Below are 56,230 nucleotides of genomic sequence, written 5' to 3' on the forward strand. Positions count from 1 at the left end.
ATTCAGCTGCCGGATATGACCGGCCTTGACGTGGCGAGGGAAATCCATCGGCGCTACGGCCATCAACAGCTGCCGCCGCTGGTGGCGCTGACCGCTAACGTGCTTAAAGATAAAAAAGAGTATCTGGACGCGGGCATGGACGACGTGCTGAGTAAACCGCTGGCGGTACCGGCGCTGACCGCCATTATCCAGAAGTACTGGGACTACCAGGAGCAGGAGGACGAGCCGGCGGAAGCTTCTCACTCTGACGCGCCCGTGCTGCTGGATATCACCATGCTGGAGCAGTATATCGAGCTGGTTGGGCCGCAGCTGATTGTGCAGAGTCTGGAAATGTTTGAAAAGATGATGCCAGGTTATCTGGAAGTATTGGATTTGAACATGACCGCGCGCGATCAAAAAGGCATTGCGGAAGAAGGGCACAAGATCAAGGGCGCGGCGGGATCGGTTGGTCTGGTCCATTTACAGCAGCTGGCGAAACAGATCCAAAGCCCTGAGCTACCGGCGTGGTGGGACAATGTGCAGGAGTGGATTGACGAGCTGAAACACGAGTGGCGTAACGACGTTGCGGTACTGCGGGAATGGGTATCAAAGGCCCAAAAAAAATGACCCCGACCGAGGCCGGGGTGCGCGAATACTGCGCCAACACCAGGGAAACTTGAGGCCTACGCTGTTCTTAAAGTAAGAGTATCGAAGCGCAGGCGCGGTATTGGGTAAAACGCTCAGGAACTACCTTAGCAAAACTCCCATCACATGTTACAAGATTCATTAAAATGTGTGATGTGGAGCAGCGTTTCCAGACAGAAAACATTAATTTGATGATACAGTCAAGCACGGAATGAATTTATTCGCGATCTTGCGCAAAAATTATACAATTGTGCCAGTTTTTGTCCGGTTTTGATTGACGTATTCAGGTAACCGGTTCCATTGATCGCTAGCAGTGATGCTAAAAGAATTTCACCTCGCCTGGCAAATATTTAACTCCATGTAAAACATGTTCTTTTTGTGAGATTGGTGTCTCTCTTGTGAAACCGCACGGTACAACAAAATGGAAAGTGATATTGGAAGGAATTAACGATTAATAAACATGTTTTTATCGTAATCCTTTTAACTTAAGGCGCAATTTTCGCTCACCAACCGAAAAGCATAACCTGGGCCCACAGCCATTCTGAGGGGCCTTTAAGATAAAATTAGCAAAAGCTAACTCACGCAATTTATAAGGTTCATGAATGAATTGGCTGGCATTGCGCGGACGAACCGCGTTGATTGTTTCTTCATCGCTACAGGTTCGTTTACGGCATGGAACCGATTCCGAATGCGCGGAAGTGATTGAAGCACTTAATACATTTACAAAGTGCTTCAAGTTGTAAGCGCATGCAAACGTTTACATTAAGTCAAATGCGTTGCGCCCCGCACCGCTTTTTTACATTGTACGAACGGGTTCCTGTTACAGGAATTCATAAGATCATTATGGATAAATGTTAATGAAGCAGCGCAAAAAAACCAGCGGACAGCGGCTAAAAACCTGGGCGTTACGAGTGACGATCGGCCTGGCCGGGATCGCGATCGCCGGGATCCTACTTTTTTCTTTTTTGCCCGTACCTTTCTCTGCCGTGATGGCAGAAAGGCAGATTGGCGCCTGGCTGAGCGGCGATTTCCGTTATGTCGCGCATTCAGACTGGGTAGAGATGAAAAATATCTCTCCCTGGATGCCGCTGGCGGTTATCGCCTCAGAGGATCAAAAATTTCCCGACCACTGGGGATTTGACGTACAGGCGATCCAGTCGGTGCTGGATGGTGAAGAGACCCGCATGCGCGGCGCTTCTACGCTATCGCAGCAGACCGCAAAGAACGTTTTTTTATGGGACGGGCGCAGCTGGATACGTAAGGGACTGGAAGCGGGCCTGACGGTTGCGATCGAAACCGTGTGGACAAAACGGCGCATTTTGACGGTCTATCTGAACGTAGCGGAGTTCGGCGAGGGCGTATTTGGCGTGGAAGCGGCATCGCAACGCTATTTTCATAAGCCCGCCAGTCGCCTGACAATGGCGGAAGCGGCATTGCTGGCGGCCGTGTTGCCGAACCCGATCCGTTTTCGCGCCGACGCGCCGTCGGCCTATGTGCGCCAGCGGCAGCAGTGGATCTTACGCCAGATGCGCCAGCTGGGCGGAGAAGGTTTTCTGAACGCGCATAAGCTACGCTGACAGAAAGGTAGCCTGAAAGAAATAACCATGCTCAGGGGCGCATAAGTGTGTGCAGAGCATCACGAGCAAGGACAGCGCTCAGGGGAGTAATAAGCCATGCCAAGAGGAAAAGGTACGCTGTGGAGAAAGCACCGTGCTTAGAGGTGCATAAGTGTGTGCAGAGCATCACGAGCAAGGACAGCGCTCAGGGGCGTAATAAGCGCCGCCGAGAGGAACGGTACGCTTGAGGGTCAAGAACCGCGCTCAGGGGCGCTGAGCGCGTCTGAGCGGCTGATTAATCCTCGTCGAAGCCAGCGTTAAAGAGTTCGATCACCGCCGCCAGCGCTTTTTCTTCTTCCGGCCCGCTGGCTTCAATCTCAATCTGTCCGCCTTTCGCCGAATCCAGCATCAGCAGTGCAATAACGCTGCTGGCTTCCGCTTCCGTGCCGCTCTCGTTGCGCAGCAGCACCTCGGCATCAAAGCTTTGCACCAGTTCAAACAGCTTCATCGCCGGTCTGGCGTGCATACCCAGCTTGTTTTTGATCTCAACCACTTGTTTAACGGTCATGATTTGCGCTTTTCCAGAGTACGATGACGGGACTGAACGTTCTTGCCGCGCGAGCGGAAATAGTCAGCAAGCTGTTCGGCAATATAAACCGAGCGATGCTTACCGCCGGTACAGCCAATCGCCACGGTAAGATAGCTGCGGTTGTTGGTTTCCAGCATCGGTAGCCAGAGTTCAAGATAGCTGCGCGTCTGATAGATAAAATTGTGCACTTCGGTATGACGATCCAGGAAAGCGGCCACCGGACGATCCAGCCCCGTCATCGGCCGCAGTTTCGGATCCCAGTGCGGGTTCGGCAGAAAGCGGACGTCGAACACGTAATCGGCATCGATCGGAATACCGTGCTTGAAGCCGAAGGATTCAAACACCATCGTCAGTTCACGTTCCCGCTTGCCTAACAGGCGCGTGCGCAGCATTTCGGCCAGCTCGTGCACCGACATCTCCGAGGTATCGACGATCAGATCCGCACGCGAGCGCAGCGGCTCCAGCAGATCGCTCTCTTCATCGATGGCGCTTTCCAGCGAAAGATTTTTACTGGAAAGCGGATGCAGGCGTCGGGTATCGCTGTAGCGCCGGATCAGCGTATTGCGATCGGCATCCAGGAACAACAGCTGCGGCGAAAAGCTGTCGGGCAGGCCGGTCAGCGCTTTCTCAAAGATTTCCGGCGACTCTGGCATATTGCGCACGTCAATACTGACGGCCGCCGAGATGTTACGATCCGCCAGTGACCTGGCCAGCTCCGGCAGCAGCACCACGGGCAGATTATCCACGCAGTAGAAGCCCATATCCTCCAGCGCCCTCAACGCGACGGACTTACCGGAACCAGAACGCCCGCTGACGATCATCAGCACCATGACTTATTCTCCTGATTTGAAGCCTTTCCAAAGGGACGGGGAACTTCCCTGTGCATACGCTCGGGCCGACAGACCGGCCCACTAAAGGCTTAAGAGGCGGCTTGTGGTTCCTCTGCCATGATAGCAAACAGCTCTTCATCGCTTTGCGCAGCGCGCAGTCGGCGGCAGACCGTTTTATCGGCCAGACGTTTTGCGACCAGCGAGAGCGTGTGCAGATGCGTTTTACACTGATCGGCAGGCACCAGCAGGGCGAAAAGCAGATCGACCGGTTGATTATCGATAGCGTCGAAGGCTACCGGCTGATCGAGACGGATAAACACGCCTACCGCGCGCAGCGTATCTTCCACCAGCTTGCCGTGTGGGATCGCGATGCCGTTACCTATGCCGGTACTGCCCATACGTTCACGCGTCAGGATCGCTTCAAAGATCGTCTGATGCGGCAGATTAAGCTGTTTGGCCGCCAGCTCGCTGATAATCTCCAGCGCCCGCTTTTTGCTCTGGCAGTGCACGCCGTTGCGGGTACAGGAAAGGCTCAGGACCGAGCTCAGTTCCAGTGTCAGGTCATTGTTCATCATAGGTTCACTTAGGTATTCACTTCCGCCTGGCAAAACGGCGCTGCCCGATCGTTCGGCAGGCCATCAGTCGAATGCATTATGCCCGTTGATTAACGGCCCGCCTTCTGCAATCAGAAGACGAGCCGGTTAGTTTACACCACATTCTTATCAGATAAGGGTGGCGAAAAAATAATCAATGCTGCAAGGGTAATTAATGCTGCTTCAGCTTGTCTTTATGTTTATTCAGCTGGCGTGTCAGCTTGTCAATCAGGCCGTCAATCGCCGCATACATATCTTTTTCTTCCGAGGTGGCGTGCAACTCACCACCGCTGACGTGCAGCGTCGCATCGGCGACCTGCGTCACCTTTTCCACCTTCAGCACAATATAAACCTGCCCGATACGGTCAGTGTATTGCTCCAGCTTGGCGAATTTAGCCACCACGAATTCACGTAAAGGCTCGGTAATTTCAACATTCTGCCCGGTAATATTGAGTTGCATAAGCTCTTCCTTATCTGTTCGTTCAGACCAGCTGCTTGCGCTGATTTGAGGGCGGGATGGATAAAGACTCTCGGTACTTCGCGACGGTGCGGCGGGCCACGATGATCCCCTGGTCGGAGAGCAGGGTGGTCAGCTTGCTGTCGCTAAGAGGCTTGGCGGGATTCTCCGCCGAGATCAATTTCTTCACCAGCGCGCGAATGGCCGTGGAAGAGGCTTCGCCGCCGCTTTCGGTGTTCACGTGACTGGAGAAGAAATATTTCAGTTCAAAAATACCGCGTGGGCTGTGCAGGTATTTTTGCGTGGTAACGCGTGAAATCGTCGATTCGTGCATCTCTACGGCGGAGGCGATATCCGCCAGCACCATAGGACGCATAAATTCTTCACCCTGCTCGAAGAAAGCCTGCTGCTGGTCGACGATGCAGCGCGTGACCTTCAGTAGCGTATCGTTGCGGCTCTCCAGACTTTTTATCAGCCAGCGGGCTTCCTGCAAATTGCTGCGAATAAACTGGCTGTCGCTGTCGCTGCGAGAGCTGCCGCCCAGCGAAGCATAGTGCTGGTTAATCTTCAGGCGCGGCACGCTGTCGGCATTCAGTTCCACCACCCAGCGGGCGCCGATTTTACGCACCAGCACGTCCGGGATGACATATTCCGGTTCGCTGGTATTAATCGACTGGCCGGGACGCGGGTCAAGCGACTGGATCAGCTGCATGGCGTTTTTCAGCACGTCCTCTTTCAGCCGCGTGACGCGCATCAGGCTGCGGAAGTCGTGGTTAGCCAGCAGATCCAGATGGTCGCTGACAATAAGCCTGGCCTCTTTCAGCCAGGGCGTGTCATCCACGAACTGCGACAGCTGCACCAGCAGGCAGTCGCGCAGATCGCGTGCGCAGACGCCGATCGGATCGAACCGCTGAACGCGCTTCAGTACCGCTTCGACTTCTTCCGCAGAAAGCTCTTCGTTGCCGATACTCTCCTGGATCTCCTGAAGAGAAACGGTCAGATAGCCGGTCGGATCCACGGCGTCGACAATGGCGGTGGCGATGGCGCGATCGGTATCGGTAAAAGGCGTCAGCTCTACCTGCCACATCAGGTAGTCCTGCAACGACTGGGTGGTTTCGCCCTGATAAACAGGCAGCTCGTCGTCGTGGTAGTCGGTGCCGGTGCCCGACGGCGTGCCGGCGGTGTAGATTTCGTCCCAGGTGGCGTCGAGCGGCAGCTCTTCCGGCATATCTTTTTGTTCCAGCGCCTCGCGGGTATCCAGCGCCTCTTTTTCCTGATATTCGCGGCTGTCGACTTCTTCGTGAAGATCGGTTTGTTCAAGCAGCGGGTTGCTTTCCAGCGCCAGCTGAATTTCCTGCTGGAGTTCAAGCGTAGAGAGTTGCAGCAGACGTATCGCCTGCTGCAGTTGTGGCGTCATGGCAAGCTGTTGGCTAAGCCTGAGCTGCAAACCTTGCTTCATATTCAGGATACTTATTCCTTAAAAATCTTGACCGGTCTGAACACCTTATCAGAGTCTGAACTCTTCGCCCAAATAGACGCGCTTAACTTGTTCATCCTGGAGGATTTGCTCAGGCGAGCCGTGAGCGATCAGGTGTCCCTGACTGACGATATAGGCTCGTTCGCAGACGGCCAGCGTTTCACGGACGTTGTGATCGGTGATAAGCACGCCCAGGCCGCTGTCGCGCAGGTGTTCGATAATCTTTTTGATATCGATAACCGAAATCGGATCGACGCCTGCGAAAGGCTCATCCAGCAGGATGAATTTAGGGTTCGCCGCCAGCGCGCGGGCGATCTCTACGCGACGGCGTTCACCGCCGGAAAGCGCCTGACCCATGCTGTCGCGCAGGTGCGCGATATGGAACTCCTCCATCAGCTCGTTGGCGCGATCGGTTCGCTGTTCCGCCGTTAAATCTTCACGGATTTGCAGCACCGCCATCAGGTTGTCGTACACGCTCAGGCGGCGGAAAATAGAGGCTTCCTGCGGCAGATAGCCGATGCCCCGACGCGCGCGCGCGTGCAGCGGCAGAATACTGATATCTTCATCGTCGATAACGATGCGGCCCGCGTCGCGCGGCACAATGCCCACCACCATATAAAACGTGGTGGTCTTACCGGCGCCGTTCGGGCCCAGCAGGCCGACGATCTCACCGGATTTTACCTCCAGGCTGACATCTTCCACCACGCGTCGGCCTTTGTAGGCCTTCGCCAGATTTTGCGCAATTAAAGTCGCCATGGCTTAGTTACTCTTCTTGGGGGAGGAGGCGTTTTTATCCTGCAACTGCGAAGGCACCAGCACGGTAGTGACGCGCTTGCCGGTATTGCCGTAGGCCTGCATTTTCTGCTCTTTCACCAGATAGGTGATGCGATCGCCTTTGACGTTGCTGTCCAGCTGCTCCAGATAAGCGCTGCCCGTCAGCTCGACGAAATCCTTCGCCAGCTCGTAGTGCATTTTCTGCGCATGGCCTTTAACGGGCTTGCCGTTGTCCTGCATCTGATAAAACGTTGCCGGATTGCCCCAGGCATCCACGATGGTTTTGTTGCTGTCGCCGTTCGGACGCGTGACCACAACCTTATCCGCGGTGATTTTGATCGAGCCCTGGGTCACGATGACGTTGCCGGTAAAGGTCGCCACGTTGCCCTGCATATCCAGCGCCTGATTTTCGGAGTCCACGTTGACCGGCTTATCCGAATCGCCCGTCAGGGCAAGAGCGGGCAGGCTGGCAGTCAGCAGCAGGCCGAGCGTCAAAAACTTAAGGTTGGTTCGCATTCTGAATTTCATAGGAGGTTTTGACCTTTTCAATCAACTCGGCGGTTTTCTTCCGTAAATTGCCACGCATCTTCATGCCGCTAGAGCTGAAGCTGTTGCCGTATAAGGTTACCCGATCTTCTGAGGTAACGTCCTGCGTGACAAGGTTCACTACGGCGTTATCGGTTTTAATTCGTTGTAGCTGGGCGTCCTGGGCCAGACTGTTGACCTCGACGTGGCCGTAAAGATAGAGCATACGGTCATTGGTTAGTTTGGCCTTGTCTGCCCGTACCGACCAGGTGGGCACTTTGTTTTCGTCATAGGTGGTCATGACCGGATTATCGAACCAGCTTACCGCGTCGGCGGAAAAGTAGGTTACTTTCTCGGATACCAGCTTGTAGCTCAGTCCGCCTTCCGGGTTATACACCACCGTATTGGACGACTGGCTCGTATAGGTCGGCTCCAGCGCGTTGCTGGCCGCGGGCGCAGGCTTATCCGTATCGGCCAGGTTCCAGCCAATCAGCACGATCGCTACCAGCGCCAGCAGGAGCGTAATCCAACGCCTTGTTTTACTCATACAGACTGCCCTTTGGCCTTATCAAACTTATCCTGCGCGATTAGGATCAGATCGCAAATTTCACGTACGGCGCCGCGTCCGCCCGCGAGGCGGGTAACGTAGTCGGCACGAGGAAGCAGCACGGGATGCGCATCGGCTACGGTCACGCTCAGGCCGACTTCCGCCATTACCGGCCAGTCAATCAGGTCATCGCCAATGTAGGCGACCTGCTCCGGCATCAGCGACAGTTTATCCAGAAGTTCGCGGAAGGCCAAAAGCTTATCCGACTGGCCCTGGTAAAGATGCGTAATGCCCAGCGTGGCGCAGCGATCTTCCAGCAGCTTTGCCTTGCGACCGGTGATAATAGCGACTTCCACGTCCGAGGTCAGCAGGCAGCGAATGCCGTAGCCGTCCCGCACGTTGAAGGCTTTTAGCTCCTCGCCGTTATTGCCCTGGTAAATCACACCGTCGGACATCACGCCATCTACGTCACAAATCAACAGCTTAATTTCACGCGCGCGCGCCATCACGGTCTCGCTCACGTCGCCATAACAGGTACTTATCCAGCTTGCGCCAGCCATTTTTTATTCCTTGTTAAACCACGCCGGCACGCAGCATGTCGTGCATATGCACTACGCCAAGCAGCCGATCGCCGTCGGCTACCATTAAAACGGTAATATTACGGCTCTGCATCAGATTCAGGGCATCGACCGCCAGCGTATGGGGCCGCACCCGTACGCCGCCCGAGGTCATAACGCTGGCGATACTGGCATGTTGAATATCAATGCCCATATCAAAGACGCGTCGCAGATCGCCATCGGTGAAAATCCCTTCGATCTTCATCAAATCGTCACAGATTACCGTCATACCTAAATTCTTACGGGTGATTTCCAGCAGGGCGTCACGCAGCGAGGCGTCACGGCCGACGCGAGGAATTTCATCGCCGCTATGCATAATATCGTCAACGGTCAGCAGCAGCTTGCGGCCCAGTGCGCCACCCGGATGGGAGAGGGCGAAATCCTCAGCCGTAAAGCCGCGCGCCTTCAGCAGCGCTACCGCCAGCGCGTCGCCCATCACCAGCGTTGCCGTGGTGCTGGTGGTCGGCGCCAGCCCCAGCGGACAGGCTTCCTGCGGTACTTTAACACAGAGATGGATATCTGCCGCGCGGCCCATCGCGCTGTCGGGACGGCCGGTCATACAGATAAGCGAGACGCGCAGCCGCTTCAGCACCGGGATCAGCGCCAGGATCTCGGAGGATTCGCCGGAGTTGGAAATGGCGATAACAATATCGCCCGAGCTGACCATGCCAAGATCGCCGTGGCTGGCCTCTGCCGGATGCACGAAAAACGCCGGGGTGCCGGTGCTGGCGAAGGTGGCCGCCATCTTTTTGCCGATGTGGCCCGATTTCCCCATGCCCATCACCACCACTTTGCCGTGGCAGTTGTAAATTTGCTTACAGGCTTCGGTAAAGTCTTCGTTAATGTACCGATCGAGCTGTTCCAGTCCCTGACGTTCAATCGTCAGAACATCTTTCCCCGCCTGCTGAAAATCAAAGTCGGGCCGTAGAGTAACAGGTGACATAGGTTCTAATCCTTTTACCAAAAGGTGGCCGAAGGAAGCCAGTAGAGTAACGCGACCCAGGCAACAAAGCCTGTCAGCAGCAGCGCGCCCGCCACTCTGCCGATACAGCGGCTACGGCGCAGGCAGATAAGCGTAAACAGCGCGCTGACGCCCAGCATGATCCAGTAGTCGCGGGCAAAAGCATGCATATCCACCGCGCCCGGATGCAGCAGCGCCGGAATGCCAAGTACAATGGCAATATTGTAGATGTTAGAGCCGATCAGATTGCCGATGGCGATATCATCTTCGCCTTTCAGCGCGCCGGCAATCACCGTAGCCAGCTCCGGCAGGCTGGTGCCGACAGCGATCACCGTCAGGCCGATCACCAGTTGGCTGACGCCAAAAAAATTGGCGATAACCGTTGCGTTGTCGATAACCATACGGGTCGACATCGGTAAAATAATCAGCGCCACGCCCAGCCAGAGAAACGCCACCGTGTTGCCTGTATCGTCACGCGGCAGTTCGGCAAGCTGTTCGCGCGTCAGCGAATCCGTATCGCCACGCTCCGCTTTGCGGGCAATGTTGATAATAAACAACAGGTAGCCTGCCGCAAAGGCAATCAGGATCAGGCCGTCATTGCGGCTTAGCATATTATCAAACAGCAGCAGGCCGCTGATTAATGTAATCAGCAGCATCAACGGCAGCTCGCGCGCCAGCAGCCTGGAATACAGCCTTAAGGGATGCAGCAGCGCCGCGCCGCCGAGGATCAGCAGAATATTGGTGATATTGGAGCCGACCGCCGTGCCAACCGCTAAATCCATCTGGCCGTGCAGGGAAGCGGAGAAAGAGACGATCAGTTCAGGCAGCGAGGTGCCTATGCTGACCACGGTCATGCCGATAATCAGCGGAGGAACGCCAATTGCGCGGCACAGGATAGCCGCGCTGAACACCAGACGATCTGCACCATATACCAGCAGGACCAGGCCGATAATCAATAGTGCGGTAGCTACAAGCATGAAATGTCCTTTGATCGGGTATAATCGTCGGCTTGCCTTGCACGACGAGCAAAACGGGCCGGTAAAATGGCCGCGAACGCGCTGATTTTGACGGTCTGAAAGCAAAAAGTAAAACTTATGCCAACTTTCGCTACGTCAGACGGATAAGTTTCTGTAAAAGTGTCCAGTTCCGCTGGTTATACGTTACCATCGGTAGAGGATGAAATGCCTGGAAAAGAGGATAAGAGGTCACAATGAGCCAGACGGAGACGAATTTGGTGGACGTTCGGGGCGTCAGCTTCGCTCGCGGCGATCGCCCGGTTTTCGATAACATCTCGCTTACGGTGCCGAAAGGGAAAGTCACAGCCATTATGGGCCCTTCAGGCATTGGTAAAACCACGCTGCTGCGTCTGATCGGCGGTCAGCTGCGTCCCGATGCCGGCGAAATCTGGTTTAACGGGGAAAATATCCCCGCGCTTTCGCGCTCGCGTCTCTACGAAGCGCGTAAAAAAATGAGCATGTTATTTCAGTCCGGCGCGTTGTTTACCGATCTGACGGTGTTTGACAACGTCGCCTGGCCGCTGCGCGAACATACGCAGCTGCCGCCCGCGCTGCTGCACAGCACGGTGATGATGAAGCTGGAAGCCGTCGGCCTGCGCGGCGCGGCTCAGCTAAAGCCTTCCGAGCTGTCCGGCGGCATGGCGCGGCGCGCGGCGCTGGCCAGAGCTATCGCGCTGGAGCCGGATCTGATTATGTTCGACGAACCTTTCGTCGGGCAGGACCCGATCACCATGGGCGTGCTGGTCAAGCTGATTGACGAGCTGAACCACTCGCTGGGCATGACCTGCATTGTGGTTTCACACGACGTGCCGGAAGTGCTGAGCATTGCCGACTACGCCTACATTATCGCCGGACAGAAAGTTATCGCTCAGGGAACGGCCAGCGCGCTGCATGAAAATGAAGATGCCCGGGTTCGCCAGTTTATCGACGGCATCGCCGACGGCCCGGTTCCTTTTCGTTTTCCCGCAGGCGACTATCTGCAGGATCTAACCGGCTCAGGGAGTTAATCTGATGTTACTACGTGCACTGGCGTCCGTCGGACGTCAGGGGATCAATATTTGCGCCTCGTTTGGCCGCGCCGGGCTGATGCTTTTTCACGCGCTGATAGGCATTCCCCGCTTCCGCAAACATGCGCCGCTGGTGATCAAGCAGCTGTACAGCATTGGCGTGCTGTCGCTGCTGATTATCGTGGTTTCCGGCCTGTTTATCGGCATGGTGCTGGGTTTGCAGGGCTACCTGGTGCTGAATACCTACGGGGCCGACAGCAGCCTGGGGATGCTGGTGGCGCTGTCGCTGCTGCGCGAACTGGGGCCGGTCGTCACGGCGCTGCTGTTTGCCGGCAGGGCAGGCTCGGCGCTTACGGCGGAAATCGGTCTGATGAAGGCGACCGAGCAGCTCTCCAGCATGGAGATGATGGCGGTCGATCCGCTGCGCAGGATTATCTCTCCTCGCTTCTGGGCCGGTTTTATCAGTATGCCGCTGCTGACGCTAATTTTCGTCGCGGTAGGTATACTGGGCGGCGCTATCGTGGGCGTCAGCTGGAAAGGCATCGACGGCGGCTTTTTCTGGTCGGCGATGCAAAACGCCGTGGATATCCGTACCGATATCGTCAACTGCGTGATCAAAAGCGCCGTTTTCGCCTTTACCGTCACCTGGATTGCCCTGTTTAACGGCTACGATGCCGTGCCGACTTCTGAAGGCATTAGCCGGGCGACGACGCGTACTGTAGTACATGCTTCTCTGGCTGTGCTCGGTTTGGATTTTGTGCTGACAGCACTGATGTTTGGGAACTGATTCGATGCAAACGAAAAAAAGCGAAATTTGGGTAGGGGTCTTTTTACTGCTGGCGCTTTGCGCGGCGCTGTTTCTCTGCCTGCGCGTGGCGGATCTGAAATCCCTGGGCAGCGAACCCACCTGGCGGCTCTACGCTACCTTTGACAATATCGGCGGGCTGAAAAGCGGTTCGCCGGTGAAAATTGGCGGCGTGGTAGTTGGCCGCGTGACGGATATCGGCCTGGATGAGAAAACCTATCTGCCGCGCGTCTCGATGGATATCGAAGACAAATATAATCAGCTGCCGGATACCAGCTCGCTGGCGGTCAGAACCTCTGGCCTGCTGGGCGAACAGTATCTGGCGCTCAACGTCGGTTTTGACGATCCGGAGATGGGAACGGCTATGCTTAAGGATGGCAGCACCATTCAGGACACCAAGTCGGCAATGGTGCTGGAAGATCTGATAGGCCAGTTCCTGTATAAGAGCGGCAACGGTAACGAGAGTAAAAACGCGGCGCCGGAGAACGGCGGCGAGCCTGCCCCGGCCGCAGCGACTAACCCTTAAGAGGAGCAGTAATGTTTAAACGTTTCCTGATGGTGGCCATGTTAATCATCGCCCCGGTCGCGGCTAACGCTGCCGCCGACCAGACCAACCCTTACAAGCTGATGAACGAGGCGGCGGAGAAAACCTTTACCCGTCTTAAAAACGAGCAGCCTAAAATCAAGCAGGATCCCAACTACCTGCGCCAAATCGTGCGTGAAGAGCTGCTGCCCTATGTGCAGATTAAATATGCCGGCGCGTTAGTGCTGGGACGTTACTACAAAGAAGCGACGCCTGCCCAGCGCGAAGCCTATTTCAAAGCCTTTAGCGACTACCTGGCGCAGGCTTACGGCCAGGCGCTGGCGCTCTACCACGGTCAGACTTACCAGATCGCACCTGAGCAGCCCTATGGCGATGCCAATATTATTGCCATCCGCGTCTCCATCATCGATCCTAACGGCCGCCCGCCGGTTCGCCTGGACTTCCAGTGGCGTAAGAACAGCCGCACCGGCGACTGGCAGGCCTACGATATGATCGCGGAAGGCGTCAGCATGATCTCCACCAAGCAGAACGAGTGGGCGGGCATTCTGCGTCAGAAAGGCGTCGACGGCCTGACTGACGTACTGAAAAACGCGGCCAGCCAGCCGATTACGCTGGACAAGCAGCAGTAATGGATCAGCTTAACTGGCGCATCGAGGGCAACCGCCTGCATCTGGCGGGCGAGCTGGAGCGGGAAACGCTGGCCGCACTGTGGCAGCAGCGCGAAACGGTCATGAAACAGATTGATACCATTGATGTCTCCGCGCTGGACAGAGTCGATTCAGCCGGGCTGGCGCTGCTGGTGCACCTGCGTCAGATCGCGCTGGGGCAGGGGAAAGCGCCGGGATTTACCGGTATTACCGACAAACTGCGTTCGCTGATCGCGCTGTATAATCTGCAGCAGTTTATTACCGCCGAACGCTGACGGCCCGCGCCCGTTCCTGATGAAAAAGCCTCTGCACACGCGGAGGCTTTTTTGCCTGTTTAAGATAGCTCCGCTTTCCACTACTATGTAGGCCTGTTTATCCTCAACCGAATTTAGAAAATCCCATGGAAACTAGTGAAATCCAATCCGTGCTGATGGCCGCGCTGCCGCTGCAGGAAGCCATTGTAACCGGCGACGGCAGCCACTTTCAGGTGATCGCCGTAGGCGAGATGTTTGGTGAACTGAGCCGCGTGAAAAAGCAGCAGGCGATTTACGCGCCGCTGGCGGCCTATCTTGCCGACAACCGTATTCACGCGCTGTCCATCAAAACCTATACGCCGGAAGAATGGGCACGTGACCGTAAGCTGAACGGTTTTTAAGTCGCCGTTTTCATCGCTTCGGGCGGTGAAGCGGCCGTACTCTATTGCTGATTAATTGAGAGCAGGTTTAATGGATAAATTTCGTGTGCAGGGCCCGACCCGTTTAAGCGGGGAAGTGACCATTTCCGGTGCTAAAAACGCTGCGCTGCCGATTCTTTTCGCTGCTCTGCTGGCGTCCGATCCCGTAGAAATTCAGAATGTCCCGAAGCTTAAGGACATCGATACTACCATGAAGCTGTTGAGCCAGCTGGGCGTAAAAGCGGAGCGTAACGGCTCGGTGCACCTGGATGCCAGCAACGTCAATATTTTTTGCGCGCCTTACGATTTGGTAAAGACCATGCGCGCTTCGATTTGGGCGCTTGGCCCGCTGGTGGCGCGTTTCGGTCAGGGGCAGGTTTCTCTGCCTGGCGGCTGCGCTATCGGCGCGCGTCCTGTCGATCTGCACATTACCGGCCTTGAGCAGCTGGGTGCCGAGATCAAGCTGGAAGAAGGCTATGTTAAAGCGTCCGTCGACGGCCGCCTGAAAGGCGCGCACATCGTGATGGATAAGGTCAGCGTAGGCGCAACCGTCACCATCATGAGCGCCGCCACGCTGGCTACCGGCACCACCGTGATTGAAAACGCCGCCCGCGAGCCGGAAATCGTCGATACGGCGAACTTCCTGAATACGCTGGGCGCGAAAATCACCGGTGCCGGCAGCGATCGCATTACTATCGAAGGCGTTGAGCGCCTGGGCGGCGGCGTTTATCGCGTATTGCCGGATCGTATTGAAACCGGCACCTTCCTGATCGCCGCCGCGATTTCCGGCGGTAAAGTTGTCTGCCGCGACACGCAGCCGGCTACGCTGGACGCGGTGCTGGCCAAGCTGCGTGAAGCGGGAGCAGATATCGAAACCGGCGAGGACTGGATCAGTCTGGATATGCACGGCAAGCGGCCAAAAGCGGTCAACTTCCGCACCGCGCCGCATCCTGGCTTCCCAACCGATATGCAGGCGCAGTTCAGCCTGCTGAATCTGGTGGCGGAAGGCACGGGCGTGATCACCGAAACCATCTTCGAAAACCGCTTTATGCACATACCGGAGCTGATCCGTATGGGCGCGCATGCGGAAATTGAAAGCAATACGGCGATCTGCCACGGCGTGGAGAAACTGTCCGGCGCTCAGGTCATGGCCACCGATCTGCGCGCTTCCGCAAGCCTGGTGCTGGCTGGCTGCATCGCGGAAGGCACCACGATTGTGGATCGTATTTACCATATCGATCGCGGTTATGAGCACATCGAAGACAAGCTGAAAGCGTTAGGCGCTAATATCGAGCGCGTAAGCGGCGACGAATAACGCCGTTTGAAGCTGACTGGCAACGGGGCGGTAGAAATCTACCGCCTTTTCTTTATGAGCGAATAAGCTTTTTACGGTCGAGCAGGGCATGGGTGACAGGATCGTAATAGCGGCTGGGCCAGATCTCGGCCGGATGGATGTTCAGGGCATTGGCGATAATCCATTCGCCTTTAGGCCACGGCCTGAACAGCGCGTTAGCAAGCGTGGACGAGCTTAATCCGGCCTCTCGTGATACCTCGGCCAGCGTGGTGCCTTTCTTTTTCAGACCTGCAATAATATCCGCGTTATGCCAGTCCGCTTTCTTCTCTAGCATCTGCTTTTTCCTCCATGGACGCATCGCTATTTCTGGAAACATCAGGACGCAACATTGCCGTCTCTACGGCAGGGATTGCGAACATGATGTGAATATTTAAGGCGTTAGCCTTTAAATATCGCAGTCAGATTTATAACAATAATCGCTAAGATATTTCCAATAAAATTTAAGCAGCGTTTTGTTTTTGAGGCGTAATGCGCAAAAGTTACGTAACAGCGTGATGCATTACATTACAAAAAGGGATCCAGGAGGCGTTGTACAGAAGGGAAAAAGCGCGGCTGACCGCGCTCAGGGATTAAAATTCGCGCTGCACCGACATATGCGCCAGCGCTTCCAGCGCGCTGCGCCACGGCGATTCCGGTAGGGCATTCAGACAGGCGATGGCCTTGTCTGCTTCGCGTTCTGCCGATTCCCGTGTCCAGGCCAGCGAGCCGCACTGTTGCATGGTTTCCAGTACGGGTTCCAGCAGATGGCGACCGTTACCTTGCTCAATCGCGCTGCGGATCATCGCTGCCTGCTCCGGCGTGCCGTTACGCATGGCGTGCAGCAGCGGTAAGGTTGGTTTGCCTTCGCTAAGGTCGTCACCAACGTTTTTACCCAGCGTTTTACCGTCGGCGCTGTAATCAAGAAGATCGTCGATAAGCTGGAAAGCGGTGCCGATATAGCGGCCATAATCCTGCAACGCCTTTTCCTGCTCCGGCGTGGCCTCGGCCAGGATAGCGGAAGATTGGGCGGCGGCTTCAAACAGGCGAGCAGTTTTACTGTAGATCACCCGCATATAGCTCTCTTCGGTAATATCGGGATCGTTACAGTTCATCAGCTGCAGCACTTCGCCTTCCGCTATCACGTTAACCGCTTCCGACATCAGCTCCAGCACGCGCAGCGAACCAATGCTGGTCATCATCTGAAAAGCACGCGTGTAGATAAAATCGCCGACCAGCACGCTGGCCGCATTGCCGAAAGCAGCGTTGGCGGTGGCTTTGCCGCGGCGCATATCCGATTCGTCCACCACGTCATCGTGCAGAAGGGTGGCAGTGTGAATGAATTCTATCAGGGCTGCTACGGTAACATGTTGTTTACCGGAGTAATTCAGCGCGCGCGCGGCCAAAACGGCGATCGTTGGGCGGATGCGTTTGCCTCCACCGCTGATGATGTAGTAACCCAGCTGATTGATGAGGGAAACCTCAGAATTCAACTGCTCGAGTATGGTTGCATTGACGTCCGCCATGTCCTGCGCGGTGAGTTCGTTTATCTGTTCTAAGTTCATCAGTCTTTTCAGCTATTGCCCACTTTGCGGCTATGATAAGCGTCTTTACCCGTGCCTGCGGCATGTAATGTATAACAGATTGTACTTGAAAATGGCGACTGTGAAACATTTGGCTGTGCTTTGCGTTTTTTTTCTGCAATACCCGCTACCTGGCACTTGTCATCGCGTGGGAAGTTGCGTAGAATTCGCGCCCTATTGTGAATATTTATAGCGCAGCCTGAACTCAAGACGGCAAGCGCGAGAGCGGAGTTTATATGTACGCGGTTTTCCAAAGTGGTGGTAAACAACACCGAGTGAGCGAAGGTCAGACCGTTCGCCTGGAAAAGCTGGACATCGCAACCGGCGAAACGATTGAATTCGACCAGGTTCTGATGATTGCCAACGGCGAAGAAGTAACGATCGGCGCACCTTTAGTTTCAGGCGGCGTGATCAAAGCAGAAATTATTGCTCACGGTCGTGGCGACAAAATTAAGATTGTTAAGTTTCGTCGTCGTAAACACTACCGTAAGCAGCAGGGTCACCGTCAGTGGTTCACTGATGTGAAGATCACTGGCATCAGCGCCTAAGAGGAGATCTGACAAATGGCACATAAAAAGGCTGGCGGTTCCACTCGAAATGGCCGCGATTCCAACGCAAAACGCCTGGGCGTTAAGCGTTTCGGTGGCGAAAGCGTTCTGGCAGGTAGCATCATCGTTCGTCAGCGTGGCACCAAATTCCACGCGGGCACCAACGTAGGCTGCGGCCGTGACCACACCCTGTTTGCTACGGCAAACGGCAAGGTCCTGTTTGAAGTGAAAGGCCCGAACAACCGTAAATACATCAGCATCGTTGCTGAGTAAGGTTTTCGTGCCTGAAGGCGGTACCTGATACCGCTTTCAGCAGCGAATCAAAAAGCCCCGCTATGATTGCGGGGCTTTTTACATTCTGCATCTGGCGCGCCAATCAGGTTGCCAGTAAAACCCTTTGCTGTACACTTTGTATTCAGCTGCATGATGTCTTAAGGCGGATCCCCTGTCTGGAAATGACGCGAGGGCTGCGCCCCCGGACAGCCGTCATAAGGCCTGCGAGCCACGACGGATCATCCTGCCAGCAGCGGGCAAATGATTTACGGAGAAGTAACATGAAGTTTGTTGATGAAGCGACGATCCTCGTTGCTGCGGGTGATGGCGGCAATGGCTGCGTCAGTTTCCGTCGTGAGAAATATATTCCCAGAGGCGGCCCGGACGGCGGCGATGGTGGTGATGGCGGCGACGTCTATATGCAGGCCGACGAGAACCTGAACACCCTTATCGATTATCGCTTTGAAAAATCTTTCCGTGCCGAGCGCGGGCAGAACGGCCAGAGCCGTGACTGCACCGGTAAACGCGGTAAAGACATTATTATTAAAGTGCCGGTCGGCACCCGTATCATCGATCAGGGCACTGGCGAAACGCTGGGCGATATGATGAAGCACGGTCAGCTGCAAATGGTCGCGAAAGGCGGCTGGCACGGCCTGGGGAACACCCGCTTTAAATCTTCCGTTAACCGTACGCCTCGTCAGAAAACGATGGGAACGCCGGGCGAGAAGCGCGATCTGCAGCTGGAGCTGATGCTGCTGGCCGACGTCGGAATGCTGGGCCTGCCGAACGCGGGTAAATCCACCTTTATCCGCGCCGTTTCCGCCGCGAAGCCTAAAGTAGCCGACTATCCGTTTACCACCCTGGTACCTAGCCTGGGCGTGGTGCGTATGGACAGCGAGCAAAGCTTTGTGATCGCCGACATTCCGGGCCTGATTGAAGGCGCTTCTGACGGCGCAGGTCTGGGTATTCGTTTCCTTAAGCACCTTGAGCGCTGCCGCGTGCTGCTGCACACCATCGACCTGGCGCCAATTGATGAAACCGATCCGGTAGAAAACGCCCGCATCATTCTGGGCGAGCTGGAAAAATACAGCGAGAAGCTTTTTAATAAGCCTCGCTGGCTGGTTTTCAACAAGGTCGACCTGCTGGATCAGGAAGAAGCGGAATCCCGTGCGAAATCCATTGCCGATGCGCTGGGCTGGACGGATAAATACTATCTGATTTCTGCCGCCAACCGCGTTGGCGTAACGCCGCTTTGCTGGGACGTGATGTCCTTCCTGAACGCCAATCCAAAAGAGGCGGAAGTGGAAGAGAAGCAGCCGGAAAAAGTGGAGTTCATGTGGGACGACTATCATCGCCAGCAGCTGGAAGAAGCTGAAACGGCGGTGGAAGAAGACGATGACTGGGATGACGACTGGGATGACGAAGACGACGAAGGCGTCGAAATCATCTACCAGCGTTAATCCCTGAAGGGCGCCAATCGGCGCCCTTTCTGTTATGGGAACCGCACGGAGTACCGATGGCAGCCTCACTGAGCAGGAACCCAGCTTCATGAGCGTTGACCTTCGCAGCAGTAATTATTTCTTCCCGCTAATAAAGATAATCATTATCATCTGCTCTATCCGATCCTTCGCGAAGCCCCGCGCTTTGCCCCGTCTAAATGAGTTGATCCATGCGCACTCCCATCCAAATGTTTCCCCTGATAATTTTTGCTCTCTCGCTGCTGTCGAGCGGTGCAGCGCGTGCCGAAGAAGGCTGGCCACGGCATATCACCAGCGTTAAGGGCGAAATGGTGCTAAAGAAGCAGCCTGAACGGATTGTCTCTACCAGCGTGACGCTGACCGGCTCGCTGCTGGCGATAGACGCGCCGGTTATCGCCAGCGGTGCCACCATGCCAGGCCATCGTATCGCCGACGGCCAGGGATTTTTCCGTCAGTGGGGGAACGTGGCGGCGGCGAAGGGCGTTAAGCGCCTTTACAGCGGCGAACCTAACCTTGAAGCGATTGCCGCAGAAAATCCGGATCTGATTATCGTCAGCGCGACGGGAAACGACTCCGCGCTGCCGTTTTACGATCGTCTGGCCGCGCTGGCGCCGACGCTGGTCGTTAACTACGACGATAAAAGCTGGCAGGAAGTAGAGCGCGTGCTGGCGCAGGCCACAGGTAAAGAAACCGAGGCGGAGGCATCGATTCAACGCTACGCGCAGCGGGAGAAAGAGGTCAAAGCGAAGCTGCAACTGCCGCCGCAGCCCGTTTCCGCGCTGGTTTATAATCCTCATATCCATCTGGTCAATCTCTGGACGCCGGAATCTGCCCAGGGAAAACTACTGGGATCGCTGGGCTTTACCCTGGCTGAGCCGACGGCCGTGGTACGTCAGGCCAGCCAGCGCCTTAAGCGTCGGGATATTATTCCCATAAGCGGAGAAAATCTGGTCACCGGCCTGACGGGGCGGTCCGTGCTGATGTTTGCCGCAGGTGATAAAGAGCAGGCGGCGCTGCTGGCCGAGCCGCTGGTCGCCAACTCCCCGGCGGTAAAAAACAAGCAGGTTTATGCGCTGGGCGAAGACAGCTTCCGGCTGGACTACTACAGCGCCAACAATGTCCTGACCCGCCTGGAACAGCTGTTTTCCGGCAAATAGTTTTTCATGCCTTCGCGTCCGCGAAGGCATCCGCTCTCCGCTGCGTTTTCCTGCCTGCTCACAAAATCATCACGCTAATAAGAATACGACAAACAATCGAATTGATAATTGTTTGCATTTGAAATAATGTATGGCCGCCTGGTCAGAGACGCCCGTGCGTACCGCAAACCAGGCGTGGGCGGACAGCAACGCCTGTTTATTTATCTACTTGCCTCTGTAGAGACTGGCGGAGGCGGATCTACAGGGAATGAGAACGTTGAACACATTATCAAGACTCTCACTGGCAATTTTGCTTGGCCTGGGCGCAATGGCAGGCGCAACGGCGGACGATAGCACCCAAACTAACGCTGAAGCAGGGGCGCCCGCGGCGGCGGCCTCCGGCGAACATGTCGATGCGGAAGGCGGCACCCTGATGGTCACGGCGGAGCAGCAGAACTTGCAGGCGCCGGGCGTATCCACCATCACCGCCGACGAAATCAAAAAACGTCCGCCTTCACGCGATCTTTCTGAAATCATCCGTACCATGCCGGGCGTTAACCTTACCGGCAACTCCACCAGCGGCCAGCGCGGCAATAATCGTCAGATCGACATTCGCGGTATGGGGCCAGAAAATACGCTGATCCTGATCGACGGAATGCCGGTCGCCAGCCGCAACTCGGTACGTCTGGGCTGGCGCGGCGAACGCGACACGCGTGGCGATACCAACTGGGTGCCGCCAGAAATGGTTGACCATATCGAAGTGATCCGCGGCCCGGCGGCGGCACGCTATGGCAACGGCGCGGCGGGCGGCGTGGTGAATATCATCACCAAACAGACCGGCAACGAGTGGCACGGCAGCTGGAACACCTACCTGAATATGCCGGAGCATAAATCCGAAGGCTCCACCAAACGCTCTAACTTCTCTTTGAGCGGCCCGATGGGCGATGATGTCAGCTTCTCGCTGTGGGGCAACCTGAGCAAGACGCAGGCGGACGCGCAGTTTATTAACGAAGGTCATCAGTCGCTGCGCACCGGCACCTATGCCGATACCGTTCCGGCGGGACGCGAAGGCGTAGTCAACAAAGATATTCACGGCAAGCTGCGCTGGGAGTTTGCGACCAATCAGAACCTGGAGTTCAGCGCGGGCTACAGCCGTCAGGGTAATCTCTATGCAGGCGATACCCAAAACACCAATACCAGCGCGCTGGTGAAGAGCAAATACGGCGACGAAACCAACCGCCTTTATCGTCAGGACTATGCGGTCACCTGGACCGGCGTCTGGGATAATGGCGTCAGCACGCGCAGCTATGCTCAGTATGAGAATACGCGCAACTCGCGGATGAACGAAGGACTGGCAGGCGGTACGGAAGGGATCTTCTCAGACAGCGGGTTCTCCACTATCGAGCTCAACGACGTGCTGCTGCACAGCGAAGTCAGCGTGCCCTTTGAGTTTCTGGTTAACCAGACCGCGACGTTTGGCGCCGAATGGAACCAGCAGCATATGAAGGATGGCGCCTCTAATACTCAGGCGCTCTCTGGCGGCGCTATCGACGGCATCAGCAGCAGCAACCGCAGCCCTTACTCCTCGGCAGAAATCTTCTCGCTGTTTGCGGAAGACAATATGGAACTGACCGACAGCACCACGCTGGTGCCGGGGCTGCGCTTCGATCATCACAGCATCGTCGGCAATAACTGGAGCCCGTCGCTGAATCTTTCGCAGATCCTGGCGGACGACTTTACGCTGAAGCTGGGGATCGCCAGAGCCTATAAAGCGCCGAGCCTCTACCAAACCAACCCGAACTACGTGCTTTACAGCCGTGGTCAGGGCTGTGCCGACAGCGCCGGCGCCTGCTACCTGATGGGTAACGACGACCTTAAAGCCGAAACCAGCATCAATAAAGAAGTGGGCGTGGAGTATAAGCATGAGGGCTATCAGGCCGGTTTGACCTGGTTCCGCAACGACTACCGCGACAAGATCGAATCGGGTTACGTGCCGACAGGCTCTACCGGCAGCACCGACATTTACAAATGGGAAAACGTGCCAAAAGCCGTGGTGGAAGGGCTGGAAGGAACGGTGAACCTGCCGGTGACGGAAGCCATCAGCTGGAACAATAACCTGACCTATATGCTGCAAAGCAAAAACAAAACCACGGGCGATCGCCTGTCTGTTATCCCGGAATATACGCTGAATTCGACGCTTTCCTGGCAGGCGACGCAGGATCTGTCGCTGCAAACCACCTTTACCTGGTACGGTCGGCAGACGCCGAAGAAGTATAACTACAAGGGAGAAGCGGTAAGCGGAACAGAAAAATCCACGGTCAGCCCGTATTCCATTTTGGGACTTAGCGGCACCTATGATGTGAATAAGTACGCCAGCGTGACCGTCGGTATCGATAACCTGTTCGATAAGCGTCATTTCCGCGAGGGCAATGCGCAAACCACGGGTAATTCGACGACCGGCGCCTATATGTATGGCGCAGGCGCCAATACCTTTAACGAGTCAGGCAGGACTTATTATATGAGTCTGAATACGCATTTTTGATAAAAAGGGCGGGAGATAATCCCGCCCTTAATCTTAATAATTCTGATAAATATCTTTATAAAGGCGGCTTTCAAAGCGAACCAGCGGAATGCGACGCTGCTTGAAATTCTGCGGCGGCACCGCATAGCCCGAAAGATATTGCACAAAGGCCACCCGCTTGCCGCTGGCGGTGGTAATAAAGCCCGCCAGGTTATACACGCCCTGTAACGATCCCGTTTTCGCCGAGACTTTGCCGTCCACGCCCGCCTCATGCAGACCGCCGCGATAGCGCAGCGTACCGTCGTAGCCTGCCAGCGGCAGCATAGAAATATAGTTCAGCTGCTGATCGTTTTGCGCAATGTATTGCAGCACCTGCATCATGGTATCGGGCGAAATCAGGTCGTGACGTGACAGGCCGGAACCATCCACCTGAATGCTGTTGCCCATATCGATATTGGCTTTTTGCCGCAGGATCTGACGGATAGCATCAGAACCGGCTCGCCACGTGCCGGGAACGCCAAAACGCTCATGACCAATGGTGCGGAACACCGTATCGGCAATCATGTTGTCCGACTTCTTCAGCATAATCTTCAGCAGATCGTGCAGCGGCGCGGACTGCGTCTCAGCCAGTACGGTGGCCGGCGGCGTCGCCAGCGTCTGCCGCACCAGATGCCCGGAATAGTCGATACCGGCCTGTTGCAGTTCTCCTTTCAGGATCGCACCGGCGTAGCTGGCACCATCCTGAATAGCAAAGGCCAGCGGCAGAGGTTCAGCGCGCTGGCTCATGCAGCCGGTCAGCGTAAAGCGGTTCAGCTCGCCAGGCACCACGTCCAGCTCACAATATTGCGCTTCCGACGAACCGCGCGCCAGCGTGCGTACCTGGCTGAACATATTGACCGGATAGAACGAAGCCACGCGAATAAAGGCTTTTTCGCCCGGCGTCTGCGCGCTGTAGAGCGAAACGGAGAAACAGTTACGATCCACGATAGCGGCTGCGGGCGGCGCGCTGAAGCACTGCGTCATATCGTTCCACGGCCAGCCCGGCGCTTTATCATGGCTGGCGAACACCGAGGTGTCGATCACCAGGTTACCCTGAATATGGTCGACGCCCTGCTTTTTTAAGACGGCAACCATATTGCGCAGATCCTGACGCGTTAACGTCGGATCGCCGCCGAATCGCGCCACAAGGTCGCCTTTTAGCGTCCCGTTGCTGATGGAGCCTTTACTTTCCAGCTGCGTATGAAAACGGTATTCCGGCCCAAGCTGGAGCAGGGCGGCCAGCGCGGTAATGACTTTCATCGTACTGGCGGGCAGCGCCATCTGCTTGCTGTGATAATCAATAGAAGGCGTATCCGCGCCGACTTTTTGCACAATCAGCGCCAGATTCGCGCCATCGGGCAGATACTGCATATAGTCTTCGACCGTGGCCGCGTTGGCATTCAGCATAAATGCGCAAGCTAAGCCGGTAACAATTCGTGAAAATCGCATAATCTCGCGTTTACTGGCAGGTGATGTTGCCATACTACGGTGCATCATGGTGGAAAGTAAACGATGACCCATAGGGAACTCTGGGGTAAAATACGTATCAAAATGCAAAACCACCAGGCCCTGGGTTTCCTCCGGGCCAGGTTTCTTTCGTTTGTAAATCAGTGGCAAGCGCCGCAGAACGCTTTTTCTGCACTTACCTGTCAGGATGACGAAAATTTTGCACAGGATCAGTTGACGAGGTATTGAGATGAATCAGATTCCGATGACGCTAAGGGGCGCCGAGAGACTGCGCGAAGAGCTTGAAGAGCTGAAAACCGTTAAACGCCCCAGAATTATTGCCTCTATCGCGGAAGCACGCGAGCATGGCGACCTGAAAGAAAATGCAGAGTACCACGCCGCACGCGAAGAGCAGGGCTTCTGTGAAGGTCGTATTCAGGAAATCGAAGCCAAGCTGTCCAACGCTCAGGTGATTGACGTCACTAAAATGAATGCGAATGGTCGCGTGATCTTTGGTGCTACCGTTACCGTATTGAACGTGGACACGGATGAGGAGTCGACCTACCGTATCGTGGGCGATGACGAAGCGGACTTTAAACAAAATCTGATTTCTGTTAACTCGCCGATGGCGCGCGGTTTGATCGGCAAAGAAGTGGATGATGTGGCCATCATCAAAACGCCGGGCGGCGACGTTGAGTATGAAATTCTGAAAATAGAGTATATCTGATTTACTCTTAAGCTATTTTTCAGACATAGTGTAAAGAAAAGAAAAAGGCCGCTTTGCGGCCTTTTCCTGACATCACGAGCGTGTCACTTTCTTCTGCGGCTAGCTTTTAGCGAGGAAGAGCGATTTTACGTTCCTTCGTCGGACGGTACAGCACCAGCGTCTTGCCGATAACCTGCACGTTTGCGGCTTTGGTTTCGCGCACGATAGCCTCTACCACCAGGGTTTTTGTCTCACGGTCTTCCGTCGCGATTTTTACCTTGATGAGCTCATGGTGCTCCAGTGCCTGTTCGATTTCGGCCAGCACCCCTTCGGTCAGACCGTTGTTGCCTAACATCACGACAGGCTTCAGCGGATGGGCCAGTCCTTTCAGGTGCTGTTTTTGTTTGGTACTCAGATTCATCGTATTTTTTACTTACATTGGGATTGAAAACGGGTCATTCTACCGCCATCTCGGGTATATCACCAAATCGGCATGCTGATTTGTGCGGTTTATTTATCGCATACGTTGAATCATAGTTGGAAATTGTATGACTGGTAAAAAGCGTTCGGCCAGTTCCAGCCGCTGGCTACAGGAACACTTTAGCGATAAATATGTGCTGCAGGCGCAGAAAAAAGGGCTGCGTTCGCGCGCCTGGTTTAAACTTGATGAAATACAGCAGGGTGACAAGCTGTTTAAGCCGGGGATGACGGTTGTCGATCTCGGTGCGGCGCCAGGCGGATGGTCTCAGTATGTGGTGACGCAAATTGGATCAAAAGGTCGCGTGATTGCCTGTGATATCCTGCCGATGGATCCTATCGTCGGCGTCGATTTCCTTCAGGGCGATTTTCGTGATGAACTGGTGCTGAAAGCGCTTATGGATCGCGTTGGCGATACCAAAGTGCAGGTAGTAATGTCCGATATGGCGCCCAACATGACGGGAACGCCGGCGGTAGATATTCCAAGGTCAATGTATCTGGTTGAGCTTGCGCTGGAGATGTGCCGGGACGTTCTGGCACCCGGCGGCAGTTTTTTAGTGAAGGTGTTTCAGGGAGATGGCTTTGAAGATTACCTCCGGGAAATTCGCTCCCTGTTTACGAAAGTGAAAATTCGTAAGCCGGACGCTTCACGTTCTCGTTCACGTGAAGTGTACATTGTAGCGACAGGGCGCAAACTATAGTACCCTACGCTGTCTGTTAACACAGTTGTAATAAGAGGTTAATCCCTTGAGTGACATGGCGAAAAACCTGATTCTCTGGCTAGTCATCGCAGTCGTGCTGATGTCGGTCTTCCAGAGCTTTGGGCCCAGCGAGTCAAATGGCCGTAGGGTTGATTACTCAACCTTCCTGTCGGAAGTGAACCAGGATCAGGTCCGCGAGGCACGTATTAACGGGCGTGAAATCAACGTTGTCAAAAAAGACAGCAACAAATACACCACCTACATCCCCGTCAACGATCCTAAGTTGCTCGATAACCTGTTGACCAAAAATGTCAAAGTGGTAGGCGAACCGCCTGAAGAGCCAAGCCTGCTGGCTTCCATCTTCATTTCATGGTTCCCGATGCTGCTATTGATCGGCGTGTGGATTTTCTTTATGCGTCAGATGCAGGGCGGCGGCGGCAAGGGCGCGATGTCCTTCGGCAAAAGCAAAGCCCGTATGCTGACGGAAGATCAGATCAAGACGACGTTTTCGGACGTTGCAGGCTGTGACGAAGCGAAAGAGGAAGTCGCCGAGCTGGTGGAATACCTGCGCGAGCCGAGCCGTTTCCAGAAGCTGGGCGGTAAAATTCCAAAAGGCGTGCTGATGGTCGGTCCTCCGGGTACCGGTAAAACCCTGCTGGCGAAAGCCATCGCGGGTGAAGCGAAAGTGCCTTTCTTTACTATCTCCGGTTCTGACTTCGTTGAAATGTTTGTCGGCGTGGGCGCATCCCGCGTACGCGATATGTTTGAACAAGCCAAGAAGGCGGCGCCGTGCATCATCTTTATCGATGAGATCGATGCGGTAGGTCGTCAGCGCGGCGCGGGTCTGGGCGGTGGTCACGATGAACGTGAGCAAACGCTGAACCAGATGCTGGTTGAGATGGACGGCTTTGAAGGCAACGAAGGCATTATCGTCATCGCGGCAACTAACCGTCCTGACGTGCTTGACCCTGCGCTGCTGCGTCCGGGCCGTTTCGACCGTCAGGTTGTGGTCGGTCTGCCAGACGTGCGTGGCCGTGAGCAGATCCTGAAAGTGCATATGCGTCGCGTGCCGCTGGCTACCGACATTGATGCGCTGGTTATCGCACGCGGTACGCCGGGCTTCTCCGGTGCCGATCTGGCGAACCTGGTGAACGAAGCCGCTCTGTTTGCCGCCCGCGGCAACAAGCGCGTGGTTTCAATGGTTGAGTTCGAGAAAGCGAAAGACAAAATCATGATGGGTGCGGAACGTCGCTCCATGGTGATGACGGAAGCGCAGAAAGAATCTACCGCTTATCACGAAGCGGGCCATGCCATTATCGGCCGTCTGGTGCCAGAACACGATCCGGTACACAAAGTCACGATTATTCCACGTGGCCGTGCGCTGGGCGTGACCTTCTTCCTGCCGGAAGGCGATGCTATCAGCGCCAGCCGTCAGAAGCTGGAAAGCCAGATCTCCACGCTTTACGGCGGCCGCCTGGCGGAAGAGATCATCTATGGCGTAGAGCATGTGTCTACCGGCGCGTCTAACGACATCAAAGTAGCGACCTCCATTGCACGTAACATGGTTACGCAATGGGGCTTCTCCGAGAAGCTGGGTCCGCTGCTTTATGCGGAAGAAGAGGGCGAAGTGTTCCTGGGACGTTCCGTCGCGAAAGCGAAGCATATGTCTGATGAAACGGCACGCATTATCGATCAGGAAGTGAAAGCGCTGATCGAAGGCAACTACCAGCGCGCCCGCCGTATCCTGAACGAGAATATGGACATCCTTCACGCGATGAAAGACGCGCTGATGAAGTATGAAACCATTGATGCGCCTCAGATCGACGACCTGATGGCTCGCCGCGAAGTGCGTCCGCCAGCCGGTTGGGAAGATCCGGGCAGCAGCAGCTCTGACAACGGTACGCCTAAGGCGCCGCGTCCGGTCGACGAACCGCGTACGCCAAACCCTGGTAACACCATGTAAGCGTGACCGAGCAACAACAAACCCCGGCGATGACCGGGGTTTTTTTTTATGATTATCTCACCACACTGAAGGAGAACCGCCGCCATGAAGCTTCACGCCCGAGATTCCGTGCTCGATATGACTCATCCTCACGTTATGGGCATTCTGAACGTGACGCCGGACTCTTTTTCGGACGGCGGCAAGCATAACGATTTAGTGCAGGCCCTGACGCACGCTAACGGCATGATTAACGCTGGCGCGACCATCATTGATATCGGCGGCGAATCTACGCGTCCTGGAGCGGATGAGGTCAGCGTTGAACAGGAGCTGGCGCGCGTTATCCCCGTTGTGGAAGCTATCTCGCAGCGCTTTGAGGTATGGATCTCTGTGGATACCTCCAGCCCGGAGGTTATCCGGGAAGCCGCAAAGGCTGGCGCGCATATCATTAACGATATCCGCTCCCTGCAGAAACCCGGCGCGCTGGAAGCGGCGGCAGAGACGGGGCTGCCGGTCTGCCTGATGCATATGCAGGGCGATCCTAAAACGATGCAGCAGTCCCCTCAGTATCGTCATTTGTTGCAGGAAGTGGACGCCTTTTTCGTGGAGCAGATCGCTCGCTGCGAGGCGGCGGGGATCAAAAAAACGCAGCTGCTGCTCGATCCGGGATTCGGTTTCGGTAAGAATCTCTCCCACAATTACCAACTGTTAGCGCACCTGGCCGATTTTCACCGCTTTGGGCTGCCGCTGCTGGTCGGCATGTCACGCAAAAGTATGATTGGGCAGCTGTTGAACGTCGGGCCGACGCAGCGGCTGACGGGCAGCCTGGCCTGCGCGGTTATTGCCGCTATGCAGGGCGCGCATATTTTGCGCGTTCACGATGTTAAAGAAACCGTTGAGGCGATGCGCGTCGTCGAGGCGACACTGTCAGCGAAGGAAAAGTAGCATGAGCAACCGTAAATATTTTGGTACAGATGGCATTCGTGGCAAGGTCGGCGAAACGCCGATTACCCCAGACTTCGTTCTGAAGCTGGGCTGGGCGGCAGGCAAAGTGCTGGCGCGCAACGGCTCAAAAAAAATTATTATTGGTAAGGACACGCGTATTTCCGGCTACATGCTGGAATCCGCGCTGGAAGCAGGCCTGGCGGCGGCAGGTTTGTCAGCCGCTTTTACCGGCCCAATGCCGACACCCGCTATCGCCTATTTGACCCGCACTTTCCGCGCGGAAGCGGGTATTGTGATTTCCGCGTCGCATAACCCTTTCGACGACAACGGCATCAAATTCTTTTCGATCGACGGCACCAAGCTGCCGGATGAGGTCGAAGAAGCGATTGAAGCGGAAATGGAAAAGCCCATTACCTGCGTTGACTCTGCCGAGCTGGGACGCGCCAGCCGTATTGTGGATGCCGCAGGCCGCTATATCGAATTCTGTAAAGGCACCTTCCCCAGCGAGCTGAGCCTGAACGGCCTGAAAATCGTGGTGGACTGCGCCAACGGCGCCACCTATCACATTGCGCCAAACGTGCTGCGCGAGCTGGGGGCGGAAGTGATTACCCTTGGCGTCAATCCGGACGGAATGAACATCAACAAGGAATGCGGCGCAACCGATCTTCGCCAGCTGCAGGCTCGCGTACTGGCTGAAAAAGCCGATATCGGGCTGGCCTATGACGGCGACGGCGACCGTATCATGATGGTCGATCACCTGGGTGAAAAGGTCGACGGCGATCAGATCCTCTATATCGTGGCTCGCGAAGGCTTGCGCCAGGGCCAGCTGCGCGGCGGCGTGGTAGGCACGCTGATGAGCAATATGGGGCTTGAGCTGGCGCTGAAACAGCTGGGCATTCCTTTCGCCAGGGCGAAAGTGGGCGACCGCTACGTGCTGGAGAAGCTGCAGGAGAAAGGCTGGCGGCTGGGCGCGGAAAACTCCGGTCACGTTATCCTGCTGGACAAGACCACTACCGGCGACGGCATTGTGGCAGGTTTGCAGGTACTCACTGCCATGGTACGCAACCATATGAGCCTGCACGACCTGTGCAGCGGCATGAAGCTGCTGCCGCAGATCCTGGTGAACGTGCGCTTTAGCGGCGCAACCGATCCGCTGGAAGATGCGCAGGTGAAAGCGGTGACGGCCGAAGCGGAAAAAGAACTGAAAGGGCGTGGTCGCGTCCTGCTGCGTAAATCGGGCACCGAGCCGCTGATCCGCGTGATGGTGGAAGGCGAAGACGAAGCGCAGGTCACGTCGCTGGCACACCGCATTGCCGATGCGGTCAAGGCTGTCTGAGGCAAATAATAACCGGGCCGGGCACGACAGGGTGCCCGGCTGAAAGCGTCGTAGCCGTGTGATAGTTGGCGCTTTTTTCAGCTTTGTCGTCGCTTTTGCCGCTTTTTTCTGCAATTGACGTGGCCGTGCTAAATTGCCCTTGCGCAATCAGGCCGCTTTGGTTAGTATTCACACCCGCTTCTGATGGGTAGCGACAACGCTATCTGCTCACTGGTTTTGAAGCTTAAATGCGCGATAACGCGCAAGGAAACAGGTTGATTATGTACGAAGCTCTTTTGGTAGTTTTCCTTATTGTGGCAATCGGCCTTGTAGGTCTGATCATGCTGCAGCAAGGTAAAGGCGCTGATATGGGCGCATCGTTCGGTGCAGGTTCTTCAGCAACGCTGTTCGGCTCTAACGGTTCTGGCAACTTTATGACCCGTATGACCGCAGTGCTGGCGACGCTGTTCTTTGTAATCAGTCTGATCCTGGGCAACCTGAACAGCAACAAAACGCAGAAAGGAAGCGAGTGGGAAAATCTGTCTCAGCCTGCACAGCAGCAGAGTCAGCCAGCGAAACCGGCCGCGCCGGGTAGCGATATCCCACAGTAAGCTGTAAATTTCGACGCGACAGAAAAGAAAAAGTCGCAACCTTTTAGTGCCGTGGTGGTGGAATTGGTAGACACGCTACCTTGAGGTGGTAGTGCCCGCATGGGCTTACGGGTTCAAGTCCCGTCCTCGGTACCAAATCTCAGTTTTGCTTGCATTTTATGCAAGATCGGCGTAGTATTTGCCACGTTTTCGGACGCGGGGTGGAGCAGCCTGGTAGCTCGTCGGGCTCATAACCCGAAGGTCGTCGGTTCAAATCCGGCCCCCGCAACCACTTTCCCTTAGAGTTCTTTTTCAAATATACTGTATGCATTGCACGGCGCTAACAGCGAATTTTGAAAAAAATTCTATGGATTGTGCCGAACCGCCATTTATGGCGTACAGGGTCCAGTCGCATAAAGCCCCGATTTATCGGGGTTTTTTGTTATCAGGAAACAGCATACTGGGCTATTAAGCCCTTTTTTTATGTCTTGGGGGTGGGATTGTCCACATTAGAGCAAAAATTAACAGAGCTGATTACGGCACCGGTAGAAGCGCTGGGCTACGAGCTGGTTGGCATTGAGTTCGTTCGCGGTCGCACATCTACGCTGCGCATCTATATTGATAGTGAAGATGGCATCAATGTTGATGATTGTGCTGATGTCAGCCACCAGGTCAGCGCGGTGTTTGATGTTGAAGATCCCATCACCGTGGCTTATAACCTTGAAGTCTCCTCGCCAGGCCTTGAGCGCCCACTCTTTACCGCAGAGCACTACGCGCGATTCACCGGCGAGGAAGTAAGCCTGGTGCTGCGTATGGCCGTACAGAACCGCCGCAAGTGGCAGGGAATCATTAAATCCGTAGATGGTGAAATGGTAACCGTTGCCGTTGAGGGTAACGACGAAGTGTTCGCGCTGAGTAACATCCAGAAGGCGAACCTGGTTCCCCACTTTTAAAAGTCCGGATTGAGGCATACCAGGATGAACAAAGAAATCTTAGCTGTAGTCGAGGCAGTATCGAACGAGAAATCCCTCCCGCGCGAGAAGATTTTCGAAGCGCTGGAGAGCGCGCTGTCCACGGCTACCAAGAAAAAGTACGAGCAGGAAATCGACGTCCGCGTCAGCATCGATCGCAAAAGCGGCGATTTTGACACGTTTCGCCGCTGGGTCATTGTTGACGAAGTCACCATGCCAACGCGTGAAATCACCCTGGATGCCGCGCGATTCGAAGACGAATCGCTGAATCTGGGCGATTATGTTGAAGATCAGATCGAATCTGTCACCTTTGACCGTATCACCACGCAGACGGCAAAACAGGTTATCGTGCAGAAAGTGCGCGAGGCAGAACGCGCGATGGTCGTTGACCAGTTCCGCGAGCAGGAAGGTGAGATCATCACCGGCGTCGTGAAGAAAGTGAACCGCGACAACATCTCTCTCGAAGTGCGCCCAACCGATGGTTCTAATACCAATGCGGAAGCGGTAATCATTCGTGAAGATATGCTGCCGCGTGAAAACTTCCGTCCGGGCGACCGCATCCGCGGCGTACTCTATGCAGTACGGCCGGAAGCGCGTGGTGCACAGCTGTTCGTTACGCGCTCCAAACCGGAGATGCTAATCGAACTGTTCCGCATTGAAGTGCCGGAAATTGCTGAAGAAGTGATTGAGATTAAAGCTGCCGCGCGCGATCCAGGCTCCCGTGCCAAGATCGCCGTAAAAACCAACGACAAGCGTATCGACCCGGTCGGCGCCTGCGTGGGTATGCGCGGTGCGCGAGTTCAGGCGGTGTCCAGCGAGCTGGGTGGCGAACGTATTGATATCGTGCTGTGGGATGACAATCCTGCGCAGTTCGTGATCAATGCGATGGCCCCGGCGGACGTCGCCTCTATCGTGGTGGATGAAGATAATCACACCATGGATATCGCCGTAGAAGCCGGAAATCTGGCTCAGGCGATTGGCCGTAACGGCCAAAACGTGCGTCTGGCTTCGCAGCTGAGTGGCTGGGAGCTGAACGTGATGACGGTCGACGATCTGCAGGCCAAGCACCAGGCTGAAGCCCACGCTGCCATCGACGTCTTTACCAAACATCTCGATATTGATGAAGATTTCGCAACCGTGCTGGTTGAAGAAGGCTTCTCTTCTCTGGAAGAGCTGGCATACGTGCCTATCAACGAGCTGTTGGAAATCGACGGTCTGGATGAAGAGACAGTAGAAGCGCTGCGCGATCGTGCGAAAAATGCGTTAACCACCCTTGCTCTGGAAAAAGCCGAGAGTCTGGGCGACAAACAGCCGGCAGAAGATCTGCTGAACCTGGAAGGTCTTGACCGTGAGCTGGCATTTAAGCTGGCAGCGATTGGCGTTTGCACGCTGGAAGATCTTGCCGAGCAGGGTGTTGACGATCTGACAGATATTGAAGGCCTGAACGACGAAAGGGCCGGCGAGCTGATTATGGCTGCACGAAATATCTGCTGGTTCGGCGACGACGCGTAATAAACTGTAGCAGGAAGGAACAGCATGACAGATGTAACTGTAAAATCGCTGGCGGCAGAGATTCAGACACCGGTAGAACGCCTGGTACAGCAATTTGCTGATGCAGGGATCCGCAAGTCTGAAACCGACTCTGTGACCCAGCAGGAAAAAGAGACGCTCCTGACGCACCTGAATCGCGACAACAATGGCGGTTCTGGTAAACTGACCTTACAGCGCAAAACGCGCAGCACCTTGAATATTCCGGGCACCGGCGGTAAAAGTAAATCGGTGCAAATCGAAGTCCGCAAAAAACGCACCTATGTAAAAGGCGATCCTGCAGAAGCCGCTCAGGCAGAAGCAGAAGAGCAGGCACAGCGCGAAGCGGAAGAAATGGCTCGTCGCGAGGCTGAAGAAAAAGCCCAGCGCGAAGCTCAAGAAAAAGCGCAGCGTGAAGCCGAGGAGCAGGCTAAACGTGAGGCGGCAGAGAAAGCCAGGCGTGAAGCAGCGGAAAAAGACAAAGTGAGCAACCAACAAACCGACGATATGACCCGCAATCAACAGTCTGATAAAGCCCGTCGTGAAGCGGAAGCCGCTGAACTGAAGCGTAAAGCTGAAGAAGAAGCGCGTCGCAAGATCGAAGAAGAAGCGAAGCGCGTAGCGGAAGAGGCCCGTAAAATGGCGGAAGAAAAAGGTTCAGAATGGGCGGAAGCGGAGAAAGAAGTGGAAGACACTTCTGACTATCACGTGACCACCTCTACCCACGCCCGTGCGGCAGAAGACGAGAACGATGCGCAGGTTGAAGGCGATCGCCGCACTCGCGCTGCTCGTCCGGCTAAAGCCCCACAGCGTAAGAAAGGCAACAAGCATTCCGAAGCGAAAACCGACCGTGAAGAAGCGCGTGCGCAATTCCGTGGCGGTAAAGGCGGCAAGCGTAAGAGTACGCTGCAGCAGGGCTTCAACAAGCCGGCTCAGGCTGTTAACCGTGACGTGGTTATCGGTGAAACCATCACCGTAGCGGAACTGGCTAACAAGATGGCGGTGAAAGGCTCCCAGGTCATCAAAGCGATGATGAAAATGGGCGCTATGGCCACCATCAACCAGGTTATCGATCAGGAAACTGCCCAGATGGTCGCGGAAGAGATGGGTCACAAAGTGACGCTGCGCCGCGAGAACGAGCTGGAAGAAGCGGTAATGAGCGATCGTGATACCGATGCGGCCATGGAATCCCGTGCGCCGGTCGTGACCATCATGGGCCACGTTGACCACGGTAAAACCTCACTGCTGGACTACATTCGCTCCACTAAAGTCGCCTCTGGCGAAGCGGGCGGCATTACCCAGCACATCGGTGCTTACCACGTCGAAACCGACAACGGTATGGTGACCTTCCTGGATACCCCGGGCCACGCCGCGTTTACCGCAATGCGTGCTCGTGGTGCTCAGGCAACGGATATCGTTATCCTGGTTGTCGCCGCCGATGACGGCGTGATGCCACAGACCATCGAAGCTATCCAGCACGCCAAAGCGGCGAAAGTGCCGGTTGTGGTTGCGGTGAACAAGTGCGATAAGCCAGAAGCCGATCCGGATCGCGTTAAAAACGAACTGACTCAGTACGGTATCATTCCGGAAGAGTGGGGCGGCGAGAACATGTTCGTTAACGTTTCCGCGAAAGCCGGAACCGGTATCGACGACCTGCTGAACGCTATCCTGCTGCAGGCTGAAGTCCTGGAGCTGACCGCTGTTCGTCAGGGTATGGCCAGCGGCGTCGTGATCGAATCCTTCCTGGATAAAGGTCGCGGCCCTGTTGCTACCGTGCTGGTACGTGAAGGTACGCTGAACAAAGGCGATATCGTGCTGTGCGGCTTCGAGTATGGCCGTGTGCGTGCGATGCGTGACGAGCTGGGCCGCGAAGTGCTGACTGCGGGTCCTTCGATCCCGGTCGAAATCCTGGGCCTGTCAGGCGTGCCTGCTGCCGGTGATGAAGCGACCGTGGTGCGTGACGAGAAGAAAGCGCGTGAAGTGGCGCTCTATCGTCAGGGCAAATTCCGTGAAGTTAAGCTGGCGCGTCAGCAGAAATCCAAGCTGGAGAACATGTTTGCTAACATGACCGAAGGCGAAGTTTCCGAGCTGAACATCGTGCTGAAAGCGGACGTACAGGGTTCTGTCGAAGCTATCGCCGACTCGCTGATGAAGCTTTCCACTGACGAAGTGAAAGTGAAAATCGTTGGCTCCGGCGTAGGTGGTATCACCGAGACCGACGCCACGCTGGCTGCGGCTTCCAACGCCATCCTGGTAGGCTTTAACGTTCGTGCCGACGCGTCCGCGCGCCGCGTGATCGATTCAGAAAGCCTGGATCTGCGTTACTACTCCGTCATCTATAACCTGATTGACGAAGTGAAGCAGGCGATGAGCGGTATGCTGGCGCCGGAATACAAGCACCAGATCACCGGCCTGGCCGAAGTGCGTGACGTGTTCAAATCACCTAAGTTTGGCGCGGTTGCCGGCTGTATGGTGACGGAAGGCAACATCAAGCGTCACAACCCAATCCGCGTGCTGCGCGACAACGTGGTTATCTATGAAGGCGAGCTGGAATCCCTGCGCCGCTTCAAGGATGACGTTAACGAAGTCCGTAACGGCATGGAATGTGGTATCGGCGTGAAGAACTACAACGATGTGCGCGTTGGCGATATGATCGAAGTCTTCGAGATCATCGAAATCCAGCGTACCATCGCTTAATGGTTGCCTGACCAACCTGTTCGGGAGGCCTTTGCGCCTCCCGTATTTATTTGGAGAGAATAATTATGGCGAAAGAATTCGGTCGCCCGCAGCGCGTCTCCCAGGAACTGCAGAAAGAGATCGCGATTATTTTACAGCGTGAGATCAAAGATCCGCGTCTGGGCATGATGGTCACGGTTTCCGGCGTGGAAGTTTCCCGCGACCTGGCCTATGCAAAAGTGTTCGTTACCTTTTTAAACGATAAAGACGAAGACGCCATCAAAGGCGGCCTGCGCGCGCTGGGCGACGCTTCCGGCTATATCCGCTCCCTGCTGGGCAAAGCGATGCGCCTGCGTATCGTGCCTGAACTGACCTTCTTCTACGACAACTCGCTGGTTGAAGGGATGCGCATGTCTAACCTTGTCACTAACGTGGTTCGCAACGACGCCGAGCGCCGTGGCCCTGCGGAAGACGACAAGGAGGAGTAATGAGTCGTCCTCGTCGTCGCGGACGCGATATTCACGGTGTCCTGCTGCTGGACAAGCCCGGCGGCCTGTCGTCTAACGACGCGCTGCAAAAAGTTAAGCGGCTGTTTAACGCCAACCGCGCGGGCCATACGGGCGCGCTCGATCCGCTGGCGACCGGTATGCTGCCAATATGCCTGGGCGAAGCGACGAAGTTTTCCCGCTATCTGCTCGATTCCGACAAGCGCTATCGCGTGATCGCGCGGTTAGGCCAGCGTACCGATACTTCGGATGCGGACGGTCAGATCATCAGCGAACGACCGGTGAACTTCACGCAGGCGCAGCTTGACGCCGCGCTGGATAGCTTTCGTGGCGAAACGCAGCAGGTGCCGTCAATGTATTCGGCGCTCAAGTATCAGGGGCGCAAGCTCTATGAATATGCGCGTGAAGGCATTGAAGTCCCGCGTGAAGCACGCAGCATTACCGTTTACGAACTAAAATTTATTCGCCTTGAAGGCGACGAGCTGGAGCTGGAAATCCACTGCTCGAAAGGCACCTACATCCGCACCATTACGGACGATTTAGGCGAAATGCTGGGCTGCGGTGCGCACGTGATTTTCCTGCGTCGTTTGCAGGTCGCGACCTATCCGATCGACGCAATGGTCACGCTGGAGCAGCTGCAGGCGCTTAGCGAAGAGGCCGCGCGTAACGAGCGTCCGGCGGCAGAGCTGCTCGACCCGTTGCTGATGCCGATGGACAGCCCGGCGGCGGCTTATCCTGAGGTAAACCTGCCTGTCAGCGCGGCGGCTTACTTCAAACAGGGCATGCCGGTGCAGGCGGCGAACGTGCCGGACTCGGGGCTGGTGCGCGTCACGGAAGGCGAGGCGCGTCAGTTTATCGGCATGGCGGAAGTGGCGGAAGATGGCCGCGTTGCGCCGCGTCGACTGGTAGTAGAATATTCCGATGCATCATTTGCGAAAGCCTCAGGCTCAGAGTAGAATGGCGCGGCTTTACATTGGGTGGCTGAATTAGAGATCGGCGCCTGTACATTTATCTTAAAATTTGGAGTAGTAAAATGTCTCTAAGTGCAGAAAACAAAGCGCAGATCGTTGCTGATTACGGCCGTGATGCTAACGACAGTGGTTCTACCGAAGTTCAGGTTGCTCTGCTGACCGCTCAGATTAACCATCTGCAGGGTCACTTCTCTGAGCACAAAAAAGACCACCACAGCCGTCGCGGTCTGCTGCGCATGGTTTCACAGCGTCGTAAGCTGCTGGATTACCTGAAGCGTAAAGACGTTGCACGTTACACCAGCCTGATCGAGCGTCTGGGTCTGCGTCGCTAAGTCTTACAGTCTGCTCTCCTCGCTTTCGTCGTCCGACGAAGGAAAAGGGGGAAAAAGGCAGATTTGTGCGAGTTTCGCTAAAAAGGGGCCTTTATGGCCCCTTTTTTCAGTCGGGCGGCAGCAATCCAGGCCAAACTATTGTATTGTTGCTGAGTGTGATCTTCAGTTGCAGAGATTCGCGCGGCTAATGAGAGGCTTTGTCCCATAAGGGATTAGGGTTGTCATTAGTCGCGAGGATGCAATGAAGATTTAAGAGTCACGGCAGGAGAAAGCTCTTGCCAGGAACGTTAAGGACATTATTTTGCTGAATCCGATCGTAAAAAAATTCCAGTATGGTCAGCATACCGTCACGCTTGAAACCGGTATGATGGCTCGTCAGGCCACCGCTGCCGTTATGGTCAGCATGGACGACACCGCTGTATTTGTAACCGTAGTTGGCCAGAAAAAAGCCAAGCCGGGTCAGGACTTTTTCCCTCTGACCATCAACTATCAGGAGCGTACCTACGCTGCTGGTCGTATCCCGGGCAGCTTCTTCCGTCGTGAAGGCCGTCCAAGCGAAGGCGAAACGCTGATTGCGCGTCTGATTGACCGCCCGCTTCGTCCGCTGTTCCCGGAAGGTTTTGTTAACGAAGTCCAGGTGATTGCCACCGTGGTTTCCGTTAACCCACAGGTTAACCCTGATATCGTAGCGATGATCGGCGCTTCTGCCGCGCTGAGCCTGTCCGGTATTCCTTTCAACGGCCCAATCGGCTCTGCCCGCGTGGGTTACATCAACGACCAGTACGTGCTGAACCCAACCACCGACGAGCTGAAAGAAAGCAAGCTGGATCTGGTTGTTGCTGGTACCGAAGGTGCCGTGCTGATGGTGGAATCCGAAGCGGAACTGCTGAGCGAAGATCAGATGCTGGGCGCCGTGGTATTTGGCCACGAGCAGCAGCAGGTTGTTATCGAAAACATTAAGGCACTGGTTGCCGAAGCGGGCAAACCTCGCTGGGAATGGCAGCCGGAAGCGGTTAACGAAGCGCTGAACAGCCGCATCGCCGCGCTGGCCGAATCCCGTCTGAGCGACGCTTACCGCATCACCGAAAAACAGGAGCGTTACGCTCAGGTTGACGTGATCAAATCTGAAACCACAGCGGCGCTGCTGGCGGAAGACGCAAGCCTGGACGAAGGCGAAATCAGCGATATCCTGCACGGTCTGGAAAAGAACGTGGTGCGTAGCCGCATTCTGCGTGGTGAGCCGCGTATCGACGGTCGTGAAAAAGATATGATCCGTGGTCTGGACGTGCGCACCGGCGTGCTGCCGCGTACTCACGGCTCCGCGCTGTTTACCCGTGGCGAAACTCAGGCGCTGGTAACGGCGACGCTGGGCACCGCGCGTGACGCACAGAACCTGGACGAGTTGATGGGTGAACGCACCGACAACTTCCTGTTCCACTACAACTTCCCTCCGTACTCCGTGGGTGAAACCGGTATGGTTGGCTCGCCTAAGCGTCGTGAAATTGGTCACGGTCGTCTGGCGAAGCGCGGCGTGCTGGCCGTAATGCCGAAAGGCGACGCGTTCCCGTACACCGTACGTGTAGTGTCAGAAATCACCGAATCCAACGGTTCATCGTCTATGGCTTCCGTATGCGGCGCTTCACTGGCGCTGATGGACGCGGGCGTGCCGATCAAAGCGGCCGTAGCCGGTATCGCGATGGGTCTGGTTAAAGACAACGATAACTTTGTTGTGCTGTCAGATATCCTGGGCGATGAAGATCACCTGGGCGACATGGACTTCAAAGTAGCCGGTAGCCGTGAAGGCATCACCGCGCTGCAGATGGACATCAAAATCGAAGGCATCACCCGCGAAATCATGCAGGTGGCGCTGAACCAGGCTAAAGGCGCGCGTCTGCATATCCTGGGCGTAATGGAACAGGCTATCAGCACGCCACGCGGCGATATCTCGCAGTTTGCTCCGCGCATCCATACCATCAAGATCAGCCCGGACAAGATCAAAGACGTGATCGGTAAAGGCGGTTCTGTTATTCGTGCGCTGACCGAAGAGACCGGCACCACCATCGAAATCGAAGATGACGGTACCGTGAAAATCGCTGCGACCGACGGTGACAAAGCGAAGTTCGCTATCCGCCGTATCGAAGAGATCACGGCAGAAATCGAAGTGGGCCGCATTTACAACGGTAAAGTGACCCGCATCGTCGACTTCGGCGCCTTCGTCGCTATCGGCGGCGGTAAAGAAGGTCTGGTGCACATTTCTCAAATCGCCGACAAGCGCGTTGAGAAAGTCACTGACTATCTGCAGATGGGCCAGGAAGTCCCGGTGAAAGTTCTGGAAGTTGATCGTCAGGGCCGCGTGCGCCTGAGCATCAAGGAAGCGGCCGAGCCGGAAGCGGCTGCGGCGCCTGCGCCAGAAGCTTCAGCAGAATAAGCAGCACACTAAGCTCTTCGCGGCGACGCGAAGAGCTGTTCCATCGCGAGGACAGGACGACACCTTGTGCACGGCAGGCGGATGAAAGGATGATCATCCCATTGTTTGTATTTGGGAGTGGTGAATGAAGCCTTTTTTGCGCTGGTGTTTCGTTGCGACAGCTTTAACGCTGGCAGGATGCAGCAACCCGGATTGGCGTAACAACGAGGTTTTGGCTGTTCCGCTACAGCCTACGTTGCAGCAGGAAGTGATCCTGGCGCGCATGGAACAAATACTTGCCAGTCGGGCATTAACCGATGATGAACGCGCACAGCTGTTATATGAGCGCGGAGTGTTGTATGATAGTTTAGGTTTGAGAGCACTGGCGCGAAATGATTTTTCACAAGCGCTGTCTGTCAGACCGGATATGCCGGAAGTATTCAATTACTTAGGCATATATCTGACGCAGGCAGGCAATTTTGATGCTGCCTACGAAGCGTTTGATTCTGTACTTGAGCTTGATCCAACTTACAATTACGCGCGTTTAAATCGCGGAATCGCACTCTACTACGGTGGAAGATTTAAACTAGCGCAAGATGATCTGCTGGCGTTTTATCAAGACGATCCTAACGATCCTTTCCGCAGCCTGTGGCTCTATCTCGATGAACGTGAGATGAGCGCCGACAAGGCAGAAGTGGCGCTGAAGCAGCGTTACGATAAGGCGGACAGAGACCAATGGGGATGGAATATTGTCGAGTTCTACCTGGGCCGTATCAGCGAAAAAACGCTGATGGAGAGGCTCAAGGCGGACGCAACGGATAACACCTCGCTCGCTGAACATCTCAGTGAAACCAACTTCTATTTAGGTAAGCACTACCTAAGTCTGGGGGAGAAGGACAACGCAGAAGCGTTGTTCAAGCTGACGGTTGCCAACAACGTCCATAACTTTGTTGAGCACCGATATGCATTGTTGGAGCTGGCGCTACTCGGCCAGACACAAGACGATTTATCAGAATCTGACCAGCAATAGCTGACGAACTTTTTTTGCCTGATTTTTGAAATGTCATCATCTTCACGGGTGAGGGCTTTCTTGTTCGTCGAAACCACTAATTTGAGCCGGTTCACACTTTTTGATGAAAATGACTGAATGTTTTCACGACGAGTTATGTAGACTGGCCGCCGCAATCTAAGAGGCACGTGTACTACATGACTGAAATTGAAACCACTTTTGCTGACCTGGGTCTGAACGAATCCATCCTCGAATCACTTAACGGCATGGGCTATGTTAAGCCATCTCCGATCCAGGCAGAGTGTATCCCACATCTGCTGGCGGGCCGTGACGTATTGGGTATGGCACAGACCGGTAGCGGCAAAACCGCAGCGTTCTCGCTGCCACTGCTACACAACATTGACAGCAACCTGAAAGCGCCACAAATCCTGGTGCTGGCACCAACTCGTGAGTTGGCGGTTCAGGTTGCGGAAGCCGTAACTGAATTCTCTAAACACATGCGCGGTCTTAACGTAGTGGCCCTTTACGGCGGCCAGCGTTACGACGTACAGCTGCGTGCGCTGCGCCAGGGTCCACAGGTTGTTGTGGGTACGCCTGGTCGTCTGCTGGACCACCTGAAACGCGGCACGTTAGACCTTTCTAACCTGCGCGGCCTGGTGCTGGACGAAGCCGATGAAATGCTGCGTATGGGCTTCATCGAAGACGTTGAAACGATTATGGCGCAGATCCCGGCCGATCATCAGACCGCGCTGTTCTCTGCCACCATGCCAGAAGCGATTCGTCGTATCACCAAACGCTTCATGAAAGATCCACAGGAAGTGCGTATTCAGTCAAGCCTGACCACGCGTCCTGATATCAGCCAGAGCTACTGGACCGCTTACGGTCGTAAGACCGACGCGCTGGTACGCTTCCTGGAGTCGGAAGATTTTGATGCGGCGATTATCTTCGTGCGCACCAAAAACGCCACGCTGGAAGTGGCCGAAGCGCTGGAGCGCAGCGGTTATAACAGTGCGGCCCTGAACGGCGATATGAATCAGGCGCTGCGTGAGCAGACCCTGGAGCGTCTGAAAGACGGCCGTCTGGATATTCTGATCGCTACCGACGTAGCGGCACGTGGTCTGGACGTTGAGCGTATCAGCCTGGTTGTGAACTACGACATCCCAATGGATGCCGAATCTTACGTTCACCGTATCGGCCGTACCGGTCGTGCAGGTCGTGCCGGCCGTGCGCTGCTGTTCGTTGAGAACCGCGAGCGTCGTCTGCTGCGTAACATCGAACGCACCATGAAGCTGACTATTCCTGAAGTAGAGCTGCCAAACGCAGAGCTGCTGGGTCAGCGTCGTCTGGCCAAGTTTGCCGCTAAAGTTCAGCAGCAGCTGGAAAGCAGCGATCTGGAACAGTACCGTGCGCTGCTGAGCAAAATGCAGCCTGCGGAAGAAGAGCTGGATATCGAAACGCTGGCTGCCGCGCTGCTGAAAATGGCGCAGGGCGAACGTCCGCTGATCGTACCGGCAGATCCGGCTCCACGTCCGCGTCGTGAGTTCAAAGAGCGTGACGATCGTCGCGGCGACCGTCCGGACCGTGGTCCTCGCGAAGCCCGTGATGGCGATCGTCCACGTCGTGAACGTCGTGACGTTGGCGATATGGAAGTTTACCGTATCGAAGTGGGTCGTGATGACGGCGTTGAAGTTCGTCATATCGTTGGCGCTATCGCTAACGAAGGCGATATCAGCAGCCGCTACATCGGCAACATCAAGCTGTTTGGTACGCACTCAACTATCGAACTGCCAAAAGGCATGCCGGGCGACATTCTGTCTCATTTCACCCGCACGCGTATTCTGAACAAGCCGATGAATATGCAGCTGATTGGTGATGCGCAGCCTCGCAGCAACGATCGTGGCGGTGAGCGTCGCGGTAGCGGTGCGCCAGGTCGCGGCGGTTTCGGCGGCGCGCGTAGCGAAGGCGGACGTAGCGAAGGCGGTCGTCGTTTCAGCAACGAGCGCAGCGGTAGCGGCGAGCGTCGTCCGGGCGGCTTCAGCCGTGACGGTCGTGCACCACGTCGTGAAGACGGCGCAGCGCCGACTCGTCGTCGTGATGCCTAATCACTGCTAGCCAGTCTGATGCCGGTCACTGAAAAGTGACCGGCATTTTTTTTGCCTTTAAGAAAGCGAATAGTTGCAGCGGGGCGAGTACGTCAGGCGGGAATCGTTTTAACAGCGGGCGAGGGAATGGCTTCCCCCGCCATTTTTGTTACAGCGAGCGGTAGGCTTCCATGGCCAGCGCAAACGAGCGCAGCCGCGCCTCTTTATCAAAAATCTGGCCGTTTACCATGATTTCATCCGCCTGGGTTTCCCGCATCAGTGCAGACAGGCCGTGACGCACTTTATCCAGATCGCCGACAATCGACATGCTTAACGCCTGCTGCACGCCATACTGCTCGGAAGGCGACCACAGGTTATCCATATTTTCCACCGGCGCAGGCAGCGGGCCCGGCTGACCGCGACGCAGATTGACGAACTGCTGCTGCATGGAGGTAAACAGGAAACGGGCATCGCCCTCGCTGTCGGCGGCGACCACGTTAACGCAAACCATCGCGTGCGGCTGCGCCAGGCGAGCCGAAGGCTTAAAGTTTTCGCGATAAAGGTGAAGCGCCTGGAACAGCATCTCGGGCGCAAAATGCGAGGCGAAAGCGAACGGCAGGCCCAGCTTCGCCGCGAGTTGGGCGCTGTAAAGGCTGGAGCCAAGCAGCCAGACGGGGATTTTCAGGCCCAGGCCCGGCACCGGCTGAACGGCAGGCGCCTCGCCCTGTTCAGCGTCGAACCAGCCGACTATCTCCGCCACGTCGGCCGGGAAGTTATCCACGTGACCGCCCATATGCCGACGCAGCGCCATCATGGTGCGCTGATCGGAGCCGGGCGCGCGTCCCAGGCCTAAATCAATGCGTCCCGGATAGAGAGATTCCAGCGTACCGAACTGCTCGGCAATCACCAGCGGCGCGTGGTTTGGCAGCATCACGCCGCCGGAGCCGAGCCGTAGCGTGCTGGTATTAGCGGCAAGATAGCCGATCAGCACCGACGTCGCCGCGCTGGCGATGCCGGTCATATTGTGGTGTTCAGCCAGCCAGTAGCGGTTGAAACCCAGTTGTTCCGCCTGCTGCGCCATCGCCAGCGAGGTATGAAAAGCGTCACGCGCGGTCGCGCCCTGAGGGATCGGGGCCAGATCGAGCACGGACAGAGAGGCAGTTTTTTTATCAGACATAATCGCTCACTTTATTTCCAGGCTACGCGCCTGCGCAAATACACAGCCTAAGCGATCTTCAGGGAAGCGGATTGGCAATTTGCAGCACTTTACGCGAGCCCGGGACGTGAAGAAAGATAAGTGTGCCTCTACCGCGCTAAACGAAATGGCGGCTGGCCGACGGCGCGTTACTCCACCAGCGTCAGACCGGCCATTTGCCGCCAGTAGCCGTTGCAGTGCTGCTGGTCAATCAGCGTTAACGGCGCATGGCCCGTTTCATTAGCGTGAAAGGCATTTATCACTTCCAGCGTGTCGGTTCCCTGCGGTGAGAAACGGACAATGTCCACCAATCCCTGCATGGAAACCAGATCGTTCCCCAAATTATAGCAGTAGCCGCTCATGGTCTGGATACCGTTCAGCACAAACACCTGCTGATCTTCCTGAGAGCGCACCGCTCTGCCGTGAGGGTAGTTAATACAACAGGTCTGGCAATCGTCTTTGCTGCGATCTTCGGCGCGGGCGGTAAAGCAGCGGGCGGAGAGCGCCAGCGGCAGATAGCCGTACCCCAGCACCTCTACGTCGAACCGGCCGCGGATCCCCAGCTCTTCGCACTGGGCTAACAGCGCGCAGAGCCAGTCGCGCGAAAGCTCGACCGGCATACACCAGCGCACCATACCCAGCTTATGCAGCAGGCGCAGCGTCATGGCGTTATAACAGTTCAGCGCATGACCGGCGACAAAAGGCAGGCCCGCTTCCGCGGCCATATGCACCGTGCCCATATCGTTGGCTTCAATCAGAAATTCGCCGTTATCGACATAGCGCTTCAGCTCGGTCAGCTCGGAAGGCGACTCAACCAGCGCCAGCGTGCTTAGCGCAACCTGCTTGCCCGCGCCGACCAGTTCTTTTGCCAGCGCCATCCAGTCGGCAAATTTAACGGCGCGGCGTTTGCTGCACACCGCCTCGCCCAGATAGATAATGTCCGCCTGGCTGGCGGCGGCGGCCTGGTAGAAAGCGTACAGATTTTCTTTCGGCCAGTACCAAAGCACCGGCCCTAACGCATACTTCATGATTTTTCCTACTGCCATTGACGATGATAAGCACCCAGCGTGGTTTGCGTCCCTTCGCTCAGGGCGCTGAGCGCGGCCATCCAGTGCTGCTGCACGGCAAAATTCTGCGGATCGGCCTTGCAGCGATCGATAGCCTGTCGCCAGATTTGCGTCACCTGCTGCACATAGGCCGGGCTGCGCTGACGGCCTTCGATTTTCACCGAGGCGATATTCATGCCCAGCAGCGTGGGAAGCAGCTCAAGCGTGTTCAGGCTGGTCGGCTCCTCCAGCGTGTGGTAAGCCGTCTGCTCCACCTTATAACGGCCTTTACACAGGGTAGGGTAGCCGGCGTTTTCCTGAGCGCCGTAGCGGTCAATCAGCACGTTATTCAGGCGGGATTCCAGCCCGTCTGGCGTTTGCTGCCAGCGAACAAAACGGGCGGGCGAGCAGGCGCCTACGGTATTAGGCGACTCGCCGGTCAGCCAGGAAGAGAGGTAGCAGCGACCTTCGGCCATAATGCACAGGCTGCCGAAAGCGAACACTTCCAGCGGCACGGGCGACGTGCGGGCAAGCTGGCGAACCTGATGCACGGAAAGCACGCGCGGCAGCACTACGCGCGCAACGTCAAAATGGCGCTGATAGAATTTTATCGCTTCGCTGTTGGTGGCCGAAGCCTGCACGGAAACGTGTCGCTCGATGTGAGGATAGCGGCTTGCTGCGTATTCCAGCATGGCGATATCGGCCAGGATCAGTGCGTCCACGCCCGCGTCGGCCGCGCTGTCTATGGCGTTTTCCCAGCGGGCATAGCCGGATGGATGGGCGAAAGTATTAATCGCAACATGCAGTTTGCGTCTATGCTGATGAACGTAGCGAGCGGCCTCTTCCAGCCGTTTTGCCGTGAAGTTAAGGCCGGCGAAATGACGGGCGTTGGTATCATCTTTCAGCCCAACGTAGACAGCATCTGCGCCGCTGGCGATGGCCGCCTTCAGGGCCGGTAGATTGCCGGCAGGACAAAGCAGTTCCATATAAGATCCCGTAAGCAAGAGAACAAAGAAGTTTACGCTTCTCCACCGTGCCATTTTTTGATGCAGGGCAGTGAAAAGCGTAACGATCGCCATAATTTTTATGACGAAGCCGGCAAGGTTTGCGCACTTTGTTGATCCATCTGCCTTACAGGATCCTGCAATATGGCAAAATAGCTGAAATTTTATCTGAAGGAGTGATAATGGTGCTTAACCCGTTACGCGCGCAGCTGGTTCGCAAAGGCCCGCAGTGGCTGCGTCTGCCGCTACAATTTGCCCCCTTTGCCGCTAAAAAACATTTTTTGCAGCAGCTGCTGAGCTGGCAATTTCACTATGCACTGGCGGAAGGTGAGTTAAACTTTTTGCAGGGGCACTGGTTAGGTGTTGAAATCCGCGATCTGGGGCTGAGTTGGGCAACCACCGTTGAGCAGGGCGCGTTACGGGTGGCCGATCGGGCCGAGGCGGATGTGTGGTTTCGCGGCGACGTCAACGACCTGCTGCTGGTGGCGGCGCGTCGGCGCGATCCGGATACGCTATTTTTTCAGCGTCGGCTGGTGATTGAAGGCGATACCGAGCTGGGGCTGGAAGTCAAAAATCTGATGGATGCTATCGAGCTTGAGACTATGCCGAAGCCGCTGCGAATCGGATTGATGCAGCTGGCTGATTTTATTGAGGCAGGACTGACTGAGGACGCGGCTGCGACAGCAGATCGCGCAGGTGTAACATGTTAATTCGTACGGAAATCGGCGTCGATGCGGCCAGCATAGACAGTTTGTTGCGCCGCAGCTTTCCCACCTCCGCAGAGGCGGAGCTGGTACAGCAGCTGCGTGAAGATGGCTTACTGACGCTGGGCATTGTGGCGACCGATGATGAAGGACAGGTGCTGGGCTATGCAGCCTTCAGCCCGGTCACCCTGAATGGCGAAGACAAGCAGTGGGTAGGCCTGGCGCCGCTGGTGGTGGATGAAAGCGTACGCGACCAGCCGTTAGACAAGCAGCTGATTTACGAGGGGCTGGATACGCTTAACGAGTTCGGCTACGCCGCCGTAGTGGTGGTGGGCGATCCCGACTATTACGGGCGCTACGGTTTTGAACCGGCCGCCCGCCATCAGCTACGCTGCCGCTGGCAGGGCGGTGAAGCCGCTTTCCAGGTCTACAAGCTGGCGGATGATGCTTTTAGCGGCGTGGAAGGCCAGATCGATTTCGCGGCGCCGTTTAACCGCCAGTAAGATCGGTCAGCCAGGCTTCAAGTGAAACAGGCTGGTGCGTCACCAGCCTGATTTTTTCCTGCCGTTTCAGCTGCTTTATCCGGTATTCCAGCCTGGAGGCGCTGGCGCGGTCGCCCGCTTCGCAGTGAAACAGCAGCGTCAGCGGCCCTTTGCCGCGCAGCGCCTTCGCGCCCGTGCCCGCCTGATGCTGCTTAAAGCGTCGCGGCACATCATTAGTAATGCCGGTATAGAGCGCGCCGCCTGCTGTCTGCACGATATAAAGGTGCCATGGCGCTGTTGCCTGTGTTGCCATCCGTTATTGCCCGTCGCCAGTCGTGGCCGAAAGTTTATCAGCTCGCGCACGGCGCGAAAGGTTTTTTGCGTAGTTTTCAGGGAGTCATCATGTCCGAACCAGAGCCGTTACAGGCCATCACCCGCTATTTACAAAAGCAGCATGTGCTGTCGGTGTGCGGCGGTAGCCCCGTCTGGTGCGCCAACTGTTTTTATGTCTTTGATGCAGAGAACGTTGCGTTCTGGCTGATGACGGAGGAGAAAACGCGTCACGGCAGCCAGTTTGTCCGCGATCCGCAGGTTGCAGGCACGATTAACGGCCAGCCGAAGTCGGTGATGTTAATCAAAGGCGTGCAGTATACGGGGCAGGTCAGCCTGTTGACGGGGGCGGCAGAAGAGAAAGCACGTAGGGCCTATATCAAACGATTTCCGGTCGCGGCGGCAGCTTCAGCGCCCCTTTGGGAAATTGCCGTCAGCGAGCTGAAAATGGTGGATAACGCGTTGGGATTTGGCAAAAAGCTGAGCTGGCGGCGGGAATAAAAGAACGGCCAGGCGAACCTGGCCGCTACTCTCAAACGGTTTCGAGAATGCGCAGCGATTCACGGTTGAACGCAGGCAGATCGTCCGGCGTACGGCTGGTGACCAGCTTGTCGTTGTCCACCACCACTTCTTTGTCGTAGAAGTCGGCACCGGCATTTTTCAGATCGATAGCGATAGCCTTCACCGAGGTCATTTTGCGGCCTCGCGTGGCGTTGGCGCTAATCAGCAGCTGTGGGCCGTGGCAGATAGCGAAGATCGGCTTACCGGCATCCACAAAGGCTTTGGTGAAGTTTACAAAGCGATCGTCGCCGCGCAGGCTATCCGGCGAATGACCGCCCGGCAGCAGCAGCGCGTCGAAGTCGTCCACGTTTACATGGTCGATATCTTTATCGATCTTCACCTGGGCTTTACCCTGCTTGCCGGTGACGGTGACGCCCGCTTTTTTATCAATAGTCACAACCTGGTGGCCAGCTTTGGTATAGGCTTCGGCTGGCGAAGTAAATTCGGAGTCTTCGAATTCATCAGTGATCAGGACAGCAATCTTCTTGCTCATCTTTTCCTCCGGTTATTATTGTGAAGTCAGTTAAGCCTGGTTGAAAACACTGAAAAATCAAGCCGCGTCGAAGTAATGCGCTGCATGTTACTGATTACAGGGGGGAGTTAGCTGCCGCTAACCGCTTTGGGAGGCGAAGGCTACACTCAGTAAAAAGGAGAAACGGATGAGAGTACTGATTACCGGTGCGACCGGCCTGGTGGGACAACATCTTCTGCGCCTGCTGATTGACGATCCGCGCGTCAGCGAGATCGTGGCGCCAACAAGACGTAAGCTGCCGGAGATGAACAAGGTAACTAACCTGGTGGAGGCCGATCTCACCGACGTGCTGGGCCCGCTGCAAACGCCGCTGGATATTGTCTTTTGCTGTCTGGGCACCACGCGGCGCGAGGCGGGCAGCAAGGCGGCCTTTATCCACGTCGACTATGCGCTGGTGGTGGATACGGCCATTGCCGGTCAGCGGCTCGGCGCCAAACATCTGCTGGTGGTCAGCGCGCATGGCGCAAATATGCATTCGCCTTTCTTCTACAATCGGGTGAAGGGCGAGATGGAGAACGCGCTGCAAAAGCAGGGCTGGCCGCGCCTGACCTTAATCCGGCCGTCGCTGCTGCTGGGCGAAAGAGAAAACAGCCGCGCGGGCGAGTCGCTGATGGCGCCGCTGTTTCGTCTGCTGCCGGGCAACTGGCGCGCCGTTGCCGCCAGAGACGTCGCCGCCGTGATGCTGCGCGAAGCTTTTGCGCCAGCACGGCAGGAGGTCACCGTCATCGAGTCGTCAGCGATCCCGCACGCGCGGTAAGCGCGACCGAAACGGCATAGTAATGTGACCGCTGCGTCAGCGATCTGCAAACACTGTGAGTAGCTGCTCCGCATGGAGCGGTCAGTTCGATATTTACAGCGTCCCGCCCGCGTCGGTAAATAAGATTTAGCCGTGCCGGGAAAGGCGAACGGGATAAGCAAGCCGCGCCGTCCTTAGCGCAGATAGTGGATAACCTGATTGCTGCTGCCTCGCCAGCGCAGCGCCGGATCGCGCAGCGCCTCAATAAATTTACCGTCCACCAGCACGTCGAGCAGCTCTACCACACGGCGCTGCTCTGCGCTCAGCTCCGCCAGACAGTAGCCCGTCCACAGCCAGATATCTTTTCCCGCACAGTCGCGACGCACCCGTTGTACCAGCCGGTAAATATCGGCCACGTTAGCCGGATGCAGCGGATCGCCGCCCGACAGCGACAGACCCTGGCGCGGGATGCGCGTATCGTTCAGATCGGCAATCAGCTGCTCTTCCATTTGCACGGTAAAGGGATAGCCGGAATAGAGCCGCCAGGTGCTTTTGTTATAGCAGCCGACGCACTGGTGCTCGCAGCCGGCCACGAACAGCGTGCAGCGCGTACCCGGCCCGTTAACGATATCGACCGGGTAATATTGATGAATATTCACCCCAGCTGGCCTGCGGCCAGATGCTTAACGCGGCGCTTCACTTCCTCCTGCTTGCCGGCGTTGAACGGCCGCGCGTCCGGGCTGCCCAGATAGCCGCAGACGCGCCGGGTGACGGAAACGCGTTCAGGATCGTGGTTGCCGCATTTGGGGCAGGTAAAGCCCTTGCTGGTGCAGTCAAACTCTCCGGTAAAGCCGCACTCGTAGCATTCGTCGATCGGGGTATTGGTGCCGTAATAGGGCACGCGGCTGTAGCTGTAGTCCCAGACATCCTCCAGCGCCTTCAGGTTATGCTGGATATTGGGATATTCGCCGTAACAGATAAAACCGCCGTTGGCGAGCGGCGGATAGGCCGCTTCGAAATCGATTTTGTCGTAGGGGTTAACCTTCTTCTCGACGTCAAGATGAAAGCTGTTGGTGTAGTAGCCTTTGTCGGTCACGCCTTTGACGATGCCGAACTGCGCGCGATCCAGACGGCAGAAGCGGTCGCACAGGTTCTCGCTTGGCGTGCTGTAAAGGCTGAAGCCGTAGCCGGTTTCCTCTTTCCAGGCCTCGACCGTTTCGCGCAGGCGGCTGACGATAGCCAGCGCCTTGCGCCGCAGCTCCGCATCATCGTAAAGATGGGTTTTGCCGCCGCTCAGGGCGTTAATGGTTTCATGAATGCCGATATAGCCCAGCGAGATCGAAGCGCGTCCGTGTCTGAAAATTTCCGCCACGTTATCGTCTGCCTTCAGCCGCACGCCGCAGGCGCCTTCCATATAGAGGATCGGTGCCACGCGCGCTTTGACGTTTTCCAGCCTGGCGATACGGGTCATCAGCGCTTTTTTCGCCAGCCGCAGACGGCTGTCCAGCAGATCCCAAAAGCGAGCTTCATCACCTGCCGCCTCCAGCGCGATGCGCGGCAGATTCAGGCTAATCACGCCGATATTATTCCGTCCTTCATGCACCTGCTCGCCGTTCTTTTCCCATACGCCCAGGAAGCTGCGGCAGCCCATCGGCGTTTTAAACGAGCCGGTCACTTTCACCACCTGCTCATAATTAAGGATATCGGGATACATGCGCTTGCTGGCGCACTCCAGCGCCAGCTGTTTGATATCGTAATTGGCGTCGCCCGGCGAGCGGTTCAGCCCCTCTTTGATGGCGAAGACCAGCTTGGGGAACACCGCCGTTTTATGGTTTTTCCCCAGCCCGGCAATGCGGTTGCGCAGAATGGACTGCTGCACCAGCCGCGCCGCCCAGCTGGTGCCAAGGCCGAAGCCAAAGGTCACAAAAGGCGTCTGGCCGTTGGCGGTATGCAGCGTATTCACCTCATACTCCAGCGACTGGAAGGCGTCGAAGCACTCCTTCTCCGTGCAGCTCTGCGCGTAGGCTTCCACATCGGCAATTTGCCATTTACGCGCCGCCTGCCGATGTTTTTCCCGGCTTGCCTCGACAAAAGGCGCCAGCACCTCGTCAATCCGGTTAATAGTGGTGCCGCCATAAATATGGCTGGCGACCTGAGCGATAATCTGCGCGGTCACGGCGGTAGCGGTCGAGATCGATTTAGGCGGCTCTATCTCGGCGTTGCCCATCTTAAAGCCCTGGGTCAGCATGCCTTTAAGATCGATCAGCATGCAGTTGAACATCGGGAAGAAGGGCGAGTAGTCCAGGTCGTGATAGTGAATTTCGCCGCGCTCGTGAGCCAACACCACGTCGCGCGGCAGGATATGCTGGGTGGCATAGTGTTTGGCTACGATACCGGCCAGCAGATCGCGCTGCGTGGGGATCACTTTACTGTCTTTATTGGCGTTTTCGTTCAGCAGCGCCGGGTTGCTTTGCTCGACCAGCCCACGGATCTCCTTATTCAGCTTGCCGCGCAGCTCGCGGGCAATATCGCGGTCGTGACGATATTCTATATAGGTTCGGGCCAGCGCGGGATAGGGGCCGGCCATCAGCGCGTTTTCAACGGCGTTCTGAATAACATGGATATCCACTTCTTCCTGCGTCAGCTGCCGACAGATGTGTTCGGTCACCTGCGCGCAGTAATCATCATCATGAATAGCCGCCGCGCTGGCCGCGCCTTTTATCGCCTCCAGAATGCGTGCTTGCTCAAAAGGCGCGCGGCAGCCGTCCCGTTTAATCACTAATGAAGCCATAGCGTATCCCTGTTTCAATATCTACATATAGGTATAGCGTGGCATGATAGTATCTATATGTTGTGCTTTCCTGCGATTTAACCGCCTGGTTTTTGATTTGGAACAAAGATCGCAAAAGGGTGACGCAATGTCAGACACTTAAGCCGCTGGCCATTTTTCCGAACGCGCAAAAATCGTTCTGTGCAGGATGAAGGCAGCGTGATTAATCGATTTTCGCACGTTCAGCGCCTTTCCGGAGTTGCAATCACCCGCCCGGACTTCATATTATTGCCTGTTACGCAAAGCGGTTATCTGCTCAGGCCATTCCGGGATACAGACTGATGTCTTCTGTAACGTACAACGAAAAACAGGTGAGCCGCTGGCTGGGCGCGCGCACCGTGGCCAGAGCAAAAGAGCTGGTGGATAAAGCGCAGCACCTGCAATGGCAGAACAATCTGTTGACCGGCGAGGTGCCCGGCAGAAAAATCGAACCTTTCCAGGTTATGGTGCATTTCAGCCGGCCACAGGGCAAACTGCACGCCAGCGGCGAATGCACCTGTCCGGTTAAAAACAACTGTCGTCATGCCGCTGCGGTCATGCTGGCCTGGCTGCAACGTCAGCCCGTCAACAAGGCCGCTTCCGCGCCCGCGCTGGTGACTGCCGAGCCGCAGCCCATGCTACGGCTGGAATCGCGCGCGAAATTTATTAGCGGTTTTGGCCGTTACGGACATCGACAGAAACGGCTCGATTTTGCCGCGGTGCATTTTGACTACGCCGGCATTCTTGTGCCAGCTGGCAGCAGCGGCGAAGACTTTCCCGATCGTCACGGCAGGCTTTTCCGCGTCAGCCGCCGGATGGAGCAGGAGCAGCGCTGGCTAAGCGAGCTTAACGCTGCCGGGCTGCAGACCATTCCTTCTGGCCATATCTATACGCCGCATTCAGCGCCGCTGCCGCCTGCTATTTTCGCCCCGGACATGCCCGAACAGTGGCGCGATGTTATCCATCATGTGCTTCCCGACCTGCGCAAGCGCGGCTGGCAAACCAGCGTGGACGATGATTTTACCTGGAACATTACGGAAATTGCGGCCATCGATGGCCGCGCCGTGCAGCAGCAGGATGGCTGGTATGCGCTGGAGATAGAGGCCAACACCGGTGCGTATAAGGTGAATATGCGGCCGCTGCTGGCGGGGCTGTTCCGTCAGGATCGCCGCTGGCTGTCGAGCGACCTCTCGGTGATAGCCGATGACGAGACGGTAGAGCTGCGCAGCGAGCGTAACGAACGACTGCATATTGGCGCCGGTCGCCTGAAAACGCTGGTGGGCAGCCTGGCCGATCTGCTGGCGCAGGATGAAGCCGCACCGCTGCGTATCGCGCCTTACGAGGCCGGCAGGCTGACGGCGCTAAGCGAAACGGGCCGCTGGCAGTTTAACGGCGACAACGGCGTCCTGCAGCTGGCGGAGAGCCTGAGGGCGGGCAAAGGGATCCAGCCCGTTGCGCCGCCTGCCGGTCTTGAGGCCCGGCTGCGCGACTATCAGCTCCAGGGCATCAGCTGGATGCAGTTCCTGCGCGCCAATAATCTGTCCGGCGTGCTGGCCGACGATATGGGGCTGGGAAAAACCATTCAGACGCTGGCGCACCTGCTGCTGGAGAAAGAAGCGGGCAGGCTGGATCGTCCGGCGCTGATCGTGGTGCCGACCACGCTGGTGTATAACTGGATGCAGGAAGCCAGCCGCTTTGCGCCGACGTTAAAAATGCTGGCGCTGACCGGGCCGCAGCGAAAATCCTTTTACGATCGCATTGAGCACTATGACGTGGTGCTGACCACCTATTCGCTGCTGTGGCGCGATCAGCCGCAGCTGCTGGGCCACAGCTATCATCTGCTGATCCTGGACGAGGCGCAGTACGTGAAAAACAGCGCGTCGCGGGCCGCCTCGGTGATCCGCACGTTAAAGTCGCGCTACCGGCTTTGCCTGACCGGCACGCCGCTGGAAAACCACCTGGGTGAACTTTGGTCGCAGTTTGATTTCCTGCTGCCCGGTTTTCTGGGCAGCGAAAAAGCTTTTACCCAGGAGTGGCGTATTCCCATTGAGCGCGACGGCGATCGGGTCAGGCGCGAGCTGCTGGCTAAGCGCGTGCGGCCTTTTATGCTGCGTCGTCGCAAGCAGGAAGTGGCGAAAGAGCTGCCGCCGAAGAACACCATTGTGCGTTCGGTAGAGCTGGAAGGCGCGCAGCGCGAGCTTTACGAAAAAGTACGCGGCGCAATGCAGGATCGCGTAAAGCTGGCGGTAGAGCAGCAGGGCGCGGGACGCAGCCATCTGCTGGTGCTGGATGCGCTGCTGAAGCTACGGCAGATCTGCTGCGATCCACGGCTGATCGACAGCGACAAAACGACCAGAGTTAAACAGTCGGCCAAGCTGGCGCTGCTGCGGGAGATGCTCAGCGATCTGCTGGCGGAAGATCGCCGTATCCTGATCTTCTCTCAGTTCACCACCATGCTGTCGCTGATTGCGGAAGAGTTACAGAAGGCGCGTATTCCCTACGTGATCCTGACCGGCAGCACGCGCGATCGCAGCGAGCCGGTACGCCGCTTCCAGAACGGCGAAGTCCCGGTGTTTTTAATCAGCCTGAAGGCGGGCGGCGTGGGCCTGAACCTGACGGCGGCCGATACGGTGATCCATTACGATCCCTGGTGGAATCCGGCGGCGGAGAATCAGGCTACGGATCGCGCCTATCGTCTGGGCCAGGACAAGCCGGTATTTGTCTATAAGCTGATCGCCGCAGGCAGTATTGAAGAAAAGATCGTTGCGCTACAGCAGCGTAAAGCGGAGCTGGCCGAAGGGATTTTGGAAAACGACCTGAGCGAAACAACAAGTTTTACCAGCGAAGACCTGACCGCGCTGTTCGCGCCGCTGTAAATGCGGCATCTGCTAACGTCAGCCGTGACACCTGAACGTGGCGTTACGGCTGTGGTCGCCGCGCCTGATAACATCAGCCGTGACACCTGAACGTGGCGTTACGGTTGTGGTCGCCGCGCCTGATAACGTCAGCCGTGCCTGATCTGAACGTGGCGTTACGTTTGTAGATGCCATGTCCGATAACGTCAGCCATGACTGTGCCGAAC

General features: G+C 56.2%; 57 protein-coding genes and 2 tRNA genes (1 of these 59 running past the window's edge). 37 read left to right on the plus strand and 22 right to left on the minus strand.

The annotated features are described in order from the left end of the window. Positions 1-606: the 3' portion of an aerobic respiration two-component sensor histidine kinase ArcB gene (gene arcB, locus AB6T85_RS18900; RefSeq protein WP_253457859.1), read on the plus strand. It extends 1,728 nt beyond the left edge of the window; the window shows 606 of its 2,334 coding nt (coding positions 1,729-2,334); its start codon lies beyond the left edge, outside the window; it ends in the stop codon at positions 604-606. An 875-nt stretch (positions 607-1,481) separates the two neighbouring features. Further along, positions 1,482-2,201, plus strand: coding sequence for a monofunctional biosynthetic peptidoglycan transglycosylase (mtgA, locus tag AB6T85_RS18905; protein ID WP_301729949.1), 720 nt, complete (start codon positions 1,482-1,484; stop codon positions 2,199-2,201). A 274-nt stretch (positions 2,202-2,475) separates the two neighbouring features. Here the strand turns inward: mtgA and npr are convergent, their stop codons facing one another. From npr to AB6T85_RS18960, 11 genes are all read right to left on the minus strand, one after another. Next, entirely contained in the window at positions 2,476-2,748 is a 273-nt protein-coding gene (npr, locus tag AB6T85_RS18910) for a PTS phosphocarrier protein NPr (RefSeq protein ID WP_125287082.1), read from the minus strand. Further along, positions 2,745-3,599 (minus strand): RNase adapter RapZ, encoded by an 855-nt coding sequence (rapZ, locus tag AB6T85_RS18915; RefSeq protein ID WP_125287083.1) that lies wholly within the window; start codon positions 3,597-3,599, stop codon positions 2,745-2,747. Before rapZ ends, npr begins: the two co-directional genes overlap by 4 nt. Positions 3,600-3,688: 89 nt before the next feature. After that, the gene (gene ptsN / locus AB6T85_RS18920; protein ID WP_199746329.1) at positions 3,689-4,171 is read right to left on the minus strand and encodes a PTS IIA-like nitrogen regulatory protein PtsN; all 483 of its coding nucleotides are present in this window, start codon (positions 4,169-4,171) and stop codon (positions 3,689-3,691) included. 193 nt (positions 4,172-4,364) lie between these two features. Further along, on the minus strand, positions 4,365-4,652 hold the full coding sequence (gene hpf / locus AB6T85_RS18925) for a ribosome hibernation promoting factor (protein WP_125287085.1): 288 nt from the start codon (positions 4,650-4,652) through the stop codon (positions 4,365-4,367). Between the two features lie 22 nt (positions 4,653-4,674). After that, positions 4,675-6,108, minus strand: coding sequence for an RNA polymerase factor sigma-54 (gene rpoN / locus AB6T85_RS18930; protein WP_253457865.1), 1,434 nt, complete (start codon positions 6,106-6,108; stop codon positions 4,675-4,677). A gap of 48 nt (positions 6,109-6,156) precedes the next feature. Next, a complete protein-coding gene (gene lptB, locus AB6T85_RS18935; protein ID WP_253457868.1) occupies positions 6,157-6,882 on the minus strand; it encodes an LPS export ABC transporter ATP-binding protein in 726 nt (241 codons plus the stop codon). A 3-nt stretch (positions 6,883-6,885) separates the two neighbouring features. After that, positions 6,886-7,428 (minus strand): lipopolysaccharide ABC transporter substrate-binding protein LptA, encoded by a 543-nt coding sequence (gene lptA / locus AB6T85_RS18940; protein WP_125287088.1) that lies wholly within the window; start codon positions 7,426-7,428, stop codon positions 6,886-6,888. Further along, on the minus strand, positions 7,400-7,972 hold the full coding sequence (gene lptC / locus AB6T85_RS18945) for an LPS export ABC transporter periplasmic protein LptC (RefSeq protein ID WP_253457871.1): 573 nt from the start codon (positions 7,970-7,972) through the stop codon (positions 7,400-7,402). Before lptC ends, lptA begins: the two co-directional genes overlap by 29 nt. After that, the gene (kdsC, locus tag AB6T85_RS18950) at positions 7,969-8,532 is read right to left on the minus strand and encodes a 3-deoxy-manno-octulosonate-8-phosphatase KdsC (RefSeq protein WP_253457874.1); all 564 of its coding nucleotides are present in this window, start codon (positions 8,530-8,532) and stop codon (positions 7,969-7,971) included. The genes lptC and kdsC overlap by 4 nt, the downstream gene beginning before the upstream one ends. A gap of 13 nt (positions 8,533-8,545) precedes the next feature. Beyond that, the gene (kdsD, locus tag AB6T85_RS18955; RefSeq protein WP_253457877.1) at positions 8,546-9,532 is read right to left on the minus strand and encodes an arabinose-5-phosphate isomerase KdsD; all 987 of its coding nucleotides are present in this window, start codon (positions 9,530-9,532) and stop codon (positions 8,546-8,548) included. 14 nt (positions 9,533-9,546) lie between these two features. Continuing rightward, positions 9,547-10,527: a calcium/sodium antiporter gene (locus AB6T85_RS18960; protein WP_301250723.1), complete on the minus strand. Its 981-nt coding sequence runs from the start codon at positions 10,525-10,527 to the stop codon at positions 9,547-9,549. A 233-nt stretch (positions 10,528-10,760) separates the two neighbouring features. Between AB6T85_RS18960 and mlaF the strand changes: the two genes are divergently transcribed. The 7 genes from mlaF to murA all read left to right on the plus strand — a co-directional run bounded on the left by mlaF (position 10,761) and on the right by murA (position 15,557). Then, the gene (gene mlaF, locus AB6T85_RS18965; RefSeq protein WP_125287093.1) at positions 10,761-11,573 is read left to right on the plus strand and encodes a phospholipid ABC transporter ATP-binding protein MlaF; all 813 of its coding nucleotides are present in this window, start codon (positions 10,761-10,763) and stop codon (positions 11,571-11,573) included. A gap of 4 nt (positions 11,574-11,577) precedes the next feature. Next, entirely contained in the window at positions 11,578-12,360 is a 783-nt protein-coding gene (mlaE, locus tag AB6T85_RS18970; RefSeq protein ID WP_253457882.1) for a lipid asymmetry maintenance ABC transporter permease subunit MlaE, read from the plus strand. A 4-nt stretch (positions 12,361-12,364) separates the two neighbouring features. Beyond that, complete coding sequence (gene mlaD / locus AB6T85_RS18975) at positions 12,365-12,904, plus strand: outer membrane lipid asymmetry maintenance protein MlaD (RefSeq protein WP_301250721.1); 540 nt, start codon at positions 12,365-12,367, stop codon at positions 12,902-12,904. A gap of 11 nt (positions 12,905-12,915) precedes the next feature. After that, entirely contained in the window at positions 12,916-13,551 is a 636-nt protein-coding gene (gene mlaC / locus AB6T85_RS18980; RefSeq protein ID WP_253457885.1) for a phospholipid-binding protein MlaC, read from the plus strand. After that, complete coding sequence (mlaB, locus tag AB6T85_RS18985) at positions 13,551-13,844, plus strand: lipid asymmetry maintenance protein MlaB (RefSeq protein WP_253457888.1); 294 nt, start codon at positions 13,551-13,553, stop codon at positions 13,842-13,844. The genes mlaC and mlaB overlap by 1 nt, the downstream gene beginning before the upstream one ends. Positions 13,845-13,969: 125 nt before the next feature. Beyond that, the gene (gene ibaG, locus AB6T85_RS18990; RefSeq protein WP_125287098.1) at positions 13,970-14,224 is read left to right on the plus strand and encodes a BolA family iron metabolism protein IbaG; all 255 of its coding nucleotides are present in this window, start codon (positions 13,970-13,972) and stop codon (positions 14,222-14,224) included. Positions 14,225-14,294: 70 nt separating this feature from the next. After that, the gene (gene murA / locus AB6T85_RS18995; protein WP_253457891.1) at positions 14,295-15,557 is read left to right on the plus strand and encodes a UDP-N-acetylglucosamine 1-carboxyvinyltransferase; all 1,263 of its coding nucleotides are present in this window, start codon (positions 14,295-14,297) and stop codon (positions 15,555-15,557) included. Positions 15,558-15,609: 52 nt separating this feature from the next. On the opposite strand, the gene AB6T85_RS19000 is transcribed toward murA, so the two are convergent. Next, positions 15,610-15,870: a helix-turn-helix domain-containing protein gene (locus tag AB6T85_RS19000; protein WP_253457894.1), complete on the minus strand. Its 261-nt coding sequence runs from the start codon at positions 15,868-15,870 to the stop codon at positions 15,610-15,612. Between the two features lie 295 nt (positions 15,871-16,165). After that, positions 16,166-17,137 (minus strand): octaprenyl diphosphate synthase, encoded by a 972-nt coding sequence (gene ispB, locus AB6T85_RS19005; RefSeq protein ID WP_253457897.1) that lies wholly within the window; start codon positions 17,135-17,137, stop codon positions 16,166-16,168. A 254-nt stretch (positions 17,138-17,391) separates the two neighbouring features. Here ispB and rplU point away from each other — a divergent pair, with 254 nt between their 5' ends. The 5 genes from rplU to AB6T85_RS19030 all read left to right on the plus strand — a co-directional run bounded on the left by rplU (position 17,392) and on the right by AB6T85_RS19030 (position 23,132). Then, complete coding sequence (rplU, locus tag AB6T85_RS19010; RefSeq protein ID WP_125287102.1) at positions 17,392-17,703, plus strand: 50S ribosomal protein L21; 312 nt, start codon at positions 17,392-17,394, stop codon at positions 17,701-17,703. Between the two features lie 15 nt (positions 17,704-17,718). Beyond that, positions 17,719-17,976 carry a 50S ribosomal protein L27 gene (rpmA, locus tag AB6T85_RS19015; RefSeq protein ID WP_012666719.1) on the plus strand — a complete coding sequence of 86 codons (258 nt, stop codon included), beginning with the start codon at positions 17,719-17,721 and terminating at the stop codon, positions 17,974-17,976. Between the two features lie 281 nt (positions 17,977-18,257). Continuing rightward, positions 18,258-19,436, plus strand: coding sequence for an Obg family GTPase CgtA (gene cgtA / locus AB6T85_RS19020; protein ID WP_301729952.1), 1,179 nt, complete (start codon positions 18,258-18,260; stop codon positions 19,434-19,436). 209 nt (positions 19,437-19,645) lie between these two features. Beyond that, entirely contained in the window at positions 19,646-20,611 is a 966-nt protein-coding gene (gene fepB, locus AB6T85_RS19025) for a Fe2+-enterobactin ABC transporter substrate-binding protein (protein WP_253457903.1), read from the plus strand. A 247-nt stretch (positions 20,612-20,858) separates the two neighbouring features. Further along, on the plus strand, positions 20,859-23,132 hold the full coding sequence (locus AB6T85_RS19030; RefSeq protein WP_369896367.1) for a TonB-dependent siderophore receptor: 2,274 nt from the start codon (positions 20,859-20,861) through the stop codon (positions 23,130-23,132). A 33-nt stretch (positions 23,133-23,165) separates the two neighbouring features. On the opposite strand, the gene dacB is transcribed toward AB6T85_RS19030, so the two are convergent. Then, a complete protein-coding gene (gene dacB / locus AB6T85_RS19035; RefSeq protein ID WP_301250762.1) occupies positions 23,166-24,599 on the minus strand; it encodes a serine-type D-Ala-D-Ala carboxypeptidase in 1,434 nt (477 codons plus the stop codon). A 247-nt stretch (positions 24,600-24,846) separates the two neighbouring features. Between dacB and greA the strand changes: the two genes are divergently transcribed. Next, on the plus strand, positions 24,847-25,323 hold the full coding sequence (greA, locus tag AB6T85_RS19040) for a transcription elongation factor GreA (protein WP_125287106.1): 477 nt from the start codon (positions 24,847-24,849) through the stop codon (positions 25,321-25,323). A 106-nt stretch (positions 25,324-25,429) separates the two neighbouring features. Here the strand turns inward: greA and yhbY are convergent, their stop codons facing one another. Next, positions 25,430-25,723, minus strand: a complete 294-nt coding sequence (gene yhbY / locus AB6T85_RS19045; RefSeq protein ID WP_125287107.1) for a ribosome assembly RNA-binding protein YhbY — start codon at positions 25,721-25,723, stop codon at positions 25,430-25,432. Positions 25,724-25,850: 127 nt separating this feature from the next. On the opposite strand from yhbY, the gene rlmE reads away from it, so the two are divergent. From rlmE to AB6T85_RS19130, 17 genes are all read left to right on the plus strand, one after another. Continuing rightward, positions 25,851-26,480, plus strand: a complete 630-nt coding sequence (gene rlmE / locus AB6T85_RS19050; protein WP_125287108.1) for a 23S rRNA (uridine(2552)-2'-O)-methyltransferase RlmE — start codon at positions 25,851-25,853, stop codon at positions 26,478-26,480. Between the two features lie 55 nt (positions 26,481-26,535). Further along, the gene (gene ftsH / locus AB6T85_RS19055) at positions 26,536-28,443 is read left to right on the plus strand and encodes an ATP-dependent zinc metalloprotease FtsH (protein WP_253457909.1); all 1,908 of its coding nucleotides are present in this window, start codon (positions 26,536-26,538) and stop codon (positions 28,441-28,443) included. An 84-nt stretch (positions 28,444-28,527) separates the two neighbouring features. Further along, positions 28,528-29,364, plus strand: a complete 837-nt coding sequence (gene folP, locus AB6T85_RS19060) for a dihydropteroate synthase (protein WP_253457912.1) — start codon at positions 28,528-28,530, stop codon at positions 29,362-29,364. A gap of 1 nt (position 29,365) precedes the next feature. Beyond that, positions 29,366-30,700 carry a phosphoglucosamine mutase gene (gene glmM / locus AB6T85_RS19065; RefSeq protein ID WP_253457915.1) on the plus strand — a complete coding sequence of 445 codons (1,335 nt, stop codon included), beginning with the start codon at positions 29,366-29,368 and terminating at the stop codon, positions 30,698-30,700. Positions 30,701-30,960: 260 nt separating this feature from the next. Further along, positions 30,961-31,290 carry a preprotein translocase subunit SecG gene (gene secG, locus AB6T85_RS19070; RefSeq protein ID WP_253457917.1) on the plus strand — a complete coding sequence of 110 codons (330 nt, stop codon included), beginning with the start codon at positions 30,961-30,963 and terminating at the stop codon, positions 31,288-31,290. A 48-nt stretch (positions 31,291-31,338) separates the two neighbouring features. Then, positions 31,339-31,425: transfer RNA gene (locus tag AB6T85_RS19075), tRNA-Leu, on the plus strand. Positions 31,426-31,484: 59 nt separating this feature from the next. Beyond that, positions 31,485-31,561: transfer RNA gene (locus AB6T85_RS19080), tRNA-Met, on the plus strand. A 208-nt stretch (positions 31,562-31,769) separates the two neighbouring features. Further along, a complete protein-coding gene (rimP, locus tag AB6T85_RS19085; RefSeq protein WP_148101243.1) occupies positions 31,770-32,222 on the plus strand; it encodes a ribosome maturation factor RimP in 453 nt (150 codons plus the stop codon). A 24-nt stretch (positions 32,223-32,246) separates the two neighbouring features. Further along, a complete protein-coding gene (gene nusA, locus AB6T85_RS19090) occupies positions 32,247-33,752 on the plus strand; it encodes a transcription termination factor NusA (protein ID WP_253457920.1) in 1,506 nt (501 codons plus the stop codon). Between the two features lie 24 nt (positions 33,753-33,776). After that, positions 33,777-36,464: a translation initiation factor IF-2 gene (gene infB / locus AB6T85_RS19095; RefSeq protein ID WP_253457923.1), complete on the plus strand. Its 2,688-nt coding sequence runs from the start codon at positions 33,777-33,779 to the stop codon at positions 36,462-36,464. A gap of 65 nt (positions 36,465-36,529) precedes the next feature. Next, on the plus strand, positions 36,530-36,931 hold the full coding sequence (gene rbfA, locus AB6T85_RS19100; protein WP_125287116.1) for a 30S ribosome-binding factor RbfA: 402 nt from the start codon (positions 36,530-36,532) through the stop codon (positions 36,929-36,931). Beyond that, the gene (gene truB / locus AB6T85_RS19105; protein WP_253457926.1) at positions 36,931-37,905 is read left to right on the plus strand and encodes a tRNA pseudouridine(55) synthase TruB; all 975 of its coding nucleotides are present in this window, start codon (positions 36,931-36,933) and stop codon (positions 37,903-37,905) included. Before rbfA ends, truB begins: the two co-directional genes overlap by 1 nt. Positions 37,906-37,982: 77 nt before the next feature. Further along, positions 37,983-38,252: a 30S ribosomal protein S15 gene (gene rpsO / locus AB6T85_RS19110; protein WP_125287118.1), complete on the plus strand. Its 270-nt coding sequence runs from the start codon at positions 37,983-37,985 to the stop codon at positions 38,250-38,252. 301 nt (positions 38,253-38,553) lie between these two features. Beyond that, positions 38,554-40,680 (plus strand): polyribonucleotide nucleotidyltransferase, encoded by a 2,127-nt coding sequence (gene pnp, locus AB6T85_RS19115; protein WP_253457929.1) that lies wholly within the window; start codon positions 38,554-38,556, stop codon positions 40,678-40,680. Positions 40,681-40,804: 124 nt separating this feature from the next. Next, positions 40,805-41,689, plus strand: coding sequence for a lipoprotein NlpI (gene nlpI, locus AB6T85_RS19120; protein WP_253457932.1), 885 nt, complete (start codon positions 40,805-40,807; stop codon positions 41,687-41,689). A gap of 103 nt (positions 41,690-41,792) precedes the next feature. Then, positions 41,793-41,849, plus strand: a complete 57-nt coding sequence (gene yrbN, locus AB6T85_RS19125) for a protein YrbN (RefSeq protein WP_106382000.1) — start codon at positions 41,793-41,795, stop codon at positions 41,847-41,849. Between the two features lie 16 nt (positions 41,850-41,865). Continuing rightward, the gene (locus tag AB6T85_RS19130; protein WP_253457935.1) at positions 41,866-43,770 is read left to right on the plus strand and encodes a DEAD/DEAH family ATP-dependent RNA helicase; all 1,905 of its coding nucleotides are present in this window, start codon (positions 41,866-41,868) and stop codon (positions 43,768-43,770) included. 148 nt (positions 43,771-43,918) lie between these two features. Here the strand turns inward: AB6T85_RS19130 and AB6T85_RS19135 are convergent, their stop codons facing one another. From AB6T85_RS19135 to ubiU, 3 genes are all read right to left on the minus strand, one after another. Beyond that, a complete protein-coding gene (locus AB6T85_RS19135; protein WP_369896370.1) occupies positions 43,919-44,926 on the minus strand; it encodes a luciferase-like monooxygenase in 1,008 nt (335 codons plus the stop codon). A 167-nt stretch (positions 44,927-45,093) separates the two neighbouring features. Next, positions 45,094-45,972, minus strand: coding sequence for a U32 family peptidase (locus AB6T85_RS19140; RefSeq protein WP_369896371.1), 879 nt, complete (start codon positions 45,970-45,972; stop codon positions 45,094-45,096). 8 nt (positions 45,973-45,980) lie between these two features. Beyond that, the gene (gene ubiU / locus AB6T85_RS19145) at positions 45,981-46,976 is read right to left on the minus strand and encodes a ubiquinone anaerobic biosynthesis protein UbiU (RefSeq protein ID WP_253457943.1); all 996 of its coding nucleotides are present in this window, start codon (positions 46,974-46,976) and stop codon (positions 45,981-45,983) included. 200 nt (positions 46,977-47,176) lie between these two features. Between ubiU and ubiT the strand changes: the two genes are divergently transcribed. Then, entirely contained in the window at positions 47,177-47,704 is a 528-nt protein-coding gene (ubiT, locus tag AB6T85_RS19150) for a ubiquinone anaerobic biosynthesis accessory factor UbiT (protein ID WP_301250714.1), read from the plus strand. Continuing rightward, a complete protein-coding gene (locus AB6T85_RS19155) occupies positions 47,698-48,201 on the plus strand; it encodes a GNAT family N-acetyltransferase (protein ID WP_253457949.1) in 504 nt (167 codons plus the stop codon). The genes ubiT and AB6T85_RS19155 overlap by 7 nt, the downstream gene beginning before the upstream one ends. Here AB6T85_RS19155 and AB6T85_RS19160 read toward each other — a convergent pair. Further along, positions 48,188-48,493, minus strand: coding sequence for a GIY-YIG nuclease family protein (locus tag AB6T85_RS19160; protein WP_253457952.1), 306 nt, complete (start codon positions 48,491-48,493; stop codon positions 48,188-48,190). The two genes, AB6T85_RS19155 and AB6T85_RS19160, sit on opposite strands and share 14 nt — an antisense overlap. An 89-nt stretch (positions 48,494-48,582) precedes the next feature. Here AB6T85_RS19160 and AB6T85_RS19165 point away from each other — a divergent pair, with 89 nt between their 5' ends. After that, positions 48,583-49,011, plus strand: a complete 429-nt coding sequence (locus AB6T85_RS19165) for a YhbP family protein (RefSeq protein WP_253457955.1) — start codon at positions 48,583-48,585, stop codon at positions 49,009-49,011. A 31-nt stretch (positions 49,012-49,042) separates the two neighbouring features. Here the strand turns inward: AB6T85_RS19165 and AB6T85_RS19170 are convergent, their stop codons facing one another. Beyond that, positions 49,043-49,564 (minus strand): type 1 glutamine amidotransferase domain-containing protein, encoded by a 522-nt coding sequence (locus AB6T85_RS19170; protein ID WP_125287129.1) that lies wholly within the window; start codon positions 49,562-49,564, stop codon positions 49,043-49,045. 166 nt (positions 49,565-49,730) lie between these two features. On the opposite strand from AB6T85_RS19170, the gene AB6T85_RS19175 reads away from it, so the two are divergent. Continuing rightward, on the plus strand, positions 49,731-50,360 hold the full coding sequence (locus AB6T85_RS19175; RefSeq protein WP_301729959.1) for an NAD(P)H-binding protein: 630 nt from the start codon (positions 49,731-49,733) through the stop codon (positions 50,358-50,360). Between the two features lie 173 nt (positions 50,361-50,533). Here AB6T85_RS19175 and nrdG read toward each other — a convergent pair whose 3' ends face one another. Further along, positions 50,534-50,998 (minus strand): anaerobic ribonucleoside-triphosphate reductase-activating protein, encoded by a 465-nt coding sequence (nrdG, locus tag AB6T85_RS19180; protein WP_253457959.1) that lies wholly within the window; start codon positions 50,996-50,998, stop codon positions 50,534-50,536. Beyond that, a complete protein-coding gene (gene nrdD, locus AB6T85_RS19185; protein WP_369896374.1) occupies positions 50,995-53,130 on the minus strand; it encodes an anaerobic ribonucleoside-triphosphate reductase in 2,136 nt (711 codons plus the stop codon). The genes nrdG and nrdD overlap by 4 nt, the downstream gene beginning before the upstream one ends. 320 nt (positions 53,131-53,450) lie before the next feature. Between nrdD and AB6T85_RS19190 the strand changes: the two genes are divergently transcribed. Continuing rightward, positions 53,451-56,024: a DEAD/DEAH box helicase gene (locus AB6T85_RS19190; RefSeq protein ID WP_369896375.1), complete on the plus strand. Its 2,574-nt coding sequence runs from the start codon at positions 53,451-53,453 to the stop codon at positions 56,022-56,024. The last annotated feature ends 206 nt before the right edge of the window (positions 56,025-56,230 follow it).

This window comes from Erwinia aeris (assembly GCF_041224955.1).
Taxonomy (GTDB): Bacteria; Pseudomonadota; Gammaproteobacteria; order Enterobacterales; family Enterobacteriaceae; genus Erwinia; species Erwinia aeris.

Excerpts from the sequence above, each read along its gene's own strand:
- AB6T85_RS19140 (WP_369896371.1), bottom strand. The coding sequence starts at position 45,972 with ATGAAGTATGCGTTAGGGCCGGTGCTTTGGTACTGGCCGAAAGAAAAT.
- nlpI (WP_253457932.1), top strand. The coding sequence starts at position 40,805 with ATGAAGCCTTTTTTGCGCTGGTGTTTCGTTGCGACAGCTTTAACGCTG.
- yhbY (WP_125287107.1), bottom strand. The coding sequence starts at position 25,723 with ATGAATCTGAGTACCAAACAAAAACAGCACCTGAAAGGACTGGCCCAT.
- hpf (WP_125287085.1), bottom strand. The coding sequence starts at position 4,652 with ATGCAACTCAATATTACCGGGCAGAATGTTGAAATTACCGAGCCTTTA.
- ibaG (WP_125287098.1), top strand. The coding sequence starts at position 13,970 with ATGGAAACTAGTGAAATCCAATCCGTGCTGATGGCCGCGCTGCCGCTG.
- rapZ (WP_125287083.1), bottom strand. The coding sequence starts at position 3,599 with ATGGTGCTGATGATCGTCAGCGGGCGTTCTGGTTCCGGTAAGTCCGTC.
- kdsC (WP_253457874.1), bottom strand. The coding sequence starts at position 8,532 with ATGGCTGGCGCAAGCTGGATAAGTACCTGTTATGGCGACGTGAGCGAG.
- kdsD (WP_253457877.1), bottom strand. The coding sequence starts at position 9,532 with ATGTCACCTGTTACTCTACGGCCCGACTTTGATTTTCAGCAGGCGGGG.
- infB (WP_253457923.1), top strand. The coding sequence starts at position 33,777 with ATGACAGATGTAACTGTAAAATCGCTGGCGGCAGAGATTCAGACACCG.
- rpoN (WP_253457865.1), bottom strand. The coding sequence starts at position 6,108 with ATGAAGCAAGGTTTGCAGCTCAGGCTTAGCCAACAGCTTGCCATGACG.
- AB6T85_RS19165 (WP_253457955.1), top strand. The coding sequence starts at position 48,583 with ATGTCCGAACCAGAGCCGTTACAGGCCATCACCCGCTATTTACAAAAG.
- truB (WP_253457926.1), top strand. The coding sequence starts at position 36,931 with ATGAGTCGTCCTCGTCGTCGCGGACGCGATATTCACGGTGTCCTGCTG.
- nusA (WP_253457920.1), top strand. The coding sequence starts at position 32,247 with ATGAACAAAGAAATCTTAGCTGTAGTCGAGGCAGTATCGAACGAGAAA.
- lptB (WP_253457868.1), bottom strand. The coding sequence starts at position 6,882 with ATGGCGACTTTAATTGCGCAAAATCTGGCGAAGGCCTACAAAGGCCGA.
- mlaB (WP_253457888.1), top strand. The coding sequence starts at position 13,551 with ATGGATCAGCTTAACTGGCGCATCGAGGGCAACCGCCTGCATCTGGCG.
- rlmE (WP_125287108.1), top strand. The coding sequence starts at position 25,851 with ATGACTGGTAAAAAGCGTTCGGCCAGTTCCAGCCGCTGGCTACAGGAA.
- mlaD (WP_301250721.1), top strand. The coding sequence starts at position 12,365 with ATGCAAACGAAAAAAAGCGAAATTTGGGTAGGGGTCTTTTTACTGCTG.
- murA (WP_253457891.1), top strand. The coding sequence starts at position 14,295 with ATGGATAAATTTCGTGTGCAGGGCCCGACCCGTTTAAGCGGGGAAGTG.
- glmM (WP_253457915.1), top strand. The coding sequence starts at position 29,366 with ATGAGCAACCGTAAATATTTTGGTACAGATGGCATTCGTGGCAAGGTC.
- ubiU (WP_253457943.1), bottom strand. The coding sequence starts at position 46,976 with ATGGAACTGCTTTGTCCTGCCGGCAATCTACCGGCCCTGAAGGCGGCC.
- AB6T85_RS19130 (WP_253457935.1), top strand. The coding sequence starts at position 41,866 with ATGACTGAAATTGAAACCACTTTTGCTGACCTGGGTCTGAACGAATCC.
- cgtA (WP_301729952.1), top strand. The coding sequence starts at position 18,258 with ATGAAGTTTGTTGATGAAGCGACGATCCTCGTTGCTGCGGGTGATGGC.
- mlaF (WP_125287093.1), top strand. The coding sequence starts at position 10,761 with ATGAGCCAGACGGAGACGAATTTGGTGGACGTTCGGGGCGTCAGCTTC.
- ptsN (WP_199746329.1), bottom strand. The coding sequence starts at position 4,171 with ATGAACAATGACCTGACACTGGAACTGAGCTCGGTCCTGAGCCTTTCC.
- mlaC (WP_253457885.1), top strand. The coding sequence starts at position 12,916 with ATGTTTAAACGTTTCCTGATGGTGGCCATGTTAATCATCGCCCCGGTC.
- mtgA (WP_301729949.1), top strand. The coding sequence starts at position 1,482 with ATGAAGCAGCGCAAAAAAACCAGCGGACAGCGGCTAAAAACCTGGGCG.
- mlaE (WP_253457882.1), top strand. The coding sequence starts at position 11,578 with ATGTTACTACGTGCACTGGCGTCCGTCGGACGTCAGGGGATCAATATT.
- AB6T85_RS19155 (WP_253457949.1), top strand. The coding sequence starts at position 47,698 with ATGTTAATTCGTACGGAAATCGGCGTCGATGCGGCCAGCATAGACAGT.
- secG (WP_253457917.1), top strand. The coding sequence starts at position 30,961 with ATGTACGAAGCTCTTTTGGTAGTTTTCCTTATTGTGGCAATCGGCCTT.
- rpsO (WP_125287118.1), top strand. The coding sequence starts at position 37,983 with ATGTCTCTAAGTGCAGAAAACAAAGCGCAGATCGTTGCTGATTACGGC.
- folP (WP_253457912.1), top strand. The coding sequence starts at position 28,528 with ATGAAGCTTCACGCCCGAGATTCCGTGCTCGATATGACTCATCCTCAC.
- AB6T85_RS19135 (WP_369896370.1), bottom strand. The coding sequence starts at position 44,926 with ATGTCTGATAAAAAAACTGCCTCTCTGTCCGTGCTCGATCTGGCCCCG.
- lptC (WP_253457871.1), bottom strand. The coding sequence starts at position 7,972 with ATGAGTAAAACAAGGCGTTGGATTACGCTCCTGCTGGCGCTGGTAGCG.
- AB6T85_RS19160 (WP_253457952.1), bottom strand. The coding sequence starts at position 48,493 with ATGGCAACACAGGCAACAGCGCCATGGCACCTTTATATCGTGCAGACA.
- dacB (WP_301250762.1), bottom strand. The coding sequence starts at position 24,599 with ATGCGATTTTCACGAATTGTTACCGGCTTAGCTTGCGCATTTATGCTG.
- fepB (WP_253457903.1), top strand. The coding sequence starts at position 19,646 with ATGCGCACTCCCATCCAAATGTTTCCCCTGATAATTTTTGCTCTCTCG.
- AB6T85_RS19030 (WP_369896367.1), top strand. The coding sequence starts at position 20,859 with ATGAGAACGTTGAACACATTATCAAGACTCTCACTGGCAATTTTGCTT.
- lptA (WP_125287088.1), bottom strand. The coding sequence starts at position 7,428 with ATGAAATTCAGAATGCGAACCAACCTTAAGTTTTTGACGCTCGGCCTG.
- nrdD (WP_369896374.1), bottom strand. The coding sequence starts at position 53,130 with ATGGCTTCATTAGTGATTAAACGGGACGGCTGCCGCGCGCCTTTTGAG.
- rpmA (WP_012666719.1), top strand. The coding sequence starts at position 17,719 with ATGGCACATAAAAAGGCTGGCGGTTCCACTCGAAATGGCCGCGATTCC.
- rbfA (WP_125287116.1), top strand. The coding sequence starts at position 36,530 with ATGGCGAAAGAATTCGGTCGCCCGCAGCGCGTCTCCCAGGAACTGCAG.
- AB6T85_RS19000 (WP_253457894.1), bottom strand. The coding sequence starts at position 15,870 with ATGCTAGAGAAGAAAGCGGACTGGCATAACGCGGATATTATTGCAGGT.
- AB6T85_RS19170 (WP_125287129.1), bottom strand. The coding sequence starts at position 49,564 with ATGAGCAAGAAGATTGCTGTCCTGATCACTGATGAATTCGAAGACTCC.
- rplU (WP_125287102.1), top strand. The coding sequence starts at position 17,392 with ATGTACGCGGTTTTCCAAAGTGGTGGTAAACAACACCGAGTGAGCGAA.
- AB6T85_RS19190 (WP_369896375.1), top strand. The coding sequence starts at position 53,451 with ATGTCTTCTGTAACGTACAACGAAAAACAGGTGAGCCGCTGGCTGGGC.
- AB6T85_RS18960 (WP_301250723.1), bottom strand. The coding sequence starts at position 10,527 with ATGCTTGTAGCTACCGCACTATTGATTATCGGCCTGGTCCTGCTGGTA.
- ispB (WP_253457897.1), bottom strand. The coding sequence starts at position 17,137 with ATGAACTTAGAACAGATAAACGAACTCACCGCGCAGGACATGGCGGAC.
- greA (WP_125287106.1), top strand. The coding sequence starts at position 24,847 with ATGAATCAGATTCCGATGACGCTAAGGGGCGCCGAGAGACTGCGCGAA.
- ftsH (WP_253457909.1), top strand. The coding sequence starts at position 26,536 with ATGGCGAAAAACCTGATTCTCTGGCTAGTCATCGCAGTCGTGCTGATG.
- AB6T85_RS19175 (WP_301729959.1), top strand. The coding sequence starts at position 49,731 with ATGAGAGTACTGATTACCGGTGCGACCGGCCTGGTGGGACAACATCTT.
- npr (WP_125287082.1), bottom strand. The coding sequence starts at position 2,748 with ATGACCGTTAAACAAGTGGTTGAGATCAAAAACAAGCTGGGTATGCAC.
- ubiT (WP_301250714.1), top strand. The coding sequence starts at position 47,177 with ATGGTGCTTAACCCGTTACGCGCGCAGCTGGTTCGCAAAGGCCCGCAG.